Here is a 55,617-nt window from a genome sequence, read left to right as displayed (position 1 = left end):
GCCTGTGCCAACGCCGGCGTCAAACTCCTGGTAGGCTACCGCATGCATTTCGAACCGAAAACACTCGAGGTGGTCCGGATGCGGCAGGCGGGCGAATTGGGGAAAATCATGTTCTTTCAGGGCCAGTGCGGTTTTCGCATCGGCGACCCGAACCAATGGAGGCTCGACAAAGCATTGGCTGGAGGTGGTTCGCTGATGGACATCGGTATTTACGCCGTAAACGGTGCCCGCTACATGGTGGGCGAAGAGCCGGTGTGGGTCACCGCACAGGAAACCAAAACCGATACCGCCAAATTCAAGGAGGGGGTGGACGAAACCATCCAGTTCCAGCTGGGCTTCCCCAGCGGCGCAGTGGCGTCATGCTTGTCTACATACAACATGAATTACCTCGACCGCTTTTTCCTCAACGGCGAAAAGGGCTTTGCCGAGCTGCAGCCCTCAACCGGATACGGCCCCATTAAGGGCCGCACAAACAAGGGCGAGCTTACCCAACCTCATGTGACGCACCAGACCTTGCAAATGGACGAGATGGCGGGCATTATCCTCGATAACAACAAACCGGTCGTGCCGGTGGATGGCGAGGAAGGTTTGAAAGACCTGAAAATCATGGACGCCATCTATGCCGCGTGTGCAACCGGCCAACGGCAGGAACTAAGGGGCTAAGCAGCAACCGCCCACTTGCCGGATTTTTTCAGGTAGCGCACGGTCAGGTAGTAGACCGCCAGCGTCAGCAGCACTACAATGAACCACCCATTGCGCGTGGCGGCATCCCAACGCCAGTGGGTGTACTTGAAAAAAAGGATCAGCGCTATGCCTACGAGCCAGACCACCTGCGTATTGTATTCCTTGATGAGCCATCTCCGCCATAAAAAATGCATGCCGGAGATGGTTTTGGCAAGCCCTACCGGATTGATCAGCCAGCGATGCACGTTTTGGGCATAGGCCTCGAACTCAACGCCGAATTTACGCCGCAAAAACTTTTCTTCTGCCAGCACAATGGCTTGATAGATAAATAAAAAAAGCGGAATAAAAAACAAAAGGTACAACAGTGAATTGACAAGAATGCCCACACCAAGCAACATCAGGATGTTGCCCACGTACAGCGGATTGCGGCAATGAGCAAAGATGCCATTGGTTACCAACCGGTCGGCATATACTTTTTTGTCTTTGCCCCCACGTACGATATATGCCAGCGAAATCGTCATGCCCCGGATGAGCTGTCCGATAACGGTAATCGCCAGCCCGATGATCAAGGGGTACCAGTAAAAATCGGGGCCGAAATCCCGCTCGCTGAATAGCGGTGGCGACGGGATAAACAGGGCGAGGTAAAGGAAGATGAACAGGTAATTGCGGTACCTAAAGAAAAAATTGCCAATGCGCACCATAAATAGTTAGTTTTTAATGGCGATGAATCCCGAAAAGTTATACCACTTGAAAAACACTTCGGTGTGGCCGAAACCGGCCTCCATCAGCATTTTCATGTTTTCGCTGAGCTTGTATGGAATCAACACATTTTCTAACGCTTCCCTTTTCTGGGCAATTTCAAGCTCGCTATACTGATTGCGGCGCTTATAGTCATAATAGTAGGTGATAAAATTGCGGTTGAACAGGCTGTCTTCCGCCAATATCTTTTCGGCTATCAGCAGCACGCCCCCCGAAGTAAGGCCTTCGTAAATCTTACGGATCAACTTTTCTCGGTATATCGGCCGTACAAACTGCAAGGTAAGACAAAGTATGACGACCGAAGCATTTTCGATGTGGAAGTCGTGATGAAGGTCGGCATGCTTCAACGCATAGTCCCGCATAAGGTTTGCTTGCTCAAGTTTTTCGGCGCACTTTGCGAGCATGTCTGTCGAGTCATCCACCCCGATGAAACGGACGGTACTATCCACGTAGGGGTCCAGGTTGAGGAAAGTCGTACCCGTGGAGCAGCCCAAATCGTAGACGTTGGTGCCCGGTACGGCGAAATCACTGGCTTGTTCAATAATCATCCGCTGGATCTCGTTGTAAAAGGGTACCGAGCGCTCCACCATATCGTCGAATGCGTTAGCCACCGTAGCGCCGAATTTAAAGTCTGAAGGCTTTTTGATCACCTCACTGAATACACTGTCTTTAGTACTGCTCATAAAGTTTTTTCCAGCTTATAAGGATTGATGGCGACCAAAGTAGCCGTCGAATCTGGAAAAAAACTGGAAAAATCAGTGCTCTTCTTTAAAATACAGCTTGTAGAAATTCATTCCTTTCTCCTCGTCGTAGCCTTTCTCGATATATTCCCGCTTGCCGTGCACATAAATGTGAAAGTTCTTATCCAGCTTGAGTACACTTTTGAAGGCGGCCTGAACCTTTTTTACCGCTTGGTTGGAAATGTCAAACTGGTCGCCGAACGGCGATTCATATGCCTCCTCAAACTGTTGCCGGTAATCGTTGAATAGACTGATGGCCTTCGGATTGCCCAGCACCTCTTCTTCAAACTCTTCCTGCTTGAATGTTTCTTTGTCTTTGAAGTAATCCATCGACCGGTTGAGTAAGTCGATTTTGTCTGTACGCTCCAGATCGAACGCTTCGTCCAGCCCTTCATCGACGAACTTTTTGTATACTTTCAGAAAATTGCCTGTTTGGTGAAAAGCATCGTTGCGTATACGCAAGCCCAGGAAATCATCTTTCCAATAAAGGGCTTCCTGCTGGCGGTTGGTCTGATCGACGACCAGCACCTTATACCCCTCTTCCTGTTCGGTGTTGACGATCAAGCAGCCTTTATCCAGCTTATTGATGTTGATGGCTTCCTGCTCATAATCGACGTCGAACGCTCCTTGGCGAGGCGATACCTTGAGGTATGTTTCTTTATGCTCGGATTTGAAAATGCCAACAGCCTCATGGAGCTCCCCTTCAAGCTGGACACCGCGCAGGCGCACAACGTATAGCTCACCGCCTTTGATATTCGGATGATTGGACGCTTCAAACAGGTGCTTACATAGCTGCTGGCTCAACTCGTGGAACCCCAGCTCCCCTTGGAAAAAAGCCTTCGAGAAATGGAAAACCTCGTTGAGTGCGAGCGTACCACTGGCGTGAAACAGCCGATAAACTTCATTGACCTTGGCAAACGGGCTTAAGAAATAATGCATCAGCAGTTGCCCCAGCAGTTCGTCTTCCAAGGCAATGGGGTGGTCACTGAGCACATAAAATTCATCTTGTAGCTTATTGCCCACCCGGTGGATGGCCAACTGTTCGATAACAGCATCGGTATGGTAAAACATGGTACTTGATTTATGGTGAATGCATTCAATCGTAACATTGGATAGCTGCGGCGAACGTACGGCAATGGGCGTCCACAATATCGCGAATATGGGGAGAATAGCCGCCGCCCATGCTTACCTGTACAGGTATATTGGCGGATTTGCAGCGGCTGAACACCATCTCGTCACGGCTGAGGCATCCGGCTTTGGTCAGCGCAAGCTTGCCCAGTTTGTCGGTATCAAGTACGTCTACGCCCGCTTGGTAAAACACAAAATCGGGACGCACTTCGCGGAAAAGCGCCTCCAAGTGCTGGGCGAGTAAGGCCAGATAGACTTCATCTCCTGTGCCGTCCGGCAGGCCGACATCCCGATCTGACCGCTCTTTGCGGAACGGGAAATTGTGCTCGCCATGCATCGAAAACGTAAACACACGGCTGTCGCCCTCAAAAATCTGTGCCGTGCCATTGCCTTGGTGTACATCCAAATCAATAATCAATACTTGGCGGCATATACCGCTATTGACCAAATGGGCTGCAGCGACAGCCTGATCGTTGAGCAGACAGAAACCTTCGCCCCAGTCGTATCCTGCATGGTGGGTCCCCCCCGCTACATTGAACGCCACGCCATATTCCATCGCAAAAAAGCAGCCCTCAATCGTGCCCTGCACGATCCGGAGTTCGCGCGCAACCAGTGCCGCTGACAACGGAAACCCGATGCGCCTCACCATCGCCGGAGCGAGGGATACGTCAAGCAACTGCCGGCAATAGTCAGCTGCATGTGCTTGCATGATGGTTTCAACGCCGGCCAACCCCGGCTCAAAAAAATTATCGGGCTGGACGGTGCCACTGTGCAGCAACTGCGCCGGAATCAACTCGTACTTGGCCATGGGAAACCGATGGCCCTCTGGCAACGGGTGGGCATAGCTGGGATGATAAGCGATCTTGAGCAACGGAACAGCCATCTATTAGACGGCGAAGATAGCAAATGAAGCAACCATATTGAATACAAAGTTGTTTATTTGCGATAAAAACATGATTTTTGATGGCTAACAAAATGATAGTAAACCACACCATGGATACAACACCCACCCTTCCGGTCCTGTCTGCTGAAGAACAACGCGTATTGGGGGCACTGATGGAAAAATCGAAAGTGACGCCTGAATACTATCCCCTTACACTGAATGCGCTGGTTGCGGCATGCAATCAGAAAACATCGCGGAAACCGGTGGTCAATTACGACGACAGTACGGTGATTGCCACGCTGGATTCGTTGCGAAAAAAGGGATTGGTATCGACGGTCACCGGGGGCTCGAGCCGGGTAACCAAATACAAACACAATTTTGCGGTCGTCTACCCCATTATTCCCGCCGAGGTGACCATCATATGCCTCTTGTTGCTGCGCGGCCCGCTGACACCGGGAGAGATTAACACCAATTCGGGCAGGATGCACGAATTCGAATCGCTCGACGAGGTCCAAGCGCTGCTGGATAACCTTGCCGGATCCGAGCCGCCTTATGTGAGGCAACTCCCTAAACGGCCGGGACAGAAAGAAGCCCGCTATATGCACCTGTTGGGCGGCGACGAGCTTCCGGACGACAGTGAGCTGGAAACCGGTGACACAGGCTCGTCCGCCGAACTTGCAGCGCGGCTATCCAAAGTTGAAGCCGAGTTGGCTGCACTACGTGCCGAATTTGATAAACTGATGCAAGAGCTGTCGTAGCGCCAAACTTTGTTAATCAATCGCTGCATATTTCGCGCGCCGAAAAAACTAAATTAAACCAATAGTTGTTATCTTTACAAAAGTTTAACCCTATCAGCCTCGTAGTTATGGACGCAAAACCCGCAAAATACAGCCGCATACTCATCGCAACGGATGACAGCGAATGTTCAAAGAAAGCGCTGCAGCATGGCCACAGCCTTGCTGAAATGATGGAATCATCCGTGGCCTTGGTACATGTCATCGAGCCGGCGGCACCGACAAACTACGGTGCTGATCCGTTAATGGGACAGCAGCCGATCGTCATCCCCGAAACCACGGAAATACAGGAGGAAAATTCGAGAATCCTACTGGAGGAAATCAGTAAGCAATTCCACGATGTAAAGGAGGTGTTTACATTTAGCCGAATCGGATCCCCGAAACAAGAGATACTGACCGTGGCCAGTGAATGGGCAGCCGATCTCATTATTATGGGTACGCATGGGCGCACAGGATTTGACCACTTTATATCCGGCAGCGTATCTGAAAGCGTAATTAGACGAGCCCCCTGCCCGGTATTGGTAATACCCGGTAAGTGCTAACAGTGCTAACGAAAAAGCCCCCGTTTCTTGGCGGAGGCTTTTTCTGTTTGTCGTATCCGACGTAATTCCGCCATTACTCGCCGTGCAGCCACGCCTTTTTGGCCAATAGCTCTTCTTCCGTCTCCCGGACGTCCTCGTCGTCTACACAGCAATCAACTGGACATACTGCTGCACACTGCGGCTCGTCATGGAAACCTACACATTCAGTGCATTTGTCCGAAACGATATAATAAACCTCATCCGATATCGCGGGTTGCTCTTCATCTGCATCTAACGTGGTGCCATCACCGAAATCGATAATCCCATTGAGTCCAGTACCTTCCGAAAACCGCCAACTCACCCCTGCATCGTATATCGCATTATTTGGGCATTCCGGTTCGCACGCCCCGCAATTGATGCATTCGTCTGTTATCTTGATTGCCATTTAACGCTTACAATTATGATAAAATAAAAAACTTATTTTTGTATCCGTTTTGAACGCGCCGATGTACCGGGCTAAACGTTCACGACCTAATCAGTCGTCTTTAAACGATGCTGATTTTCTGCAAAGATAATACAAATATTGTGCAAACCGGGGTTAAAGATTAACATTTTGACAAAGAAACAACGTATCGACGCATTTGCTTTATTGGGAGATTACCTACGCGCAGACAGTCCGGAATTACGGCGTGTTGTAGAAGCCGCCGGATATCACAACGCTTGGTTTACCCAGCCTAATATCGATAAAGCACTGAAAAACATAGCATTAAACTTATCCAAAGAGCAACTTGGTGCATGGCTTGAGCCATACCCATTTGACGGAGAAACGGACCAAACGGTTGGATTGGTATTGGCCGGAAACATCCCCTTGGTAGGCTTCCATGACATCTTGTGCGCGCTCTGTGCGGGCTTCAACGTCCAAATAAAACCCGCCACTGCCGACCAACTGCTGATTACGCACGTGATAACCAAACTGCAGGAGATCGAACCCGCCTTCGCCCGCAAGATTGCCGTCGCCGAACGCTTGGGAAATTTCGATTTGGTCATCGCTACAGGCAGCGATAATACGGCGCGTTATTTTGACTACTATTTCGGCAAAAAACCCCACATTATACGGAAAAACCGCAACAGCGTAGCCGTCCTGACCGGAAAAGAGACGTCTGAAGCGCTCCGGCTGTTGGGCAATGACATCTTTGATTACTTTGGTTTGGGCTGTCGAAGCGTCGCAAAGCTTTTTGTACCGAAAGGGTACGCGCTGTCGGCATTTTTTGAAGGTATAACGCCTTTTTCTGACATCATTAACCACCATAAATACGCCAACAACTACGACTATAACAAATCAATTTATCTCATCAATGGCGATGTGCACTATGACAACGGCTTCCTCTTGGTAAAACCTGATGAACGGATAGCCTCGCCATTGGCCACGGTGTACATGGAGGAATATGACAACCGGGATGCGCTCGTTGCCAAGCTTGCCGAATCAGCGGCCCAATTGCAATGCGCGGTCAGCCTTGAGCCGCTGGAAACCGCTGTACCTACTGTCCGGTTTGGCCAAAGCCAGCGGCCGGCACTCGACGATTATGCGGATGGCGTAAATACGTTGGACTTTTTGGCTGAACATCGATAAAGCCTTCATCTTTCACCTAATTAATGTTAACTTTGCCACACCATGTATGTCATTAAGGTCAAGGGCGTAGCTAAAATACCGGATTATGTCCAGTTGCGTGATGATGCATTTACATTGCTTGCCTACTTCAGGGTAGACCGCCCGGATAAATCATTGGAAAAACTTGGGCTGGCCGATAAAGCGGAGTATATCATGGAAATTGTGCAAAAGATGCCTTTTGGACAAATCAAGAAACTAGAATTGTAAGCTTATGATAGGCGATACGGTTATTACACTCAAAGGCGTTGATATCTACCAACCCAAACACTTGGTGCTTGCCAACGTAAATCTGAAAATCAATAAAGGCGAATTTGTTTTCCTCATCGGCCAGACGGGGAGCGGAAAAAGCAGCCTGCTGAAAATCATTTACGGCGACTTGCATATCGCCAGCGGAGAGGGAATGGTGGCGGGCTTCGATCTGAAGAAACTTAGCGCACGCGAAGTACCTTTTCTACGCAGGAAGCTGGGAATCGTCTTTCAGGATTTCCACCTGCTTACCGATCGCACCGTGGAAAAAAACCTGGAGTTTGCACTTAGGGCCACAGGCTGGAAAGATAAAGCCCTTATCAATGCTCGAATGCTGGATGTGCTGGAAAAAGTGGGGCTTCGTTCCAAATTGAAAAAGATGCCTCATGAACTGTCCGGCGGTGAACAACAACGGGTGGTCATCGCGCGTGCACTGCTGAATAATCCGGAAATTATCCTGGCAGATGAGCCCACCGGCAACCTCGACCCCGAAACCTCCGAAGAGATTGTTTTGTTGCTGAAGGAAATCAGCCGAGGCGGAACAGCTATCCTTATGGCAACGCACGATTACCAGATCATCCGCAATATGCCATCGCGTATCATTAAGACGGCCAATGGCGCTTTGCTCGATAATGTGGCGATATAGCCGCCGCGGCTATCGTGCCTCCCTCAGCCCGCCATTTTGCGGGCCCGTCGCCGCACGGAACTGACAGGGTGACCGATATTTCGCTATTGGCAATAAAATTGAGACCCGGATTAACTAGTTGACAACAGTAACGACAACTAACTATGGCGAAAAACAAAAAAAAGAATCAGGATAACGAAATAATGGTAGAAAAAGAATCTGCTGCGGAAGAAATGCAGCCAACCGATGTGCAAAGCGCAAACGAAGCAGGTACGACGACCGAAGAACCGATGAAGGAAGAACCGACAGCCGAAGAGCGGTTAACTGCTGAATTAGCGGCCGCTAACGACAAGTACCTGCGTTTATATGCCGAGTTTGACAACTACAAACGGCGAGTAGCCAAAGAACGCATCGAACTTATGCAGACTGCCGGCAAAGAGATTATTGCCAGTTTACTACCCGTAATCGACGATTTCGAGCGGGCGCTGAAAGCATTTGAGACGGCTACCGAAGTTGCTCCCCTGAAAGAAGGCGTATCGCTGGTGGGGCATAAACTAAAAAATGTCTTGGTCCACCAAGGAGTGAAAGAAATGGAATCAATTGGAAAACCCTTCGACGCCGAATTGCAGGAAGCGATTACCAACGTGCCTGCGCCGAGTGAAGACCTGAAGGGCAAAGTAATCGATGAGATCGAAAAAGGTTACTTTTTGCATGACAAGATATTGCGGCATGCCAAAGTTGTTGTTGGCAGTTAATAGTAAGTAAGCATGGCAAAACGAGATTATTATGATGTATTGGGCGTTTCGCGAAACGCAGATCAAGCGGAAATAAAGTCAGCTTACCGAAAACTGGCCATCAAGTATCACCCGGATAAAAATCCGGACAATAAGGAAGCTGAAGAAAAATTCAAGGAAGCGGCGGAGGCATACGAAGTACTCAGCAATCCCGAAAAGCGGCAACGGTATGACCGTTTTGGACACTCAGGCGGTGCTTCCGGCGGCTTCAGTGGCGGCAATATGAATATGGAGGATATCTTCAGCCAGTTCGGGGATATCTTCGGTGGTGGCGGCAGCCCATTTGAGAGTTTCTTCGGCGGTGGCCAGCGTGGTGGCCGCCGGGTAGCCAAGGGCACCAACCTACGGATAAAAGTAAAACTCAACCTACAGGAGATCGCCAAAGGAGCCGAAAAGAAAATAAAAGTAAACAAACAGGTCATCTGCACCACGTGCGACGGAAGCGGCGCAAAGGACAAAGCATCCTTTCATACATGCCGTACCTGCGGCGGTACTGGCACGGTGCGCCGGGTCACCAATACCATTCTTGGCCAGATGCAAACCACCAGCACCTGCCCTACCTGTAATGGGGAAGGCGTAGAAATTTCGGCAAAGTGCCCCGTCTGCCATGGTGACGGATTGACACGCGGCGAGGAAACTATCAGCATCAATATACCGGCTGGCGTAAGCGAAGGCATGCAGTTGTCCATGAGCGGCAAAGGCAATGCCGCCCCACGTGGCGGTGTGCCAGGCGACCTGATCATCCTCATTGAAGAGATACCGCACGAAACCCTTAAACGCGACGGCACCAACGTAATTTACGATTTGTACATTAACTTCGTCGACGCAACACTGGGTACGAGCGCCGAAATCCCCACTATTGACGGCAAGGCAAAAATTAAAATTGAAGCCGGCACCCAGGGAGGTAAGATATTAAGGCTTAAAGGGAAGGGTGTACCTGAAGTTAATTCCTACCATAAGGGCGACCAGTTGGTTTACGTCAACGTGTGGACCCCGAAAGTCGTATCCGCTGAAGAAAAGGAGCTCCTCGAACGCTTGCGCAATTCGCCAAATTTCAGGCCCCAGCCGGGAAAGAACGAAAAAACCTTTTTCGAACGCATAAAGGAGTACTTCGAATAACGGCACATTTCACTAAATTTCTTATAAAGGAAAGGGCCAAAACGGAATTCCGTTTTGGCCCTTGTTATTTAGCACTGACTATAAATATCAAAAAGTCAGCTCACTACACATCCCAGAAAAAAGGCCGGCCGTCAATTCAATACCAAAATCTGACTCTGGTAAAAAAAAAGCTTTTTGACATACAATAGACAATAATTATATCTAAATCACTTTGCTATAAAAAGAGACCTAAGGATGACATATTTCATATCCAACTCATGAATTTTGGCACTGCAATTGCATATTGACTTAAAAAGTCAAATTGTTTAACAGCAAAATGGCAAAATTTTAACTAAATTTTTTAACATCATGAAAAAACTATTTTTAACCTTATCCGCTGCAATTGCAGTAACTTTCGTAGCTAATGCACAAACTGAAAAAGGAAAATTCATTTTGGGCGGAAACGTGTCGTATGACTATACAAGCGTCAAGGACGCTGACATCGACAGCCATTCACTGGGCATCATCCCTTCCGTGGGCTACTTTGTCAGTGACAATTTTGCCGTGGGTACCGGCATTGGCTATGCGTACGAGAAAAACACTGCAGGCGCAGACGTTTTCTCAAGCAGCAATACCGTACACGCGTTCAGCGTGGCGCCGTTTGCCCGGTTATACAAAGGCGACAGCAATTTCAAGTTCTTTGGCCAACTTTCAGTACCCATGGCCTGGGGTACAGCAAAGGCTGACGACACCAAACTGGGCAACGTTGAAAGCTACGGTGTTGAGCTGGCTCCGGGATTCGCATATTTCCCAACGAGCAAAATCGGCATTGAACTTTCAGTAAGAGGTTTATACTATCAGAACTCCAGCATTAAGCCGGAAGAAGGAAGCAACGTAACCACCAACTCTTTTGGGTTGAATGCTAACTCTTTGGCTCCACGGCTTGGTGTACAGTTTTACTTCTAAGCAGTAAAGACTACTCCTGCTAAAAACCACTTGGGTTACTCCAAGTGGTTTTTTTTATGCCCCCCGCTGAACCGGCAGGCAAGCACCGAAAATAAACACCTCACTAAAAAACGAAAGGTTTCCAAACGGGGAGAATGGAAACCTTTACTAACCAATTATAAACCTAAATTATGATAGTGCAAAGATAGTGTTTATTTCACACTTTCAAAATTATTTTAAATTATTTTTTTATATCTGCCAAAAACGCGGTCCATTAACCCGGACAACGCTGAATATCGCCATAAATGCGGAATTATCGATCAACTTCTCCCAAAACAATATCAATTGAACCCAATATGGCTATTAAATCAGCGATAAGTACACCCTTCGCCAGCTCCGGTAGCACCGACAGGTTGTGGAAACTTGGGCCACGGGCCTTCACCCGCTTGGGGATGTCTGTCTTTTCCTGTGTAATAAAATAAAATCCCAGCTCACCCTTTGGGTTTTCAGCACGCACGTAGTAATCCTGCGCCTTCAAGTTGACCTTCTTGGGTACCAAGGCCCTCGGATCGAAATCTGCCGTTCGTTTTAATGCCTTGGTCAGGCGATCCAGACATTGTTCGATAATCCGCACCGACTCCTTGATTTCCTCCACGCGTACTTTGAAGCGATCCCAACAGTCTCCTACGTGACCCATTTCTCCCTCCCCTATTGGAATATCGAACTCAAGCTCCGGATAAACGGAATAATCGTCTACCCTTCGTAGGTCCCACTTTACACCGGAGGCCCGCAACATTGGACCCGAACAGCCGTAGTTGATAGCCACGTCAGCAGGCAACACGCCAATATTGGCAGTACGTGACACGAAAATCCGGTTATTGGTCAACAGCTCGTCCAGCTCGGCCAACTTGGGCTTAAAATACTGCACAAACTCAGCGCAACGGGCTTCAAACCCCACTGGCAGGTCGTAAAACAATCCGCCTACCCAAATGTAGTTGTACAACATTCTTGAGCCGGAAGCCCACTCCAACATATTCATGATATGCTCCCTGTCACGAAAACACCACATAAACGGCGTAAATGCGCCGATATCGATACCATAGGTACCGATTGCAATCAGGTGGGAAGCAATACGGTTGAGCTCACATACCAAAACGCGGATGTATTCAACCCGCTTGGGCAATTGCTTTTCGATGCCCAGCATGCGCTCTACCCCCATTACAAACGCATGGCTGTTATTCATGGAGGCCAAATAATCCATCCGGTCCGTGAACGGGATGGTCTTTCCGTAATTCATGGATTCGGCGTGCTTCTCAAAACAACGGTGCAAATAACCAACATGCGGGATGACTTCTTTCACAAGCTCACCGTCTGTAATCAGTTGCAGACGCAATACGCCGTGTGTCGACGGGTGTTGCGGCCCCATATTGATGACCATCTCTTCGGCGCCAATGGCCGCTATCCGGGCTTCATAAGCGCGCTGGGCTTCTTGATAAGGTGTTTCGCTCATACTGATTGTAGCTCTGATATCTTGCCTTACTTAATGGGGATACCGTGATACGTTTCAGCTTCTTCATAATCCTTACGCAAAGGATACCCGTGCCAATCGTCGGGCAATAATATCCGTCTTAGATCGGGGTGGCCTTCAAAATAGATGCCCATGAGATCAAACGCTTCCCGTTCATGCCAGTCGGCAGTACGCCATACCGAACTTACACTGGGCACGACAGGCAAATTATCCAACCGCCGATCGTTTTGTATCATGACTTTGAGCGTAAGCTGATGTTGGTGCGGAATGGAGGCCAGATGGTACACCACGGTAAATGTTTCGGCAGCTGGCCCATTATCGACAGCACTGATGCACGATAGAAAATCGAAATAAGTTGCTTCATGATCCCGCAAAAACAAACACACCTGCGGCAGCCACTCGCCCGATATAATTAGCGCCGGCTGCAATCCGGCCACTTCCTCGCCTACGACAACCGCTTCGCCGAACTGCGCGGCAAGCAAGGATTTAACGCGTAAAAAAACATCCATATTAAACGCCCTGCTTAAGGTGCCAACCGCTTGATCGTCCATTGCCCGTCCTGCTTTTCGTAAACCAGCCGGTCATGCAACCGGCTGCCCCTTCCCTGCCAGAATTCCACCAAGTCCGGCACTAACCGGTACCCACCCCAGTGCGGTGGCCTTGGGATATATGCTACGTTTTGATACTGCTCTTCGAGTTCAGCCAATCGGTTGTCCAGCACACTCCGCCCTGTAATCTGCCGGCTTTGGGGCGACGCGAGAGCACCCAGCTTACTGCCTTTGGGACGAGACTGAAAATAGCGATCCGAGAGCTCGTCAATCATCTTCTCCACCCGGCCGCTGACACGCACCTGGCGCTGCAATTCCGGCCAAAAAAACAGCAGGGCAGCGTATGGATTGCCTGCCAGCTCGGTGCCCTTCTGACTTTCGTAATTGGTAAAGAAACCAAAACCTGATTCATCCAGTTGTTTGAGTAGCACGATCCGAGAAGATGGCCGACCCGTTGCGGAGACCGTGGACAAGGCCATGGCATTGGGCTCCATGACCTGCCGATCGAGTGCCTCGTCAAACCACTTCTGAAATTGGGCAACGGCATCGGGCAGGACATCGCCCTCATCGAGCTGTCCCATTTCGTATTCTGCTCGGATGGCTCCTATATCCGTTTGCTTCGTCATTTCGCATGTGTTGTTTATTGCACAAACATACGAAAAACCGCGCGAAAACCGCTACTTCTTGTAATACGCCATGGCTTCGGGTATCAAGCGCTGGATGTTGTTGATACGCCGCGCATCACTGGGGTGGGTACTTAAAAACTCCGGTGGAGCACCTCCGCCCTGGGTTTGCTTTGCCTGTGCCATGCGTTCCCAGAATCCGACAGCCTCATTGGGGTTGTAGCCGGCCATCGCCATGAAAACAAGCCCCAGCCGGTCCGCTTCGCTCTCCTGATTTCGCGAATAACTCAACAGTGCAAGCTGCCCACCCAATCCGTATGCGGTATTAAGCACTGCACGGGTGGTATTGGACCGCTCGGCGGTGGCGACATCCACTGCTACTCCCCCGGCCTGTGCAATAATGGTCTGCGACATGCGCTCGGCAGAATGTTTCGCAATAGCATGTGCGATCTCATGCCCCATTACCGTAGCCAGGCCGGCCTCATTTTTCGTAACAGGCAGAATACCGGTATAGATAGCTACCTTACCGCCAGGCATACACCAAGCATTGATCTGATCTTCCTGAATGAGGTTAAATTCCCATTCGAAATTGTATTGATTACCATACCCGTTTTCTTGCAGGAAGCGGGTCACCGCAGCGGCAATGTTCTGTCCTACGCGTTGTACCTGTTGCGCCTGCGATGTCCCTTTGATTATTTTGGTTTTCGAATCGCCCAAAAAGTCGCGATAGGCCAGCGCCGCCTGCTGCTGGATCTCTGCCTCATTGACTAAACTCAATTGCCTCCGCCCGGTCAGCGGCACGGTTGCACAGGAAACGATTGTTGCAAAAATCAGTAATAAAAAAGTGCCTTTAATAAATGGTTTCATGACGTTCAAATTTAACACTGTTCGATTGACGATCCTTGTTATGCCAAACAGCAATATACATGCCGAATTGCCGCACAGACTATGTACTGCGTTTTCGGAACAAATAAACTTTTGATTCCTTACCTTTCAGCAACCGTTCGATATTTTTCTGATGGGTAATTAAAATCAACACGCAGATGCACATCCCATATAGCAAAACTGACTTGACCGACGTATGGAACAAAAAGACGATACTAAACGGAAACGCAAATCCCGCCGTGATAGAGCTTAATGATACATAATGCGTAAGAAGCAGCATAATGATGAAAACGGACACACAGACCAGCGCCGCCTGAAAATGGACCGCTAATATCATCCCAAATAGTGTAGCGACTCCCTTGCCGCCCCTGAAGCCCGCAAAAACAGGAAAAAGGTGACCCAGTACCGCTATGACACCCAACGCCAGCTGATAGTTGACAAATTGGGCTGCCGCTTGTGGACCGGTGACGGATGGCCCGATAAAATAAGCGAGATTGGTGGCCGTCCAGCCCTTTAGGATATCGATAAACATAACGGCTGCACCGGCCTTGGTGCCTAATACCCGGAACGTGTTGGTTGCTCCTGCATTGCCACTTCCATATTCCCGTACATCTACGCCGTAAAACGACTGGCCTAACCATACGGCTGTGGGAATAGAACCGAATAGATAGGCTAACACGACTGCCCCGACTAAATAAATCGATATCATGAATCGCAAGTTAACGAAAAAGACGCAAAAAACAACATCTACCTATTACTCGATAAGTTTGGCTTTTAAACTCATGTCCAAGCTTTTGACCGAATGGGTAAGTGCACCTATGGAAATGTAATCCACACCGGCATCTGCATACTGACGGACCGTTTCTTCTGTAATGCCCCCCGAGGCCTCGGTCACAAACCGGCCGTCAATGCGTGTCACCGCTTCCCGTACCTGGTCGGGGCTGAAATTATCCAGCATAATCCGATCAACACCCCCGACATTCAGCGCTTCGGCTACTTCGTCAAGATTCCGGACTTCGACTTCAATGGCAATGGGCTTGTCCAGGGTTTTCCGGTATTGGTTTGCATGCTCGATGGCTTGCTTGATGCCGCCTGCATAGTCTACATGGTTGTCTTTAATCAGAATCATATCATAGAGACCGAATCGATGGTTGACCCCGCCGCCTAAGGATACCGCCTTTTTCTCTAAAAATCGCATCAAGGGCGTTGTCTTGCGGGTGTCCAATACCTTGGTTGGCGTGCCAGCCAGGGCCACCGCAATCCGATGGGTAGCCGTAGCAATACCACTCATGCGCTGCATGATATTTAATACCAGCCTTTCTGCCATCAGAATACTGTGAATGCTGCCCTCTACCTGCAAGACAACATCGCCGACTTGCACCTCGTGCCCGTCTTCAAGAAAGACCGATACGTGCAACCCCTGATCCACTTGGTCGAACACCGCAAGCGCTTCCTCTACGCCCGCCAACACGCCCCGCTCCTTGATAATTAATTGCGCCTCCCCGATTTTCCCCGGGGCGATAATTGATAGCGTTGTATGATCGCCTTCCCCGACATCTTCAGCAAGTGCAGCCTCGATGAATCGGCGCAGCCTGTCCTTTTCTTCTTGAGTCATTCGATATAGCATCAAAACCATTTATACCTGTCATAAGCGATGGCTATCCAGGTATACAAACATTCAAGCATTTGGTTAAAAACGCTGCTAAGATGGCTATTAAAAATAAAATAATGCGAATAAAAGTAAAATTAGGCAATGGTTAGTAAACGGATTCAACACGGAACTCCGTTACCTGAAAGGTATTTTCATTGTTTGTCAACTTATACGAAACCCGGTAGGTATCCTTGGAGGTTTCCAGGTTGAGCACAACATACCTGAAGCTGGGGTTGGAATCCAGCCTATGGGCCATTTTCACCCCCGTAGGTGTATTTCTGCCAAAAAAATCGCGCAGGATAATCTCGGCCTGAACCCGCGAATAAATGCCCTCGTCATTCAGCAGGGTCATACTTACCGTGGAAGAAAAATATTTGGAGAGTTCCTTCGTATTGGCGCTTCGGATACATGAGGCAATATCATCGATTACATCGCTGACATGGGCGAGGCTCGACACCATAAATAAGCACGTTATCCCCGTAATCGTTGCCCTTCTTATTAATCTGTTTCCCTTTACTTCCACCGTAGTTGTTTATTCAAGCGTGTTGTTTGCTAATTGGCAATATTAAAACTTTAATGCATAAGAAAGTGTAGCATTTTTTCTACAAAAGGCATTTTAAACCGCCAATGCTCTTTCTGGGGTATCATTAGCCAAAAACATGCCATTTTTTCCGGAAAGTCATTTGCGGCTACGCGGCTTTCGCCCCATTTTTTCACAGCAATGGGATTATATTTTCCCGATAAAAGTTTTCTCGGCGGCAAGGCGCTATCGGTCATATTGCTTTTATGAACGCGATTATAATTGCATATAAAAGCAACTTTGTCTAAGTTTGTTGCTGTGAATACGAATAAAAAAGTAGCGCTCATAATCTTAGATGGTTTAGGTTATGGCAAAGAGGATCAGTCAAATGCTGTGTTAGCGGCAAATACACCTTTTTTGGATGAACTATTATCCCGCTATCCGCATGCTAAATTAGAGGCTTCCGGCGAAGCGGTTGGCCTTCCTGAAGGCCAAATGGGAAATTCGGAAGTTGGCCACATGAATTTGGGGGCCGGAAGAATCGTCTACCAAGAGCTTGGAAGGATACATAAGGCCGTCAGAGAGGGGGAGTTTGAACGAAACCAGCTCCTTCAGGAGGCTTTTGCATACGCCAAAAACAATGGCAAGCATGTGCACTTCATCGGTTTACTGTCTGATGGTGGTGTGCATGCGCACACCTTACACCTGAAAGGCTTGTGTGATGCTGCAAAACATGCGGGACTTGGCAATGACCAGGTATTTATCCACGCCTTTTTGGATGGACGGGATACCGACCCGCATTCCGGTGTTGGCTACCTGACTAACATGGAACAGTTTCTTTCGTCGAGTACAGGGCAGCTGGCTTCGGCGATTGGCCGATACTATGCGATGGACCGCGACAACCGCTGGGAACGTGTAAAACAGGCATATGACTTGTTGGTGCATGGCATTGGGACATCTACGCAGGACTTGGCGAAGGCCGTACAGCAATCCTATGAAGCGGGTGTCACCGATGAATTCGTTAAGCCAATCGTCAAGACCGACGCCTATGGCACTCCGCTTACGACGATCAAAAATGGCGACATCGTGGTATGTTTCAATTTCCGTACGGACCGAGGGCGTGAGATCACGATGGCACTTACGCAACGGGCCTTTCCGGAACAGGGTATGCATCCGCTTCAATTGCGCTACCTCACCATGACTACTTATGACGAGACATTTAAGGATGTTCAGGTGCTCTTTCTCAAAGATAACCTCGTCAATACCCTGGGCGAAGTGCTCGAAGCGAACAATAAAACTCAAACGCGCATCGCCGAAACCGAGAAATATCCGCACGTCACTTTCTTTTTCTCCGGTGGCCGCGAGCAGGTGTTCAATGGTGAAAACCGCATACTCATCCCTTCGCCCAAGGTTGCGACGTATGACCTGCAGCCCGAGATGAGCGCACAAGGCGTCGCCGATGCGATATGTGATGATATCGTCACACACAAACCGGATTTTATCTGCCTCAACTTTGCCAACCCCGATATGGTGGGGCACACCGGCGTATTCAACGCGGTAGTCAAAGCGGTGGAAACCGTGGATGGCTGCGCCAGGCAGGTTGTGGAATGCGGGCTTAAAGCTGGTTACTCATTCATTATCATTGCTGACCATGGCAATGCTGAATTTATGATCAACGATGACGGTTCGGTCAATACGGCGCATACAACAAACCTTGTCCCCTGTATATTGATTGACAACGACTACAAGTCCGTGTCTGACGGCAAGCTCGGCGATATCGCGCCTACGATACTAACGATGATGGGGCTGCCTATTCCTGCGGAAATGACGGGAACGATATTGGTTTAGTGGCGCATGGTTCAACGTAATCGGATATTCAGCGCAAGCCTCCTTTGCGCATTTTCGGTGTGGGTAATATCCTGTACTGGGTCTGCCGACGTCCAGTCCGACAGCCAAACAAGCCCTTATTTCGGCCTGGAAGCGTATTTCAACAGCGAGGCAACGCGGCTGCAGGAACGTGCACCGACGGTTACAAAAACCGTATCGAAAAACGGCGAAACAGAAACTCATGATGTCCGGATTGGTAATTGGCAAAATGAACTGGCATTGTTTATCGAGTCTGACATCAACAAGCCGGCTTGGCAGCATAGCTATCAAGTGGACAGTACAGCGTCTTTGCTGACTTATACCGCCATCGACCCGGACTTGCGCACTGAACAGATTACGGTGGAAAAAGATACGAATGGCCACATCAAACGTATCCGGATTGTCAATAAGGTACAAAATATGCTTTACCAGACTGGCGAGCAACTTGACTATTATCCTGATTCGCTATATCGAATCATCAGAAAACAACGGGTACAGATCATTGGTGAAAGCAATTACGCCGTGAGTGCCTTTATCCGCTAAAGGGACAGGATTCCAACTAAAAAGGCTTTGCGGTACCGCAAAGCCTTTTCTACGTTTTGTTTCGACAGCCAATCTTTTTACTTCAGGTTATCCCGGTAAACTTTTGCTTTCTTGATCTCCGTTTGGATATCTTTCTTACCCGGCGTCATGCTCAAAACCTGTTCGAAATCAGCGATGCTCTTGTCATAGGCGTCAATCGCCTTGTCCTTATCGTAATTGGCCATGCCTGAGGTACCCCGCAGGATGCCCAAATCACGATAAGCAATCCCCCTGTTTTGGTAATACTTGGTATCAGCGGCATTCAATTCGATGGCTTTGGTGTAATCCGCGATAGCGGCGTTCAACATTTTTTCCCGATTGCTGGAGCTGATTTTTGTGTCGATCTGCACAGCCAAAATGTTGTTAGCTTTACCACGATAATAGTATGCCGACTCGTGATCGGGGCGCAATTGCACCACTTTACCAAAAGATTCCAACGCCTTCCTATAGTCTCCGATTTGGTACTGCGAATATCCCAACATATACATGACATCCGGATCTCCCGACTCGGCCGGCATTGCCTTTTGTAAATGGCTGGCAGCCGCTTTGAAATCCCCGTCAATCAAGGCTTTCTGTCCTAAACGAACATTAGGATTGCTGGGCGCCGTTTCGGTAGTCTGAGCCTGCGCTACCAGCACTGCAAAACATAATGCTGCACCCGAAACAACACGGTTAAGCCCTCTAAAAAAAATGTTTAATTTGTTTCTTTTCATCACTTTTAAATTACAAAAATCCTTTCTGCCTTTTCTACGATATCCTCCTAAAGCGGCTTTCCGCCATCTAATGGTACAATTTCCATGCTACAAACATAATTATTATTATACTCAAATACAATTTGCGTCACACAACTTCCCAAATGAAATTTAAAACATAAAACTCTAAAAGGTCCATTTTATTATTTATCAAAAATAGTTTTTATATATTAGCAGATGTGGTGCGTAGCATACAACTAAGCTATCCTGTTCCTACAGCTGACTTTTTTTCAGTAAACGTGTCTTGATGATACAACTTAACATGGAATTATCAGAAAAGTTTGCTATTGGCATAACCATTGCACATACATATACATCACGAAATAAAGATAGATTAAACAAGCACAATAGATAGGGACTGCCAATGTGGCGCCTATATAAAAGAACAAAAAATATTCATGAGTAATTTCGATCCATTTGACTTTAATCAGGCAATACCTATCATAAATGAAGACACCGAATTCTTCCCATTGTTAAGCCAGCAAGATGAAGATGAGATGAGCAACGCCGATCTTCCTGAATCGCTTTCAATCCTGCCTCTGCGCAATACGGTATTATTCCCCGGTGTGGTTATTCCCATTACAGTGGGCAGGGACAAGTCCATAAAGTTGGTAAAGGACGCTTATAAAGGCGATCGCATCATCGGCGTTGTGTCGCAACAAAACATGGCGATCGAGGACCCAACGTTTGACCAGCTAAACAAGGTAGGCACGGTGGCCATGATCATCAAAATATTGCAGATGCCTGATGGCAACACAACGGTAATCATCCAGGGAAAGCAGCGTTTCAGACTAAGCGATCAGATTCAAAGCGATCCGTATATCAAAGCCTTTATTGAACGCTTTGAAGAAAAAAAACACAAAGCGACCAGGGAGTTCAATGCCCTGCTCTCTTCCATCAAGGAGATGGCGCTGCAAATTATCCAGCTGTCGCCGCATATTCCCAGCGAGGCGGGTATCGCTATAAAAAACATTGAAAGCCCAGCGTTCTTGATTAATTTTATTTCCTCCAACCTCAACGCAGACCTGTCTTTCAAACAGCAATTGCTGGAAATGGCTGATTTGGAAAAGCGTGCTTCAAAGGTGCTGGAACAGCTCAATGTTGAGCTTCAATTACTGGAACTTAAAACACAGATACAGAACAAAGTAAGAGGCGACTTAGATAAGCAGCAACGCGATTATTTCCTCAATCAACAGCTGAAGACCATCCAGGAAGAATTAGGGGGTAACACGCCTGATTTGGAGATGGAAGACCTGCGGAAACGCGCAAAGTCGAAAAAGTGGTCTAAGGAAGTCGATGAGCACTTTAATAAGGAACTGGACAAACTGGCCCGCATCAATCCGGCTGCCGCGGATTATTCCGTACAGGTCAATTACCTCGAACTCCTCCTTGAGCTACCGTGGAATGACTTCACCAAAGATAATTTTGACTTGCACCGGGCCCGACGCGTTCTGGACCGGGATCACTATGGCTTAGATAAAGTCAAACAACGGATTATCGAGTACTTGGCGGTGCTGAAACTCAAACGAAACATGAAGGCTCCAATCCTCTGCCTTGTGGGCCCTCCGGGGGTGGGAAAAACATCCTTGGGCAAATCCATCGCTAAGGCATTGGGACGTAAATATACCCGTATGGCGCTCGGCGGCATCCGTGATGAGGCCGAAATCAGGGGGCATCGAAAAACCTATATCGGTGCCATGCCGGGAAGGATCATCCAGTCACTCAAAAAGGCAGGAGCTTCCAACCCCGTATTTGTACTGGACGAGATTGACAAAGTAGGCAGCGACTTCCGCGGCGATCCTTCTTCTGCATTGCTGGAAGTGCTCGATCCAGAGCAGAACAACGCTTTTTATGACCATTATGTGGAGTTGGACTATGATTTGTCAAACGTGATGTTTATCGCTACGGCCAACTCATTGACCAACATACAACCGGCACTTCTTGACCGGATGGAAATCATTGAGGTCAATGGCTATACGATTGAAGAAAAGATCGAAATCGCCAAAAAGCACTTAATACCGAAGCAACGGGAACTGCATGGGCTGCAACCCAAGGATGTGGCCATCCGACCCAAGGTCATCGAAAAAATCATCGACGAGTATACCCGCGAGTCTGGTGTGCGGGGATTGGAAAAGAAAATCGGATCGATCGTGCGTGGAATCGCTACCCACGTGGTGATGGAGGATCCGCTACCGAAGCAAATCGATGCCGCGACCGTAGAGCAGATCCTTGGCGCCCCCATATTCGACAAGGAGTTTTATGAAAGTAATGAAGTGGCTGGAGTCGTGACCGGACTCGCGTGGACCCAAGTTGGGGGTGACATCCTGTACATCGAGTCAAGCTTAAGTCCTGGAAAAGGGAAATTGACCTTGACCGGCAACCTGGGCGATGTAATGAAGGAATCAGCCAGCATTGCCATGGCCTATCTTCGTGCAAATGCCGACGAATTTGGCATCGACTATGGCGTGTTCGATAAGTGGGATGTACACATACACGTACCTGCCGGCGCCACGCCGAAAGATGGACCGTCAGCCGGCATCACGATGCTTACAGCGTTGGCCTCCAGCTTTACGCAACGCAAGGTGAAAGAGAAGCTGGCCATGACTGGTGAAATCACACTTCGTGGAAAAGTGCTTCCGGTAGGCGGCATAAAAGAAAAAATATTGGCTGCCAAACGGGCCGATATCAAAGAGGTGATACTCTCGAAAGCCAATAAAAAGGACGTGCTTGAAATTAAGGAAGATTATATCAAGGATCTGACGTTTCACTATGTTACCGAAATGCATGAAGTGGTTAACCTGGCGCTGCTGAAGCAACAAGTAAAAAAACCAAAGAAACTGGTCTTGGATGAAGCGTAGCGCTGTATTCCTTGACTTTTGTTTATGTAAATTAATTGTTATCTTAGCTTCATGCTTACAGAGTCGCTGATTATCTTGGCGTTGATTCTATTAAACGGTGTGTTTTCGGCTTCCGAAATAGCTATTGTATCAAGCCGTAAGGCTCGTTTACAGGTACTGGCTGATAAAAAAAGTGCGGCGGCTAAACAAGTGCTTAAGCTTAAGGACTCGCCAAACCGATTTCTTTCTACCGTGCAAATCGGCATCACGCTCATTGGAATCCTCACCGGTATTTTCGGCGGAGCGACCATAGCCCAGCGTCTCGACGTTTACCTTTCGGAAATTTCCTGGCTCAGTGGATACAGCGCTCAACTATCCGTGTTGATAGTAGTCGTCATCATCACGTTTCTCACATTGGTGCTTGGTGAGTTGGTGCCCAAACGCGTTGGTCTTGCCATCCCGGAAAAGTATGCCATGATAATGGCCTTTCCCATGGACATTCTCAGCAAGGTGGTAGCACCGTTTGTGTGGCTGCTTAGCGCAACCACCGACGGGATTGTCAAGTTGCTCAACATCAAGACATCCCAAAATGCGGTAACGGAAGAAGAAATAAAAGCACTGGTGGATGAAGGTGCCGACATCGGTGCCATTGAACACATTGAACACGAAATTGTGGACCGCGTATTTAGTCTGGGAGATAAGCGCGCCGTCAACTTGATGACACACCGAAGCAATATTGTATGGCTGGATATCGACGACGAATACGAGGAACATAAACGAACCATTCTGGAGAGTGGCCATACCGTTTATCCGGTATGTAAAGACAACCTGGACAACATTATCGGTGTCGTGCACATCAAATTTTTGCTAAAACAATACCTTATTGATCAACCCATTAACCTCATGCAGCTGACGCAACCCGTCAATTATGTCCACGAAAACAGTTCAGCTTATAGCATCCTCAATAAATTTAAAGCATCCAAGATCCACCAAGCCGTCGTGCTTGATGAATATGGGTCGCTGCAAGGTATCGTGACCATTAATGATATCCTAAGCAGCCTGGTCGGCGATATATCCAACAGCGATACCGCTGAAAGGCCCGAAATCGTCAGACGTGAGGACGGTAGCATGCTTATTGATGGACAATACCAACTGGACAACCTGTTTACCTTGTTGAACATTACAACAGATGACGAAGACAATGGGCTTGGCAATATCAATACCATAGCCGGACTCGTCTTGCTTAAACTTGGGCGTATGCCTATCACAGGTGAACGGATGCAGTGGAAAAATTATGAGTTTGAAGTCATAGATATGGATGGCAACCGCATTGACAAAGTATTGGTAACCTCGCTATAAATAACGAAAACCGCAAACATTTTCGGCACATAAACGCTTATAGCTATTATGATGGCTTATAATATTGTAGTTTATGTAGGAAGCCTCAGAAAGGCTTCATTTAGTCGGAAAATGGCGAAAGCGCTGATAGCGCTCGCCCCCGAGTCACTCCAATTGGAAATCATGGACATCAGCAAGTTGCCGATGTATAACGAAGATCTTGATGAATCACCGCCGGAAGAATGGGTCCTGTTTCGTAAGCAGCTCAAAGATTGCGACGGTATCCTGTTTGTTACACCTGAATATAATCGGACGATACCCGGTGTGTTGAAAAATGCGCTAGACGTTGGTTCTCGTCCGTACGGCGAAAGCTCTTGGGATGGCAAACCGGCCGCCGTGGTCAGTGTCTCCCCCAGTGCTATCGGTGCCTTCGGCGCAAATCATCACCTGAGACAGGCATTAGCGTACCTTAATGTACCTGCCATGGCGCAACCCGAAGCGTATGTCGGCCATGCAAACGAACTTTTTGACGAGGATGGAAGCCTTACGAACGCCGCTACCATAGAGTTTCTACGTGACTTCATGCGTGCTTTCGCCGATTGGGTGGCTACCATCAAGGGTTGAGCTACGGCAAATGGTTACAGCACACCGCTTGCCAGCAACTCACGTTCCATTTCTTGCTGCAAGGCCAGTGCCTCCCGTCTTGCCTGCTCGGCAAAGTCAAGGCCGTTGGACGCATAGATGATAGAACGTGTGGCATTCACCAGCAACCCGCAGTCGGCATTCATGCCATATTTGCACACATCGCGCAGGCTACCGCCCTGCGCCCCCACGCCGGGCACCAGCAGGAAATGGTCTGGTGCATGTTTGCGGATGGTTGCAAAGGCTTCGCCTCGCGTAGCCCCGACAACATACATGAGGTTGCCGGTATCGCCCCAGGTATTGGTTTTTTGAATGACCCGCTCGAAAAGCTGCACCCCCTGCTCGTCCGCAATCGTTTGGAAATCCAGCCCCCCTGCATTGGAGGTAAGCGCCAGAACGATTCCCCATTTGCCTTCAAACCCGAGAAAAGGCTGCACCGAATCGTGCCCCATATACGGCGCAATGGTAATGGCATCAAAGCCAAGCCCCGATGTCCCCTGATCAAAAAATGCCTGCGCATAACGCTTGGCCGTATTGCCGATGTCCCCACGCTTAGCATCAGCGATGCGAAGGCAATCTTTAGGCAATGCTTCCCACGTTTTTTGCAGGCTTTTCCAGCCAGCTACTCCCCTCCCCTCATAAAACGCTATATTGGGCTTGTATGCCACGCATAAATCCGCCGTCGCGGCAATGATCTGCCGGTTGAATTCAAAAACCGGATCTTCACTGTCCAGCAAGTGCGGCGGAATCAGATCGATATCGGTATCGAGGCCTATGCAAAGAAAGGATCGCTTAGTCTTGATTTGTCGGATAAGTTCGTGGCGGGTCATGCTATACGGTTTTTTTAATTGCGCAAACCTAAAAGAAAAATCGCTGCTAAAAAATAAAAACCTTATATTTATCGTCAGATATCTCATGATGAACATCTTCATAACCCGAGAAGTCCCGGCAATCATCAAACAATCATTGACCGATCAGGGCCATAGGCTTTTTGAATGGACGGAAAAGCGCGATCTGACTCCCGATGAGCTCATCCAGTATGCAAAAGACAGCGATGCCTTATTTAGCGTAGGCGGGCATGCCATCGACAGCGATGTATTGGCGGCGTGCGACCACCTCCGCGTCATTGCACTATGTAGCGTAGGCTATGACCATGTAGACGTGGCCACCGCCACCCGTTTGGGCATCCCAATCGGGAATACACCGGGCGTGCTGAGTAAAGCGACGGCCGACACGGCCTTTTTACTGATGCAAAATGTCGCCCGCAAGGCGATTCACAAACACAAGGAAATTCTGCGTGGCAATTGGGGATTTTTTGATCCAATGGTGGACCTCGGCATTGATTTACAAGGCAAAACATTGGGAATATACGGGCTGGGGCGCATCGGCTACGAGATGGCTAAGAGCTGCCGCTATGCTTTCAATATGCCCGTCATTTACCACAACCGAGGGCATAATGAAGAGGCCGAGCAGGATTTGGATGCACGTAGGGTATCATTTGACGAACTGCTCGAGCAAAGTGATGTCCTCAGTGTACATGCCAACCTCAGTGACCAGACTCAAGGGATCTTCAACCGTGATGCGTTTTCCAGAATGAAGGCATCAGCGATTTTTATTAATACCGCGAGGGGTTCCATGCATAATGAAGAAGACCTCCGGACCGCCCTGGAAAATGGAGTGATTTGGGGTGCGGGCCTCGATGTCACGAACCCGGAGCCGATGGCACCCGATAATCCACTCCTGAATATGCCCAATGTGGCCATTTTACCGCATATAGGCTCGGCAACCGTTGAAACCCGGATGAAAATGATGCAGCTTACGGTAGAAAATGTACTCGCAGGTCTCCGCGGCGACAAACTCCCCTACTGTGTCAATCCGGAGGTCTATAACCACTAGCTACGCTTCATGGCACGGCCCATGGTTATTCGGCAGCCAGTTTCTGGATGAACTCGACGACCTCAGGGCGGCTGTAATCAGCCATCCCTTCATGGCGCGCCGCGACTTGCCCCTGCTTATCAAGGATAATGGTGGTTGGAATGGCATTGCCAAGCCAATCAGCCGGGATATTACCCGAAGGAATGTGCACAGGTAAGCTCAATTTTCTATCGACCATGAATTGCTTGGATTGCTCGTATTGATTATCCACATCGACCATGACAAAGACGACATGCTCATGATCCTTAAATTGCTGGTAAAGCTTGTCAATAGATGGTAGCTCGGCGATACAGGGGGGACACCAAGTGGCCCAAAAATTAATGAACACCACCTTACCCGATTGGTTGGCTACGTCGATGCGGGTACCTTCGCCATCCTTAAAAAAAACCGGTGGCCGCCCTGCTGCCGTCGACGGCGTTGGCTGTGCCACCGTGTCCGTACTATTGGCCAAATCCGGCTTGTATAAGCCGATTGCCATCAAGCCCCGACTTACCCACGCCTTTGCATCTGGGTTCAACAACAATACAACCATAAATAAACACAGCGTAAGCGTGATGACGGTGGATGTGCTAATCTTTTTCATTTGAATTCGTTATTCGTTTTTCTTATAACGCCCCTTCAACCCCAAGGCCAAATAAGGCAAAGTCATATTTTACGGGGTCTTCGGGGTCCAGCAATCGTAAGTTGTTGGTCAGCTCCATCGCTGTCTTCCAATCGGATTGGCGCCGTTGGATAAGCCCTAATTTACGCGCGACCCGCTCGACATGCACATCACAGGGACAAATCAATTGGGAAGGCATGATCCGCCGCCACAAGCCGAAATCTACCCCTCGGTCGTCATGCCGCACCATCCAGCGCAAAAACATATTCAGCCGCTTACAGGCGGATTGCTGCAACGGCGAGCTGACGTGTTTCCGCGTGCGTAGCGGATAATCAGGCAAGCTGAAGAAATAGGCACGAAAATGATTCAAAGCCTCCTCCACTCCAAAATGATGGGTTTGCAGCGTGCCGAGATAGCAAACGGATGAAGCAAGCGCCGGACTTTCATGCGCCACTGTTTGAGGTTCCAAGTATTCGGCACGAAATTCCGTATCGGCCGCGTTGGGAGGCAGAAATGCGTTTTCCAATGAATCATGCATCGCATAGTGCGCCCGAAAAAAGCTGATGAAATATAGCAAATCGGTATCGTTGAATGTACGGTGTTTAAAACCGACCAATTGCTTCAGATCGCTTTCTTGATGGAGCCGCACGAAATCAAATGGTACGCCATCCATACGGGTAATCAGCTCCATACACTTATTGATAATGGTCTTGCGCTGCCCCCAGGCCAGGACCGCCGCGAAAAACCCCATGATTTCGATATCCTGCTTCCGGGTAAACCGATGCGGAATACATATCGGGTCATCGGCAATAAATGCCGGCCGGTTGTATTCGTCCACCTTGCCGTCAAGAAAGCCCTTAACATCAAACGCCATTACTTAAGTGCCCCTTCTAAATCGGCCAACAAATCGTCAATATCCTCAATTCCCACACTGATGCGGATCAGGTTGTCTACTACCCCCACCCGCTCTCGGACTTCCTTTGGTATGGAGCCATGTGTCATTGTCGCGGGATGGTTGATGAGCGATTCCACACCGCCCAGCGACTCGGCTAAGGTAAACACTTTAAAGGATGACGCTACGGCAAACGTATCGGCAAGCGATGCATCTTTCAGCACAATGGATACCATGCCGCCGAAATCGCGCATTTGCCGCTTTGCAACAGCATGGCCTGGATGGTCTTCAAACCCTGGCCAATAGATTTTCGCTATCCGGGGATGTGTACGGAGGTATTTGGCTACCTGACGACCGTTTTCGCAATGTGACTGCATGCGCAAGTGCAGCGTCTTAATTCCCCGCAGTACCAAGAAGCTGTCCTGGGGGCCTGGTGTACCGCCACAGGCATTGTAATAAAAGAACAACTTGTCGTACAGCACCTTATCATTCACTACCAAGGCACCCATCACTACGTCCGAGTGCCCCCCGATGTACTTCGTCACGGAATGCATCACAATATCTGCCCCCAGATCCAACGGGTTTTGCAGATATGGCGAGGCAAAGGTATTATCGACAGCGAACAATACGCCGGCTGCTTTTGCCAGTTGTCCTATGGCCGCGATATCCGCCAATTTCAACGTTGGGTTGGTCGGTGTTTCAATCCATATCAAACGGGTTTGAGCCGTGATTTTCTCTTGGATTTGTAAAGGATCGGAGGTATCCACGAAATGAAATTTGACGCCATAACGCTCATATACTTTTGTGAACATCCGGTAAGAGCCTCCATAAAGGTCATCTCCCGTAATCACTTCATCCCCTGGCGCCAGCAGCTTCAGTACGGCCTCTGTCGCTGCCATCCCACTGGAAAATGCCAATCCATGACGTCCATTTTCCAATGCCGCAAGACAGTCTTCCAATGCCTTGCGTGTCGGGTTGGTGCCCCTTGAATACTCATAACCTTTATGGTCGCCTGGCGCCGCCTGCCGATACGTCGACGTCTGATAGATGGGTGTCATTACTGCACCGGTTGTCGGATCAGCATGCTGCCCTGCGTGAATGGCCTTTGTTGCAAATTTATATCCCATGATAATCAATGAATCGATGAACAATAGTGTGGTAAAGTTATCAAACATTCACCGAAGAAACGAATCGGATGACGGCCAACATCGTGATCAGAATTGGAGCGGCGAACGATAGACAAACCGGTAACCGAGATCGGCTACCAACCGGTCAGGCAACACCATCTTTGCGGTCTTGTCGGCTTCCGAAAAAGCTGCCGGTAACCCATAACCGTATTTTGTTGCGGAAACGTCAATGACGTCTTTCTTTAGCGGATGTTCGGGGCAGACTACATTGTATGTCTTTCCTTGCGAACGCGCTGCCATCATGGCGCGGATGATGCCATAAACATCTTCAACATGCACGAAATTTGCCGTTTGATACCCTATCTCGCAGACCTTGCCGACAAAATACTTCGCCATGACGCGCTCCTGGCCAAAGAGCCCCCCCAACCGCAGGATATTTAAATCGGGAAAAGCCAAACGTAGCATCGATTCGCCCAATAACAACTTGGGTTCCAATTCTTCGGCTGCGAATGTATCTTCAGCAATCCGAGCGTCGACCTTCGGATAAATACCCACCGATCCGAAAAACATGGATTGCCCGAACGAATGGGTCTCCAGGAAAACACGGAGGCGGAAAAACCGGCGTTCGACCACCTCCATAGTGTCCTTATGTGTGATAGGGACGCTGATGATAACCACGTCAAACACCGCCTCACGAATGCCTGCAACCTTATTTTCGATGTCGAAATTGGCGACGTGTGCCTTTAACCCCAGCTGTACCAACCGCGCGGCTTTGTCTTCGGATGTGCAGGTGGCCCACACTTGGTGCCCCCCATTGACCAAATGGGTGGCTACATAGGTACCCACCCATCCACATCCTATGATAAGAACCTTCTTTGCGGACATAGTCACCTAATACGCCCTCGCAAAAAGCACACGCTGCGTCGAAGGCTTCCCGGTACGTATACACACACCCGTTTCTTCTTTATTGGCCAACGGAATACAGCGGATCGTCGCTTTGGTTTCCTCCTTGATGAGCTTTTCGGTTTCGACAGTGCCATCCCAATGCGCAGACACAAAGCCGCCTTGCTCATCGAGTACCCGCTTAAACTCGTCATAGGTCTCTACCTCCACGGTATTCGCATCACGGAAACCCAATGCTTTTTCATAGATTGTGTGCTGGATAGTTTCCAGTAACTGTTCTATCCGGTCGGCCAATCCCGCTTGGGATACCGTTTCCTTGGTCTGGGTGTCACGACGTGCTATCTCCACCGTACCATTTTCCATGTCGCGTGTCCCTACGGCGATACGCACAGGCACACCTTTGAGTTCCCACTCGGCAAATTTAAATCCGGGCCGGTGTGTATCGCGGTCGTCATACTTGACAGAAATACCTTTGGATTTCAATTCGGCAATCAGCGTATCCGCCAATCCGCCTATCGTTTGCCGCTCTTCCTCATTTTTGTATATCGGCACGATGACCACCTGTATGGGTGCCAACTTCGGTGGCAGCACCAATCCTTGGTCATCGGAATGCGCCATAATCAACGCCCCCATCAGCCGGGTAGACACTCCCCATGACGTAGCCCAAACATAATCGAGCTTCCCGTCTTTGGCTGTAAATTTTACGTCAAACGCCTTGGCAAAATTCTGCCCCAAAAAATGAGATGTGCCCGCCTGCAGGGCTTTACCATCCTGCATCAGTGCCTCAATGCACAGTGTGTCCAAGGCTCCGGCAAACCGTTCGTTTTCTGTTTTGCGGCCTCGTACCACGGGCAGGGCCATCCAATTTTCGGCAAAGTCGGCATAAACTCCCAGCATTCGCGCTGTTTCTTCCATCGCTTCTTCACGTGTGGCGTGGGCGGTGTGGCCCTCTTGCCAAAGAAATTCGGCCGTACGAAGGAAAAGCCGGGTACGCATTTCCCAGCGAACAACGTTTGCCCATTGGTTGACCAAGATGGGCAAATCGCGATAGGACTCTATCCATCCCTTATAAGTATTCCAGATGATGGTTTCAGAAGTGGGGCGCACAATGAGCTCTTCTTCCAACTTTGCTTCTTCATCGACCACGATGTTGCCCGAACCGTCATTCTTTAAGCGGTAATGGGTCACCACGGCGCACTCTGTGGCGAACCCTTCAACATGCGAAGCTTCCTTGGAAAAAAAAGATTTTGGAATGAACAAAGGAAAATAAGCATTGCTATGCCCTGTATCTTTAAACATCTTATCGAGCGCCGCTTGCATCTTTTCCCAAATGGCATAGCCGTAAGGTTTTATCACCATGCATCCCCGCACCGCAGAGTGCTCAGCCAGGTCAGCCTTTACGACAAGTTCATTGTACCACTGGGAATAATCCGTTTTGCGACTTGTAATTCCTTTGCTCATAGTTGACTTTCTATAAAATTAGTGTAATTTTTGCGGATTGCAATACGTTTAACCGTAATGTACTGTTTAAATTTTGCCAAGCAAAGGTAGTCCCTTTTGGCAAATTTACCGAACAAAAAATGATCGGCGGATTAAACCAATCATACAAAATATCGTCTATACACATAAAAGCGAGGGCTTTAACCAAACGAAAGGATAATTGACATGAAGACCAATAGATTAGTAGTCAGCGTAATAACCTTAGCAAGCATTCTGCTTTTGGGTGCGTGCAGCACGTCGAGGCAGGTTGCATTCCGCGACGACGTCTATAATAATAATGCCCGGGCAGTGGAGGAAAGTTATCAAAGCCCGGATTATTATTATGATGAACGGGCTCAGCAGGATGAGCAACAAGCGGTAGCAGCGGACGGATATTATGAAGACGAGTATGCGGATGATGGCTATTACAATGATTATTATGCTGATGAGTACAGCGACAGTGAATATGCCAATCGGATAAACCGTTTTTATTATAATTCCCCCGGCATGAGCTATTATGACCCTTGGTTTGATCCATGGTTCGGATTCAATTCCTGGTACGGACCCGGATGGGGCATGGGCTGGGGTGGCGCCTGGAGTCTCGGTTTCGGCTGGGGTTGGGGTGGCTGGGGCCTCGGTTGGGGCAGCAGCTGGTATAACCCTTATTTCGGCGGTCATTGGGGCTGGGGTTCACCTTATTATGGCAGAGGCTTCGGGGGTCCCTATGCGTACAGCCGCTGGGGTTGGGGCGGCTGGGGTGGCTATTATCCCGGTGCCGTTATTATTGACAACCGCACGAGAGGCACCCGCACGGCCTCGCGTTCGCGCATGGATGTCCGGACAGGCCGCTCAAGTAATGCCGTTGGATCATCCCGGACAGCGACCAGAACGGCGATTAGCCGTGATGCAAATGGCCGCATTTCCACTCGCACGGTAGCTACGAGAAGTGCAGGCGATGCGACCCGTACTTCGGTCACCCGTGGAGGTGCAACCTCTACCGTTAGAGGTGCTCGGCCAAGCAGTACACGCAGTACCGGCAGCTCCGAAGGTATACGGAGTGCCCGTCCCGCCGGTCAGACTGCCCGGCCAGTAGGGACAACCACTCGTAGGCCTGCGGGGCAAAGTGCTCGCCCCGCTTCGACTACCCGTCCAACTGGGAGCAATGCCCGGCCTGCCCGCCCGGCTTCCTCTACACGTCCAAGTAGCGTAGCCCCCCGGTCATCCGGAAGCGGCAGCAGAGGTTCTTCCGTATCACCTCCATCCCGTTCTTCAGGTTCCAGCGGTGGCGTTAGCCGTGGTAGCAGTGGTAGCAGCAGCCGTGGAGGCGGAAGAGGCAGAGGTTAATCGTTATTCCATCAGAGCACGACAACAATATTATAAAAGACAGGTCAGCTACAATCTATACCAAAGGATTGGCTGGCCTTCATTATACAAGTTTCAATGTACTAAACATATGATAAAGCCAAAAAGCATAATAGTCTTAGCGTCGTTATGGGGATGCGCATTTATCCCTGCCCAAGCGCAATCGTTGGATGAGTTTTTGCGGTTTTCACAACCCGAACAGGGCGCATCTGCGCGATTTAAGGCACTTGGAAATGCCCAAACGGCACTCGGTGGGGATCTCAGTTCGGTATCCGGAAATCCCGCCGGCCTCGGATTCTTCGGACAATCGGACATCGGCTTGTCTTTTGACTTCAGCAGCGATGTCAACAGCGCCTTATACTTTGGTACTAATAGCAGTAACAATGTCGATAAGTTTGCCATCAACCAAGCAGCTGCGGTCTTTCATATCCCCACCAGGAAAGTGCGCGGCAGCAACCTTTCGTCAGGCTGGCTCAACTTCAATGTCGGTATCGGCTATCACCGGACAAACAACTTTCATTCTACACTGGGATTTACCGGCGTAAACCATGAGAGCAGCTACGGTGACTTTATGGCGTTGGAAGATGGTTTCCTCCTTGGTGATATCGGTTGGCAGTTTGGCATGGTAGACGAAAATGCCAATGGCCAGTTGATTCCAATGACCGCGGTGGACAATGTACAAACCGCATATTACCGTGAGCAAGGACATCAATCCGAAACCAACCTTTCTTTCGGTGCTAACTATTCGAATCAATTCTACATCGGTGCAAGTGTGGGCTTCACCCGTATCAACAACCGTATGAACCGGCTGTTTATGGAAGATGGTGCCATCCTGGATTATGGTTATATTTATAGCCAAAACCCCGGCTCCCGTTTTGTGAACCCGAACCACAGTGACTACGGGATATACAACCCCCTCTTGGAATCGGCGTATGAATTTGACGACGAATACTGGTCAAACACTACCGGAAACGGATTTAATGCTAAGCTTGGTGTAATTTTCAAACCAGTCCCGCAAGTTCAGATCGGACTTTCGGCCACCACACCGACTTGGTATAGCCTCACCAACGATTATGAAGACTACTTCGGTATTACCAATTACCTGACAAACGGTTCGGATAATTTTGACGAAAACCCCGGTGATCCGGTATATTATGATTACAACCTGCGTACCCCTTACAAACTAAGCGGTGGCGTAGCCTATATCTTTGGCGAAGGGCTTTTGAGCGCCGACATTGACTACGTCGATTACGCTAGCATGTCGATGTCTTCGTCCGATGCGGTATATGACCGCGATTTCAATGATGGGATTGCGGCTACTTATGGTAGTGCCGTCAATTTCAGAATAGGCGGTGAGTACTTAATTGCTCCGCTATTGATGGTCAGGGCTGGGTACGGCTATGCTGGCAGCCCGTACAAAGATGAAGGCATTGATTATAGTGGTCAAACGGTTTCCGGTGGCCTGGGCTATCGCATCAACAACGTCTACGTAGATTTGACTTACCAAAATTTCCAACGGAGTTACAACATGAGCCCTTATCTGTTAGACGACGCAGCTGGCTGGTATAGTCCGGTTGCCGAAGTAAAAAACCAGCGGCATAATGTGCTATTGTCCGTGGGCTTAAAGTTTTAGGAAACAGGGAATCATCCAAGCCAGTCCGATACTAACGGCGAAAGGCCTGTCCGAAATTTTTTGGACAGGCCTTTTCGATTTTGTGTCCCGGTTACCCGCAGACTGGGCGGCATCACCTATGTGGAGAACCAGAGATCAAGCTTTATTCACAAAAGCGCGCAACATCCAGTTCTGTTTTTCGTTGAATTGCATAAACGCATTGATCATGTCATTAGTCCCCTCATCTTCTGCTTCCGAAGTAATTTCCAGCAAATCACGCTGCATGGCGATTAGCGCTTCCAAATCCTCGATGATAGCCTTGACCATGTCGACATCTTTCATCCCGATGGTATCTGCCTCCTTGAGTTCAGCGTTCTCTACATAATCCTTGAATGTGCTGAAGGGGGATTTACCCAGTGTAAGAATGCGCTCCGCCAACTCGTCAATGGTTGTCAGTGCATTGGTATACAATTCTTCGAACTTCGCATGCAACGTAAAGAAATGGTTCCCGCGGACATTCCAATGGCATCCGCGCAATTTCTGGTAATGAATATGATAGTTGGCTAATAAATCATTCAGGTGATCAACAACCGGCCTTAGTTTTTTCTCTTCTAGACTAATTACTTTTGGGTTCATGATGTTATAAGTTTATTTGTCTGTAAAACAGCTGAAGCTACAAAAAGTTTCCCATGTCATCATGGGGTGCGTTTCTTTCTGACAAAAAGATTATAGTTTTCATGCTTCTCCACATAGATATCTTCGCCGATATCAATGAAACCGTCCAACGCCACTGCATCGTACCACTTGCCTTCTATCTCGACCTTGCCGGATGGGCGGAGTACGGTCTTGGCTTTGCCCTCCTTGTCGACTATTGCGCTATTTTTCTGCGAAGAGGTGTATCCTTCCTGCGAACGTTGTTCGTCCTGCAATACCAGACGTTGGAAAGCACGGCTTCTCAACAGATTTTTGCCAAAAATAACCATCACGATGGTCGCCACCACCATAGAGGCGATGACCAATAAAAACGAATTGAACAGCATACCGGGCTCACCAATTGAAAAATCAAAATAATCGTTAACAACCATACTGAATGCCAACCCACATACCAGGCAGATAATACCCAATATACCCGCAACACCGAAGCCAGGGATTACAAATAACTCCAGTAATATGAGTACCAAGCCAGCTATAAACAACGCAATCTCCCAATTGTCGGCCAGCCCTTGAAGGTATAGCGGTGCAAAGAAAAGTACGGCTGCGATAATGGCAACAACCAATGCAAAGCCAATACCCGGGGTCTGCAGCTCAAAATAAATCCCACCGATAATGAGCAGCATCAGTATGCCGCTAACCGCTGGATTGATAAGAAAGGCGATAATCCGGTCAATGGCTGTAATGCGATGCACCGTGATCTGCGGATCACGTATCCCCTCTGCGGCGAGCACTGCGTCTGCCGACGCAACTTCCGCTTCCGCCAGCCGGACGTCAACAGCTTCCGACGACGTCAGTGTAAGCACTTTACCGGCAGGTTTGATGTGGGGTAGATCCACATCTGGATCTACAAACGCTTCGGCGATCTTCGGATCACGGCCCTTGGCTTCGGCTGTTGCCCGCATCAGGCCCCGCATATAGGATTGGTGCTTTTCGGGGAGCACCTGCCCTGATTGATCAACGACACTCGCGGCACCAATGCTGGACCCCTTGCTCATGTAAATCCGGTCGGTAGCCAACGCTATCAGCGCGCCTGCCGAGGCAGCATTGTGGTTGATGAAAACCACCGTCTTAACCGACGAATCCAATATCCGAACACGGATGGAATCCGCAAAATTGACCATCCCGCCAAATGTATTCATCTCGATAAGTACCAAATCCACTTTGGCCTGTTCCGCTTGGGCGAACGCATTTTTTACCGTTCGCCAGGCATTGGGACCGATATCTTCCTTTAGATCAAACCGGTAAACCTGTTGCGCCTGTACGGAAAAACTCACGAGTAACAGTCCAAAGAAGAATGACGCCAGCCCGAACAGTTTCTTTGTCTGCTTTTTTTTGCACATATCGTTCAAAACCTTATAATTTTGAGGGCTATTAATTAATGGATAAATATACATTAAAAACGGTATTCCAAAAAAGTTTTTTGGGACTCATTTGGCGCATTGAAGCCGATACGGCAAATGGTGTGCTTGCCATCGAAACCCGCAACCGGGATCAAGGAACCCCTTCATTTTCGGTAGTAGACTACACAACGGGCGTTTCGTTGATCCATGAAATACCCTATGGCGACCGCCATTGGACCTTAGCCGGGATTATTGAGGGTAAATTGATTGTTCGGGCGTTTGGCACGGACAGTCCCGACCATCCTGGCATCGCCTGCCTTGATGCCTTTACCGGTAACCTCCTGTGGGAACAGTTTAACTATACGTTGCTGGGTATCGCCAACCGGCAACTCATTGTCAGGCATCGCAGTTTTGCCGCCGGCTACGAACAATACCTCGCGCCATCCGACGGAAATTTAACACAATTTAACATTTCAGTCGATAAACCTATTGGCTCTGCCGTAGTCTTACCCCGGACGTATACGGCAGACGTTCCTACGTTTCTGAAAAATTATGCGGTTTATGGTGATATTTTTTATTGCCAGGTAGGTTTAAAACATATCTGGGCTTTCCATGAAAAAGATGGACAGGCATTCCGTGTCAGACTGGTTGTATCCAGCGGACGAGCCATATTGGCGGATGTGGTTGTGTTAGCAAACCTGGTTAAAATGACACCGGAAGTTTTTTTTATGATTGATCAGTTGCTTTTCATCATCAGCGATAATAAACAGGAAATTGTTTCGTATTTAGTATAATTGCAACGAATTTTTAACATGAGCATTACATATAAAACCACCTATTTATACCGTACCTCTTTTTTTATGGCGCTGCTAATCGGTTGTTGCAGCTTTTCGTCAAAGGCTTCATCTGTACTGGATTCCATAGGTGTGAGTTATGAAAATGGCAAAAAAATAGTTATCCACCAATTGGAGGCGCGAGAAACGTACTACGGGTTGAGCAGGCAATACGGGGTACCCGTCAAGCAAATCATCGCTGCCAATGGCAATAAATCACTAAAAGTTGGCGATACCGTGCGCATCCCCGCAGCAGATTCAAATGCCAACGCCGGTAATAGCACGACAAACGATACCGGATCGACAGCCCTCGCTGCCGCGGATGTAGCCGCTCCCCCGGCATTATCGCAAGACGAATACACCGCATACAAGGTTGGCAACGGCGAAACCCTCTTCAATATTTCCAAACGGTTTGTCATATCCGTTGAAAGCATCAAACGCGCAAACGGTCTCACCGACGAAGCACTGAAAGCGGGCACCATCCTGAAAATTCCAAACAAGGAACTTCCGCCCGCGCCTCCCAAAGCGAGCCAGCTTATTGTCACGGAAGATTCTGCGGCCAGTGAAGCGGATCCACTGGTCATCCCCGAAAACCGATATGGCATCCGTGAAATGACCGAAAAAGGAGTCGGCGTGTGGATAGATGACCTCAACCAAGGGGAAGGCAGCATGCTTGCGTTGCATAAAACCGCTCCCATCGGTACCGTGATCAAAATCACTAACCCAATGACGAACCGCACCGCGCTGATTAAAGTGGTGGGCAAATTTGCAGAGACTGCAGAAACGAAGGATGCCATTATTGTTGTCTCAAAATCAGCAGCGTCTTTAATCGGCGTACTCGATAGACGCTTCCAGGTGGAAATCTCCTACGGCACCCCAAATGACTCAAACTAACGCACCGTACGTCGTTGGCATCGCGGGAAGCAGTGGCTCTGGAAAAACATTTTTTCTGAATAGTTTCCTCAACCACTTCGCCCCGCACGAGGTGGCGCTGATCTCGCAAGACGATTATTATATCCCTGCGAATACCAAGACACGGGAAGAGAACAAATTATATAACTTTGATCTGCCCACGGCTATTGACCGTGCCGCATTTTTCCGGGATATTGAAACGCTTGTCGATGGCCGGACCATTTTCCGGAAAGAATACACCTTCAACAATCCGGCGTTGAAACCGAAATTGCTGGAGACCCGGGCTGCCCCTATTTTAATTATTGAAGGATTATTTATTTTTTACTACGAGGAAGTAAACGCCTTGCTCAATCATCGCATATTCTTGCATGCGGAAGAAGAAATCGCTTTGCAAAGACGCCTAAAAAGAGACTTGGTTGAGCGCGGCTACAACGATGAAGACGTGCGATATAAATGGGTAAATCATGTCATGCCCGCCTATCGGCAATATCTTCTGCCCTATCGCGACCTGTGCGACCGCATTATCATTAATAATACGGATGATCCGGCCCCCCTTGTGGCAATCATAGACGAAATTTCCACCGAGCTGCGCACAAAAGTCTTCTAAAGCTGCATCTCAGGAATCATTCCTGACGCCTTGAATCTGCCTGCCGTGGCATTGCGTATTTCATCAACACTGACTCCGGGAGCGCGTTCCAGCAAGTGGAAACCACCGTTTTCGATATCGACCTCGAAAACCGCCATTTCGGTTATCACTTTCCGGATGCAGCGCACTCCTGTAAGCGGCAGCGTGCACCGGGAAAGTAGCTTGCTCTCCCCGGCCTTACTAACCTGCTGCATGGCTACGATAATGTTTTTGGCCGACGCTACGAGATCCATGGCCCCGCCCATGCCTTTGACAAGCTTTCCCGGTATTTTCCAGTTGGCGATGTCTCCGTATTCCGACACTTCCATCGCGCCGAGGATAGTTAGGTCGACCTTTTGCGCCCTAATCATTCCAAAGCTCATCGCCGAGTCGAACACCGAAGCGCCAGGCGACATGGTAACGGTCTGCTTTCCGGCATTGATGAGATCGGCGTCTTCCTCTCCTTCGTAGGGGAATGGCCCCATACCCAGCAACCCATTTTCAGACTGCAATACCACTTGCATACCGTCAGGTATAAAATTCGCCACTAACGTCGGTATACCGATGCCCAGGTTCACATAATAACCGTCTTTTATCTCCTGAGCGATACGCTTGGCTATCCCGTTTTTATCCAGCATAATCTACCGCTTTCGTTAAATTGATTCCCTCACGTTTCCTCACCGTGCGTTGTTCAATCCGCTTTTCATAGCCCTGCCCCTGGAAAATCCGATGCACATAAATACCAGGAGTATGAATGTGATCGGGATCCAATTCACCTGCGTTTACGAGCTCTTCCACTTCCGCAATCGTAATCCTTCCGGCCATGGCCATCACAGGGTTGAAGTTACGGGCCGTTCTCCGGTAGATTAAGTTGCCGGCGGTATCTCCCTTCCATGCTTTTACAAGCGCAAAATCAGCTTCAAAGGCCATTTCCATCACATAGTCTTTGCCTCTGAAACTCCGTATTTCCTTTCCCTCGGCCACCTCAGTGCCTACGCCGGCAGGCGTGAAGATCGCGGGCATGCCATAGCCCGCCGCAAGGCAGCGAGTAGCCAAGGTGCCCTGTGGGATCAATTCCACTTCAAGCTCGCCGCTGAGCAACTGCCGTTCAAATTCTGCATTTTCTCCCACGTAAGAGGCTATCATTTTTTTTACCTGGCGTTTCTGGAGCATCATGCCGATGCCGAAATCATCCACTCCTGCATTGTTTGAAATGCAGGTAAGCCCCGAAATGCCCTGCCTGACGATTTCATTGATACAATTTTCGGGTATACCGCACAGACCGAAACCGCCCAACATGAGCGTCATACCGTCAGTGATACCTACGATGGCTTCGCGCGCGTCATTTACAACCTTATTAATCATGACGTTTATACATTGGTATATATTGGGTACTTCCCTACCGGGAATGTCCACAAGTTACAAAACTTATGACAATCATCCAAGTCTCCACATCAGCCCGTCAAAAATTTCCCGTGTTAATTGGAATTTTTCTAAATAAAGCCTTAACTTTGCAACGTGATGTATGATGAGCGCCCATTGATTGTGTTGACCACGGCGGAATGCCGGTTGCCCGGAGCGGCCGATCCGCAAACCTATAAAGGCTTTAATCCGTATGGCCCCGGCTGTGGGTGTGAATTCAAAAAGTGCTGTAAAAAATACAAGCGCGGTAAGCGGTGCAAAAAATGCCCTAAAGGTTAATCTTCCACGAAATCCAAATCCTTATTGAAACTTTCCTTTAGCCTGCTTAGGGCAAACATAGCGATTGCCGTGAGTATAAAGATCATGATATAGGCGGCCATGATGATCCCGAAACGCCCAACAAAAAACTCAAACAGCAACGTGGAAGGTATCAGCGCCCCCCGCACAAAATTCGGAGCAGTGGTCGTGACCGTGGCACGCAGGTTAGTACCGAATTGCTCGGAGGCGATGGTTACAAACGTTGCCCAATATCCTACTGCGGTGCCCATACAAAACGCTATCCAATGAAAGCGTTGTTCTGAAAGCCCATCACTGCTTAAATACCAAGTGGCGGTTCCGATGATAAACAACTGGAAGAGAAAAACAACCAGTCGCCTTGATTTTGTCAGCTGCGCCAATAATCCGGCGAAAATATCACCGATCGAAATCCCGATATAGCCAAACAGAATGCCCTTGCCTGCACTTAATGTGACGGGCGCGTTCAATGCGCTGCCAAATTCGGGAGCCTGTGTGATTAAAATGCCCACCACAAACCATATTGGCAGCCCTATTAGCAAACAATACAGGTAACGTTTGAAACGATCCGGATCAGTAAATAACATACTGAGCTTTCCTTTTTCCACAGGTTTGCCTGCCACATCTTTAAACATGCCCGATTCAAATGTACCAACACGAAGGACAAGCAGCAGCAACCCCATCCCTCCGCCTACGAAATAGGCGTTTCGCCAATCAAATATTGCCGAAACATAGTAAGCTGCTATAGCTCCCAATACGCCCACTGACGCCACGATCATGGTACCGTATCCCCGCTTCTCTTTACTCATACTCTCGCTGACCAGGGTAATACCGGCACCTAATTCGCCCGCTAATCCGATGCCCGCGATGCAACGAATGATTGCATATGAATGGATATCATATACAAATCCGTTTGCGATGTTGGCTACCGAATACAGTAAGATAGACCCAAACAAGACCTTAATGCGACCAAATTTGTCACCCAATACCCCCCAAAGTATCCCGCCAACCAAGAGCCCGGCCATCTGCATATTGAGCACATACTCGCCGTCTACCCGCATATCGGCTTCAGGAATACCGATATCGTGAAAACTCTGGACACGGACAATGGAAAAAATAACCAAATCGTAAATGTCGACGAAATAGCCTAAAGCGGCTACAATAACCAACATCCATACGTTTTTGGTGTGAGATACTATTAGGCTTCTATCCTCGGTCATTTATAATAGGAATTACCGTGCTAAAATAAAATTTAAATCGAATGCTGGCATCTTCTTCTTAAAATTTCATGCGGTCAATCATATTATTTACTAACTATCGTCATGCCCATATACCATTAATAAGCCGATTTTCGTTATATCTAAAAAGCAATAGGTTATGTACCCGAGACGCAAATGGTTGGAGTTTTATCGTAAACTTGGTTTCCTGCTGTACAGCATCGCTGCGGTTGACCGGCATATTGTACCCGCGGAACGCAGCGCACTCAAAGAAGAGGTCCAGACAAATTGGCTGGATTTGGAAGACACGGCCGATGCCTTTGGTAGCGACGCCGCGTTTCAAATTGAAAGCCTCTTCGATTGGTTGGATGATGCAGATTATGCCCCAGCCAACGCTTTTGACGAATTTGAGGCTTTTGTCCAGGAAAATCCGGATTTCTTTGTCGAGGCTATCAAAGAGCGGACCTTGGGCTCTGCCCACCGAATTGCTCTGGCGTTCCATGGCCGTAACAAAGACGAGCTATCCCTGCTATACCGGCTGGAGCAATTGCTTGGCAGCCCGGCGAAGCCCGTCTAATCGCACGGCAGCGCTTACGTTGCATCCTAAGAAAGTATTCGACCGCTGGATAGTACCACCGCCCTGGTAAAGCTGGCGATGGCTATCGATTTTTTCATCTTTCAAAATTTGTGGCTACCTTAGTAGTCCTATCCGGCTACGGAGAATGCACGGAAATGGTCATACGGCTATTGGTGCGTGTACGACAAAAACAAATGGCAACAGTTAATCAATACAAGGGCGTGACCATCAAGACATTGATACTGCAAGGAGAAGGCGAACAGCTTGATTTCAAAAATAAGATTAGCAGCTGCGCAAAAATTGCCAAAACATTGGTTGCTTTTGCCAACAATAAGGGCGGAAAGTTGCTAGTCGGTGTCGCCGACAACGGTTATATCAAAGGCGTGAAAAACGAAGACGAGGAAAGGTATATGCTCCAACGGGCCGGCCATCTTTATTGCCGGCCGGCCATTGATCTCCATTTTGACGAAATATATGTAGATGATAAGCTGGTGCTACTTGCCGAAGTGGCAGAAAGTGACACGAAACCACATTATGCCCTTAGCGAGGACCAGCGCTGGTGGGTGTATGTCCGTGTAAAAGACAAAAGCGTCCTCGCCGGGAAGGTGGTGGTCGATGTATTGCGCCGGGGCAGCCAACCAAACGGAATATTCATCAATTATACGGAAAAAGAGAAGGAATTACTGGAATATGTCCATACACATACCAAATCGCAACTGCCCGAATTGTGCAAACATCTCCGGCTCTCTAGGCGCAAGACACAGCGGATCCTCGTTAATCTGATTGTCGCTGGCGTTCTCCAGGTGCACAGTGGGGACCACGAAGAGTATTATACCGAAAACCCGGTTTAGCTACCTATTAGTTTTTCCCTATCTTTGTCCGTTAACCAAATATGTGCAATCTCATGAAGAAATTAATGTTACACCTTGGTACAGCCGCATCATTGATGTTCGCATGCAATGGCGGTAGCCAGGAAGCAGCCGAAATTGAGCAATTACGCAACGAGGCAATTGCTGTCCACGACGAAATCATGCCCGAAGTCAGTGCTTTTGATCGTAATACGGTAAGAATAGACTCCTTATTGGCAAGCCTTCCCCAGCTCAAGGCAGCTTACCCCGACTTGGACACGACACAAACACGTACAGAACTCACGGCCCTTAAAACCCGGCTGGAGCAGGCAACCGATGCTATGATGGAGTGGATGACGAACTTCGACGTAGCGCCTCAGGACAAATCAAACGCTGAGATCAAGGCCTACTACGAAGAAGAGGTCGAGAAAGTCAAAGACCTTCGACAGCTCTTTGAAGAAGTCGCTAAAGAAAGTACAGATAAATTAGCTCAATTTTAGCCACCCATGCGTATCGTCTCTTTTCTTATCGGTAGCTGGATTATCGGAGCCATAGCCGGATGCAGCAATCAGGAAACCAAAACGCTTCCAATCTTAGGTAGCCGCGAGCCTATTACGAAGGCGGTGGACGGCAAGACACTGACAGACACGCTGTACCATAGTATCCCCGAGTTTAAGCTGCTTAATCAGGACAGCACTTTCATTACCAACCATACATTTGACAATGGGGTGTATATCGCCAACTTCTTCTTCACGCATTGTCCAAGCATCTGCCCTACCATGCAACGCAATCTCCTGAAGGTATACGAGCGGTACAAAGGTGATGAACGCGTGCGGTTTCTCTCCCATAGCATCGATTTTCGCCACGACTCCCCTTCGGTGCTCAAGCGTTATGCCGATAAACTGGGCGTCACCAACGACCAATGGCAGTTTGTCACCGGCAGCAAAGCCGAAATATACAGCCTGGCAGATGCCTATATGGTCTATACAAAAGAAGACGGCGATGCGCCGGGCGGATATGACCATTCGGGCTATTTCCTTTTGGTGGATAAAGACAAGCACATTCGGGGAGCTTACGACGGCACGAATGACGCTCAGGTACAGCTCTTGCTCGACGAATTGGCTCTCCTCTTAAAGGAATATGAGTGATGCGGAACACCTATATCTATGGCTGTGCCGCATTGCTATCCGTGTATGTACTGTTCCATTCCTGTCAGAGTGAAGACGCCATCCGAACCGCGCAGTATGCTGTAAATGGCCAAAAGCTATATGCCGCCCAGTGCCAAAATTGCCATGGTGCCAAGGGCGAAGGACTGGGAAATTTGTATCCGGCATTGACGGACAGTGCATTTTTGCTCAACCATCGGGAGCAACTGGCATGCATAATTAAAAATGGGCTTAAAGACACGATCACCGTCAACGGACAACTGTTTGATGGTGAAATGCCGCCTAACCCGCAACTTGCCCCTATTGAAATCGCCTACGTGCTCACCTATGTGGGCAATTCATTTGGCAATAAAATGGGGATCTTCACCCTTGAAGAGATCAATCAAGCATTGAAAGCATGCAAATAGCGGGAGCCTACAAGACCAGTTCGCGGTACAACCGTTCGAGTGTTGTTTGTGCGTCCGTACATAGCCCGGGATGTACGGGCGATGTCTGAATGACCGTGCTCCGTTTTGCGGTAAGCCACCGGAAACGTTCGGCTGCTGGCAACTTGGCAATCGGCCCGCCGTCATGCGATCCGTGACACGTTCGCTGGAATGCCAGCAGGTAAGCTTCCAATTCGTCGGCATCGCAAGATGGGCAAAAGGCTTGCAGCTTGTTTTCGTCCAAGGAATACCGCATATCCAAAAAGCGCTGCCCCCGGCAATACAGCACCACTCCTACGTTGAAAAATTCCTCGCGTTCCACTTTAGGCACCAAGCGGATTACTGCATACTCAAATAACCCGTTTTCTTGCATCTTGTGCTTCGTTTACAAAATTTTCAGACGCCGCCGCCCGCATCGTTATAAACCGCCGGTATACTTCCCGGGCTTCTTCCGGTGATTGCACATCGTGGTTTGCCAACCATTCATCAGGCACCAATTGAACAATACGCTGAATGACAGAGGCCGTGAGTTTGGGTCTCAATTCAGCGTCAGCCTCCCTCAGTTGTGATGCCCAGGGAAGCAATACATGATTATTCACCTGTGTAAAAGACCTCACAGCCTGCTCGTGCCAGTTATCCCAGGTATGGTGGAAATAGAGCGACGCCCCATGGTCTATTAGCCACAGCTCCTTATGCCACATCAACATATTCGTATTTTTGGCGGTCCGATCCACATTAGTCAACAAGCAATCCAACCAGACGATGCGGGAAGCCAGCGCCGGGTCCAACGTGGTCACTACGGGGTCAAAGGTTATGGCCCCGGAAAGATAATGCAGGGCTAAGTTAAGTCCTGTGCTGGCCTGCAGCAAGTCCTGTATCTCTTCGTCGGGCTCTGTCCGGCCGAAAGCTTCGTCAAGTTGAGCAAACACAATCTCCGGCACCCGGAATCCCAAGGCCCGCGCGATTTCGCCGCCAAGCAGTTCGGCGATCAAGGCTTTGCTTCCCTGGCCGGCACCACGAAATTTGAGCGCGTACAAGAAGCCATCATCGGCCTCCGCAAGGGCCGGCAGCGACCCGCCTTCGCGCAAGGGTGTCACATAACGCGTCACCCGTACTGTCCGTATCGTTGAAGTATCCACGCCCAAATATCTGTATTATTTTAGTAATACGCTACGCGAACTTCGTTGACTTATTCTTTTCGCTCGCATCTTATCCTTATCTTTGCTCCTAACATGGATACTTCAGTACAATACAATAGGGTCATTGAACATTGCCAACAGTTATTTATAAAAAAAACAGCCGACTACGGCACCGCTTGGCGCATTATGCGACTGCCATCCATCACCGACCAGCTTTACATCAAAGCTCAACGTATACGCACGCTGGAAGAAAAAAAAGTCAGCAAAGTGGGCGATGGGGTAGCTGATGAATACATTGGCATTGTGAATTATTGCGTAATTGCGATGATGCAGTTGGAACTGGGCGAAACCGGCGACGAACAACTCCCATTAGATACCGTAGCCCAGCGGTACGACCATGCCATCCAGGAAACCAAAGAGCTAATGTTTGCCAAAAATCACGACTACGGAGAGGCTTGGCGGGACATGCGGCTGACGTCGCTTACCGATCTCATTTTAATGAAAATCCACCGGGTGAAGCAAATCGAAGACAATCAAGGACAAACCGTGGTATCGGAAGGTGTCAGAGCCAACTACCAAGACATGCTCAATTATGCTGTTTTCGCACTGATTAAACTCGGACTGGCAACCAACGACCCCCTAAAGCATACCGCAGATGCAGGCATCCAATAACTACCAAACAACGACTAACTACTTCTTAGGATTTTCCAGAATCGTCACCGGACTGTTATTTATTTTCTCAGGGCTCATCAAGGCGAATGATCCGACTGGATTTGGGTATAAACTGGAAGAATATTTCCATGTCTTCGGCACCCATTTCCTCAATGACTATGCAGTGGCTATCGCCATCGTGGTCTGTGGTTTCGAAGTCCTCCTCGGTGCGCTCTTATTGCTCGGCTTTTGGGGACGTTCGGTTGCCTGGGGATTATTGATACTGATCTTATTCTTCACTTTTCTCACGTTCTACTCCGCATTTTTTGAAGTGGTCACCTCGTGCGGGTGCTTCGGTGATGCCATACCACTTACACCGTGGCAATCTTTCGGCAAAGACCTCGTGCTGCTGGCGCTTATCCTGGTTATCTTCGTCAATAGAAAGCGGATTAAACCCATCACGTCTGACAGATACACCCAATCAATCACTACCGTTGCGCTCGTCGTTATATCACTGGGTATTGGCATATACACCGTTAATTTTTTGCCGTTCATTGACTTTCTGCCTTATAAAAAAGGGAATCACCTCCCCGCGCTGATGACGCTTCCCGAGGGTGCCGAAGGCGACCAGTATGAGGTCGTATACACCTTAAAGCATAAAACGTCGGGTGAAAAGAAAAACGTGTCGGACAAGGTCTATCTTGCCGAAGAGCTTTGGAAAGATGATAATTGGGAAATTATCGGCGACCCGGAAAGCAGATTGGTGAAAAAGGGCTATCAGGTACCTATACCGGATCTCTTGATCACGGATGCCAATGGCGATGACTTCACGCAGCAACTTATTGAAAACCCCTATTACAACATCATCGTGGTAGCCTGGGATTTGGAGTCGACAAATCTAAACGCATTGCGTACAATCAATGCGCTGGTCATGAACGCGGCAGAAGCTTACAACATCCGTTCTATACTCCTCACGGCAAGTAGCACCCAAGAAGCAGAGCGGATAAGCAATGAATTGGACTTGCTTATGGAAGTGTTTTATGCCGATGCGGTGCCGCTCAAAAGCATGGTGCGGGCAAACCCCGGCATTTTACTCATGCAGAATGGCACGGTAATCGACAAATGGCATTACAATACACTGCCAACGTTTGACGTGCTGGACAAGACCTATTTCAGCAAAGACTATTGATAGTTCCGAATGCCTGACGAAAACAACAACACGAACACCAAAGCGGTCTTCCTCATCGGTTTCATGGGAAGCGGTAAGACTACCTGGGGTCGCAAGCTGGCGAACCAGACTGGACGCGCATTTATCGACCTTGACGAAACAATCGTTAGCGAAACCGGCGTCGCCATTACCGACTATTTTGCACAGCATGGAGAATGTGCTTTCAGGGAACTCGAAAGCCGCATCTTAAAGAACTTACCGTTGGACCGCCCCACGATCGTATCTACTGGCGGCGGCGCCCCCTGCTACTTCGACAACATGGCTTGGATGAATAAAACCGGGATAACCATATATTTTTATCTGCCTGCCAAAGCCCTATGGGACAGACTTATGCAGACTGACGTCAGCACACGTCCAGCACTCAATGGGTTGTCGGGCGAAGCGCTGTTGGCATTTATCGAGACTAAGCTTGCTGAACGGGACCCCTATTACCGACAGGCCGGGCACGTGGTAAACCAGCTGTCGCTGAAACTGGAAGAATTGGTCAAGTTGGCAAACTGACTTTGTGCATAATTTTGTATCTTTATGCCAGTTTTACCGTGAAGTCAAATTCCTTTTTTATGATTCGGCGTTCTACCTCGCTATTGACAGTTGCTGTTATTTCACTTTTTATAACGTCCTGCCTACCATCCAATCTCGGCAGTAGTGATTTCCGTTATGCCGCCAATAAAATCAAACTCACCAGTGTTAGCGACTTATATCGTTTTTTTACTTACAACGAAAAACGTTATCCCCTGGTCAGTGCTCATCGCGGTGGACCCGCGCCAGGATTCCCGGAGAATGCCATCGAGACGTTTGAAAACAGCTATCGCCATCAGCCAATCATCATTGAATTCGATGTCCGTCTCACGAAAGATTCGGTCTTGGTGCTGATGCACGATGAAACCCTTGACCGAACCACATCCGGTACCGGCAAGTTGAGTGAAATCACGTTTGCGGCCCTACGAAAACTAAGGCTGAAAGACTCCGAAGGCAATTTAACGGCCTATCGCATACCTACGCTTGACGAAGCACTCCAATGGGGGGCTGGAAAAGTTGTCTTTACTATCGATGTTAAGCGCGACGTACCCTACGCTGCCGTCATAGAAGCGATACGGCGAAACAGCGCACAAGCCTACAGCGTCGTAATCACGTACAATGCCGATCAGGCGGCCGCTGTACACCAATTGGCTCCGGACTTGATGATCTCGGCGTCCATCCGATCAGCGGATGATTTACTCAGGCTCAGTGACCGCAACATCCCTGATAACCGTCTCCTCGCTTTTGTAGGCACCAGTGAGGCGCCCACAAGCGTTTATGAACTGCTTCATGGCCATGGCATCCCTTGTATCCTGGGGACCATGGGCAATTTGGACAAGCGGGCGGCGACACGGGGTGATACGGTGTATACCGGATTGGTTGAACGGGGAGCGGATATCCTGTCTACCGATAGGCCCATTGAGGCAGGCAGGGCACTCCATGCTTATCGCAACGCACACAAACTTACATCGCCCTTTGTCAATTAGCACCCTATGTCTATCCATGTATCCAACCTTCATAAGTCATACAACGGGCATCCAGCACTAAAGGGTATTACCTTTACGGCCAAACCGGGCAGGATTACGGGATTCCTTGGACCAAATGGCGCCGGCAAGTCTACAACCATGAAAGTTCTTTCCGGAAGTATTTCACCCACCGGCGGATCCGCTTCGGTATACGGTATCGATATCCGGCAAAACGCGCTGGCGGCGCGGCGCCACCTGGGTTATTTACCTGAAAATAATCCCCTGTACGGGGATTTGTATGTACACGAAACTTTGGCCTTCATCGCTGCATTACATCAGATACCACAAAAAAAAAAGCGGATCGCGGAGGTCATTGCTTTGACCGGCCTCGGTCCTGAACAACATAAGAAAATCGACCAGCTGTCCAAGGGCTACCGTCAACGCGTGGGCATCGCGCAGGCGATACTACACAATCCGGACGTGCTTATCCTGGATGAACCCACATCGGGGCTGGACCCCAATCAACTACAGGACATCCGCTCATTGATCAGACATTTAGGCAAAGAAAAAACCGTGCTGCTATCTACACATATTATGCAGGAGGTGGAAGCGGTCTGCGATGACGTGGTCATCATCCATCAAGGCGAAATCATCGCCGATTTCCCGCTCAATGAACTTTCGGGTCGCTACGCGGACAATAATCTCGAAGCGCTATTCGTCCGGCTGACGTCCTAATATCGCGCATTCTCTTTCCATGCACTAAACAATCTGGCACGTTTTGTGTTTATTTACTAAGAACATTGTTTATTAATTAATTGACATTAAACGAAAAACCATGAAACATGTACTTTTATTTTCAGCACTATTTTTAGTTGGTACGTTTGCTGCCTCTGCACAGGATATTAATAGGCCGCAAACCTCCGCCAGCGTTGGGATAGCTCCCGTACAGCAAGGCAACTGGATTGTTGGCGGAACGATAGGCAATATCGGCTATAGCTTCGAAGGCGAAACGTTTAGGATTGGCCTTGCACCTTTGGCTGGATATTTTATTACGGATGGTTTTGCTATAGGTTTGCAACCTTCATTGTCATTAAGAACAGTAAAGGGTGGAGACAACATCTGGGGCTACGGCGTTTCTCCATTTGCACGCTATTATTTTCCTGAGGGAGCCAGCGCATCGGGCCGTTTCTTTGCACATGGTAATGTCGGGATAGCTGGAAGCTCGCCTGGCGATGGCGCAACACTGGACTTCGGTGCTAATGTTGGTTATGCACATTTCATCACTACCTCGGTTGCGCTGGAAGTGTCTGCCGGTTATAATTACAGTAAAGCTACCGTTGAAGGGGCACAAAGACAAAGTGGCTTGGGTGTCAATTTAGGCTTCCAAGTTTATTTGCCGGGGCAGCGATAAGGGGGATTTACGATAACGTTGGAAAGCGCGGGCAACCATTTGTTCGCGCTTTCTTGTTTTACAGCCGCTGTTTTTCTATTTTCGGAGCTTCAAAACGTCACCATTGCGGAGTATCTACAAAAAGGAAATTGCTGCTTATTTTAATTCGCTTATCGGCTACCTGGCGATAGGCCTGTTTTTGTTGGCCACCGGCTTGTTACTGTGGGTTTTTCCAGACACCAGCATAGCGGGTTCGGGCTACGCGACGCTTGACGGGTTTTTCCGGCTCAGTCCCTACCTTTTCATGTTTCTGATTCCTGCGATCACCATGCGCAGTATTGCCGGCGAAAAAGCCGACGGCACCTGGGAATTACTTATTACCAGGCCAATCCGGATGTGGAGCGTATTACTCGGAAAATATTTCGGAGGCCTGACGATCGTTGTACTGGCCCTATTGCCTACACTGATTTACAGTTATTCGATACACCGTCTGGCTTTGCCGGTAGGCAATGTGGATGTCGGCGCGCTAATCGGCTCCTACATTGGTTTACTATTTTTAGGCGCAGCTTTTACAGCCATCGGCTTGTTTGCATCCGCATTGAGCAACAATGCCATCGTCGCTTTTCTGACGGCCTTGGCGCTTTGCTTTTTGGTTTTTTACGCCTTTGATGCATTGAGCGACCTGCAGTTTTTTTCCAGTTATCCGCAAACCGTATCGTTTTTTGGCATCCAAAGCCACTACGAAGCCATGAGCCGAGGCGTACTGGACAGCCGCGATCTCGTTTATTTCGTGAGCATCATATTATTCTGGCTGTGGTGTACGCAAAGACTGCTCGCAAAACACCACCACGGTGGACGGAAAATGCTTTGGCAGGGACTTTTGCTAATCATAGGAATAACGGCGGCCAACCTGTTGGCCACATGGTCTTTTGGCCGTTTGGACTTCACAGCAGACAAGCGCTTTACACTTTCGCCGCTGTCAAAGCAAACCGTAACCACCCTCGACCACGAAGTGCACATCACCGTATTTTTAGCCGGCAAACTACCGGCAGGCTTTATCCGGCTGAAGCAAGCGACGACCGACCTGCTGCATGATTTGGCCTCATATTCCGCAGGCAAATTGACATTCAGCATCGTTAATCCCCTGGATGGCGATGCCCAGCAACAACAGCAAAATGTCGCGGCCCTAGCCGACATGGGGATAACCGCCACCAACCTCAATGTACGTACGGAAACCGGATTTAATCAGCAATTGATATTCCCGGCTGCGTTGATTACCTATGGAGAAAACGAAATACCGGTACATCTACTGCAAAATCGCGCAGGAGCGTCCCATGAGGAAGTACTGAATAATTCAGTGCAAAACCTGGAGTACGCTTTTGTATCCGCCCTCAGGAAAGTGGCGTTGGGCGGGAAACCCCTGATTGGATTCACGGAAGGACATGGCGAACTGGACAATCTACAACTCTATGATGCTATCCAGAGCCTGATGGACGGCTATGAAGTGGGGTTTGTAGACCTCGACAGCATCACGGTGGAGGGGCTTAGCCGGTTGAAGGCACTTATTGTCGCTAAACCAACCCAAAGATTCTCCGAAACGGAAAAGTTTAAAATCAACCATTTCGTGATGAACGGAGGCAACGTACTGTGGGCCATTGACCAGCTCGACGCCGAATTGGACAGTCTGCGCACCACCGGTGAGCAGACCGTAGTGGCGCGCTCCCTTAATCTGGATGACCTCTTGTTTACCTATGGCGTACGGTTCAACTACAACCTCGTTGCCGACATGAATTGTGCACAAATTCCCTTGACCGTAGGAAAGGTAGGCAGCCAGGCTCAAATCGAACTAGCCCCTTGGCTATTCTATCCCATTTTTGTACCCAACACACCACATCCGGTGTTAAAAAACCTCAACGGAATCCGCAGTGAATTTGCGGGCACATTGGATACCATTGCTATTCCGGGCGTCCACAAAACGGTAATCCTGCAATCATCACCGTTCTCACGATTACTAAACGTGCCAGCGACCATCTCTCTGCAGCTTGTGGAAGAAACGCCCGACCCCGCCAAATTCAAACAGCAACCTTATCCAGTAGCGGCCTTGCTGGAAGGCGAATTCCCCTCAGTGTTTGCCGACCGGCCGGTACCTGCAGGGATCGATCCGGCTATTACCTTACCCCGAAGGGGAAAAAAAGCTAAGATGATCGTTATTGCCGATGGCGACGTCTTCAAAGGGCAGGTCAATCCTACGGACGGATCGCCCTACCCGCTTGGTTGGGACAGGTATACCGAACAACAGTTCGGCAACAAGTCGCTGCTTTTGAATGCCATCGACTACCTTACCGACGACATAGGAATCATCACATTGCGAGAAAAAGAGGTTAAACTTCGTTTGCTCGATCAAATCAAGGTCAAGACACACTATGTTCTCTGGCAATTGTTCAACGTAGCGCTGCCCCCTGCGCTGTTGCTTTTGGTCGGGCTTCTACAGCATTATCTCCGGAAGCGAACGTACGGTCGACCGCGGGCAAGGGCTTAGCTTAAGGCCTCCCCCACACGCTCCAATAGTCGCTTGGTAGCTTTTATCCCTTCCTCCTCACTCAACTCCTTGCCCTCATACTCGATACCAATGTATCCTTGATAGCCGGCGTCCTTAACAATTTGAAGCATTTTCCGGTAATCAATGTTGGCCTCATTACCTTGTTTATCAAAGGTAAGAGCTTTTGCACTCACTCCTTTAGCGAAAGGCATAAGATCCTGTACGCCTTGATACCGATCGTATTCGTAGAAGTTCCCGAAATCGGGTAAACTTCCACAGTTTTCTTTGCCGACTTCCTGCAACACGGCACTCAACCAATCACCATGGGAGGATATGCCGCCATGGTTTTCCACAATGACGCTAATGCCATGTGGTGCGGCGAATTCACTTAACCGGCCCAACCCATCGATAGCCGCAGTTTTTACTTCATCTGAAGTACCTTTCCCCGCTGCATTTACACGGATGGCATGGCACCCCAGGAATTTAGCGGCCTCTACCCATTTAAAGTGGTTTTCCACAGCCTGTAAACGCTCTTTGTCATCAGGTGCCCCCAAAGCGCCTTCGCCATCTACCATAATCAGCACATTTTTTACACCATGATCCTTTGCGCGCTGCAATAGATCGCTTAGATATGCTTTGTCGTTTGCTTTATCTTTAAAGAATTGGTTGACATATTCTACAGCATGAATACCAAAGGTTTTCGCCGCCGTCTCAGGAAAGTCAAGGTTGTCTAATTTCTTCGCAAAAAGCGTCCGGTGCAGCGACCATTCCGCCAGCGAGATTTCAAAGAACGGCTTTCTGTTTCGCGCAAAATTCATAGGTAAAGCCATCGATGGTAACACGGAAACGCTCAACGCACCGATACCAAGGTGTTTTAAAAATGCTCGTCTGTTCGTCATATATTATAATCTATAAATTAGGTTTTGTAAACATTGTCCTATCAGATATTTCCCCAGCCATGAGCCAACACATCGGCCAGATGCATGGTCCTGATAGGCAATTTGTGTTTGTCTATATACCCCTGGAGGTGTAATAAACACGACGAATCCGTGGATATGATAAAATCCGCCTCCATCTCCAACGCATGGTGTACCTTTTGCTCGGCCATGGCGCTGGATATCGCTTCAAACTTTACCGCAAACGTACCGCCGAAACCACAACACACATCGGTATCTTTCATCTCGACCAATTCCAAGCCATCAACCCTGCTCAGTAAGTGCCGTGGTTCATCTTTGATGCGGCATTCGCGCAGCGCCGAACAGGAATCATGGTATACCGCACGTCCTTCCAATTCGGCTCCAAAATAGTCCTTTTTAAGGATATTTACAAGAAAATCCGACAGCTCATGGATGTTTCCCTGGATAGCTCTGCAGCGGTTGTGTACCATCGTATTGGTAAACAAATCATTGTATGCGTTTTTAATCATACCGGTGCACGATGCTGACGGCGACACAATAACCCGATCAGGAGAAAAATCATGTAAAAATTTTTGGCCTATCTGCTTTGCCTCGTCCCAGAAACCCGCATTGTATGCAGGCTGGCCACAGCAGGTTTGCTCCGGATTGTACGTTACCCGGCATCCCGCTTTCTCCAATACCTTTATAGTATTGAACGCAGTCTCGGGAAACAACTGATCAATAAAACAGGGGATGAACAATTCAACGATCATTTTCAAGCGGCTTTTTCAATATCAACATCCTAAACAATAAAATCAACCCCATTACGAAAAACAGGCTTAGCGACAACGCTGAATAACGGATATTACGCGTCAGTTGCTCGATAAGCGCAAACGAAAACAAACCAATTACGATGCCTATTTTCTCGGTCACCTCATAAAAACTGAAGAACGACGCCGTATCCGCTTCGCCTGCAGGCAACAGCTTGGAATACGTAGAGCGTGAAAGCGATTGAATACCGCCCATCACTAAACCTACTAACGCGGCCAATATATAAAATTGCGTTTCGCTATCGATATAATAAGCGGCAACACATATCCCTATCCAAACGCAGACGACCAACATCAATACACGCACATTCCCGATATAACGGGCCAATAACGACATCAGGTAAGCACCGCCTATTGCGACGAGCTGAATAATCAGGATGGTCGCAATAAGTTTGGGTGCCCCAAGGTGAAGAACCTTTTCGCCGAATGCAGCTGCCACAATCATGACCGTCTGTACGCCCATCGCGTAGAAGAAAAAGGCCGGCAAGAATCGTTTGATCTGAGGAATTTCATTGACC

Annotated in this window: 62 protein-coding genes (2 of these 62 running past the window's edge); 32 read left to right on the top strand and 30 right to left on the bottom strand. The window is 48.8% G+C overall.

The annotated features are described in order from the left end of the window. Nucleotides 1-663, top strand: partial view of a Gfo/Idh/MocA family protein gene (locus JHJ32_RS18570; protein ID WP_233632751.1) — the 3' portion only. It extends 459 nt beyond the left edge of the window; the window shows 663 of its 1,122 coding nt (coding positions 460-1,122); its start codon lies beyond the left edge, outside the window; it ends in the stop codon at nt 661-663. Here the strand turns inward: JHJ32_RS18570 and JHJ32_RS18565 are convergent. The 4 genes from JHJ32_RS18565 to JHJ32_RS18550 form a co-directional block, all read right to left on the bottom strand. Then, nucleotides 660-1,385, bottom strand: a complete 726-nt coding sequence (locus tag JHJ32_RS18565; RefSeq protein ID WP_079715727.1) for an isoprenylcysteine carboxylmethyltransferase family protein — start codon at nt 1,383-1,385, stop codon at nt 660-662. The genes JHJ32_RS18570 and JHJ32_RS18565 overlap by 4 nt on opposite strands. Before the next feature lie 6 nt (nt 1,386-1,391). Next, nucleotides 1,392-2,126, bottom strand: coding sequence for a carboxy-S-adenosyl-L-methionine synthase CmoA (gene cmoA, locus JHJ32_RS18560; protein WP_200121978.1), 735 nt, complete (start codon nt 2,124-2,126; stop codon nt 1,392-1,394). Nucleotides 2,127-2,198: 72 nt separating this feature from the next. Further along, entirely contained in the window at nt 2,199-3,254 is a 1,056-nt protein-coding gene (locus tag JHJ32_RS18555; RefSeq protein ID WP_079715725.1) for a nucleoid-associated protein, read from the bottom strand. A gap of 25 nt (nt 3,255-3,279) precedes the next feature. Next, nucleotides 3,280-4,194, bottom strand: a complete 915-nt coding sequence (locus JHJ32_RS18550; protein ID WP_079715724.1) for a histone deacetylase — start codon at nt 4,192-4,194, stop codon at nt 3,280-3,282. Nucleotides 4,195-4,304: 110 nt separating this feature from the next. Between JHJ32_RS18550 and JHJ32_RS18545 the strand changes: the two genes are divergently transcribed. Next, on the top strand, nt 4,305-4,952 hold the full coding sequence (locus tag JHJ32_RS18545) for a YceH family protein (RefSeq protein ID WP_079716020.1): 648 nt from the start codon (nt 4,305-4,307) through the stop codon (nt 4,950-4,952). 107 nt (nt 4,953-5,059) lie between these two features. After that, nucleotides 5,060-5,530, top strand: coding sequence for a universal stress protein (locus JHJ32_RS18540; protein WP_079715723.1), 471 nt, complete (start codon nt 5,060-5,062; stop codon nt 5,528-5,530). A gap of 73 nt (nt 5,531-5,603) precedes the next feature. Here JHJ32_RS18540 and JHJ32_RS18535 read toward each other — a convergent pair whose 3' ends face one another. Then, nucleotides 5,604-5,954, bottom strand: coding sequence for a 4Fe-4S dicluster domain-containing protein (locus tag JHJ32_RS18535; protein WP_200121977.1), 351 nt, complete (start codon nt 5,952-5,954; stop codon nt 5,604-5,606). Between the two features lie 168 nt (nt 5,955-6,122). On the opposite strand from JHJ32_RS18535, the gene JHJ32_RS18530 reads away from it, so the two are divergent. The 6 genes from JHJ32_RS18530 (at nt 6,123) to JHJ32_RS18505 (ending at nt 10,907) form a co-directional block, all read left to right on the top strand. Then, nucleotides 6,123-7,139 (top strand): acyl-CoA reductase, encoded by a 1,017-nt coding sequence (locus JHJ32_RS18530; RefSeq protein ID WP_200121976.1) that lies wholly within the window; start codon nt 6,123-6,125, stop codon nt 7,137-7,139. 42 nt (nt 7,140-7,181) lie between these two features. Next, nucleotides 7,182-7,385 (top strand): fructose-6-phosphate aldolase, encoded by a 204-nt coding sequence (locus JHJ32_RS18525; protein ID WP_079715721.1) that lies wholly within the window; start codon nt 7,182-7,184, stop codon nt 7,383-7,385. Nucleotides 7,386-7,389: 4 nt separating this feature from the next. After that, entirely contained in the window at nt 7,390-8,070 is a 681-nt protein-coding gene (locus JHJ32_RS18520) for a cell division ATP-binding protein FtsE (RefSeq protein ID WP_079715720.1), read from the top strand. Nucleotides 8,071-8,213: 143 nt separating this feature from the next. Beyond that, nucleotides 8,214-8,804 carry a nucleotide exchange factor GrpE gene (locus tag JHJ32_RS18515; protein WP_079715719.1) on the top strand — a complete coding sequence of 197 codons (591 nt, stop codon included), beginning with the start codon at nt 8,214-8,216 and terminating at the stop codon, nt 8,802-8,804. A gap of 12 nt (nt 8,805-8,816) precedes the next feature. Beyond that, complete coding sequence (dnaJ, locus tag JHJ32_RS18510) at nt 8,817-9,962, top strand: molecular chaperone DnaJ (protein WP_200121975.1); 1,146 nt, start codon at nt 8,817-8,819, stop codon at nt 9,960-9,962. Nucleotides 9,963-10,310: 348 nt separating this feature from the next. Beyond that, nucleotides 10,311-10,907 (top strand): outer membrane beta-barrel protein, encoded by a 597-nt coding sequence (locus JHJ32_RS18505; protein ID WP_200121974.1) that lies wholly within the window; start codon nt 10,311-10,313, stop codon nt 10,905-10,907. Nucleotides 10,908-11,199: 292 nt separating this feature from the next. Here JHJ32_RS18505 and JHJ32_RS18500 read toward each other — a convergent pair whose 3' ends face one another. From JHJ32_RS18500 to JHJ32_RS18465, 8 genes are all read right to left on the bottom strand, one after another. Then, on the bottom strand, nt 11,200-12,396 hold the full coding sequence (locus JHJ32_RS18500) for an NADH-quinone oxidoreductase subunit D (RefSeq protein WP_200121973.1): 1,197 nt from the start codon (nt 12,394-12,396) through the stop codon (nt 11,200-11,202). A gap of 26 nt (nt 12,397-12,422) precedes the next feature. Continuing rightward, complete coding sequence (locus tag JHJ32_RS18495; protein ID WP_233632750.1) at nt 12,423-12,965, bottom strand: NADH-quinone oxidoreductase subunit C; 543 nt, start codon at nt 12,963-12,965, stop codon at nt 12,423-12,425. Then, a complete protein-coding gene (gene pdxH, locus JHJ32_RS18490) occupies nt 12,938-13,588 on the bottom strand; it encodes a pyridoxamine 5'-phosphate oxidase (protein ID WP_079715715.1) in 651 nt (216 codons plus the stop codon). The genes JHJ32_RS18495 and pdxH overlap by 28 nt, the downstream gene beginning before the upstream one ends. Nucleotides 13,589-13,639: 51 nt before the next feature. Next, nucleotides 13,640-14,452, bottom strand: a complete 813-nt coding sequence (locus JHJ32_RS18485; protein WP_079715714.1) for a M48 family metallopeptidase — start codon at nt 14,450-14,452, stop codon at nt 13,640-13,642. A 79-nt stretch (nt 14,453-14,531) separates the two neighbouring features. Then, on the bottom strand, nt 14,532-15,179 hold the full coding sequence (gene plsY / locus JHJ32_RS18480) for a glycerol-3-phosphate 1-O-acyltransferase PlsY (protein WP_079715713.1): 648 nt from the start codon (nt 15,177-15,179) through the stop codon (nt 14,532-14,534). 45 nt (nt 15,180-15,224) lie between these two features. Beyond that, the gene (gene nadC / locus JHJ32_RS18475; protein WP_200121972.1) at nt 15,225-16,085 is read right to left on the bottom strand and encodes a carboxylating nicotinate-nucleotide diphosphorylase; all 861 of its coding nucleotides are present in this window, start codon (nt 16,083-16,085) and stop codon (nt 15,225-15,227) included. A gap of 142 nt (nt 16,086-16,227) precedes the next feature. Next, nucleotides 16,228-16,581, bottom strand: coding sequence for a DUF4783 domain-containing protein (locus JHJ32_RS18470; RefSeq protein WP_079715712.1), 354 nt, complete (start codon nt 16,579-16,581; stop codon nt 16,228-16,230). Between the two features lie 113 nt (nt 16,582-16,694). Further along, complete coding sequence (locus JHJ32_RS18465) at nt 16,695-16,988, bottom strand: hypothetical protein (protein WP_200121971.1); 294 nt, start codon at nt 16,986-16,988, stop codon at nt 16,695-16,697. Between JHJ32_RS18465 and gpmI the strand changes: the two genes are divergently transcribed. Both gpmI and JHJ32_RS18455 read left to right on the top strand, forming a co-directional pair. Continuing rightward, the gene (gpmI, locus tag JHJ32_RS18460) at nt 16,960-18,489 is read left to right on the top strand and encodes a 2,3-bisphosphoglycerate-independent phosphoglycerate mutase (protein WP_200121970.1); all 1,530 of its coding nucleotides are present in this window, start codon (nt 16,960-16,962) and stop codon (nt 18,487-18,489) included. The genes JHJ32_RS18465 and gpmI overlap by 29 nt on opposite strands. Nucleotides 18,490-18,495: 6 nt before the next feature. Continuing rightward, complete coding sequence (locus tag JHJ32_RS18455) at nt 18,496-19,050, top strand: hypothetical protein (protein WP_079715709.1); 555 nt, start codon at nt 18,496-18,498, stop codon at nt 19,048-19,050. 77 nt (nt 19,051-19,127) lie between these two features. Here JHJ32_RS18455 and JHJ32_RS18450 read toward each other — a convergent pair whose 3' ends face one another. Then, on the bottom strand, nt 19,128-19,802 hold the full coding sequence (locus tag JHJ32_RS18450) for a tetratricopeptide repeat protein (protein WP_200121969.1): 675 nt from the start codon (nt 19,800-19,802) through the stop codon (nt 19,128-19,130). Between the two features lie 437 nt (nt 19,803-20,239). On the opposite strand from JHJ32_RS18450, the gene lon reads away from it, so the two are divergent. The 3 genes from lon to JHJ32_RS18435 are packed head-to-tail and all read left to right on the top strand — an operon-like array spanning nt 20,240 to nt 24,640. Beyond that, entirely contained in the window at nt 20,240-22,699 is a 2,460-nt protein-coding gene (gene lon / locus JHJ32_RS18445) for an endopeptidase La (RefSeq protein WP_079715707.1), read from the top strand. A gap of 51 nt (nt 22,700-22,750) precedes the next feature. Further along, entirely contained in the window at nt 22,751-24,037 is a 1,287-nt protein-coding gene (locus tag JHJ32_RS18440; protein ID WP_200121968.1) for a hemolysin family protein, read from the top strand. Between the two features lie 48 nt (nt 24,038-24,085). Further along, entirely contained in the window at nt 24,086-24,640 is a 555-nt protein-coding gene (locus JHJ32_RS18435) for an NADPH-dependent FMN reductase (protein ID WP_233632748.1), read from the top strand. 14 nt (nt 24,641-24,654) lie between these two features. On the opposite strand, the gene pyrF is transcribed toward JHJ32_RS18435, so the two are convergent. Next, a complete protein-coding gene (gene pyrF / locus JHJ32_RS18430; RefSeq protein ID WP_200121967.1) occupies nt 24,655-25,488 on the bottom strand; it encodes an orotidine-5'-phosphate decarboxylase in 834 nt (277 codons plus the stop codon). A gap of 85 nt (nt 25,489-25,573) precedes the next feature. Between pyrF and JHJ32_RS18425 the strand changes: the two genes are divergently transcribed. Further along, entirely contained in the window at nt 25,574-26,554 is a 981-nt protein-coding gene (locus JHJ32_RS18425; protein ID WP_233632747.1) for a D-glycerate dehydrogenase, read from the top strand. A gap of 25 nt (nt 26,555-26,579) precedes the next feature. Here JHJ32_RS18425 and JHJ32_RS18420 read toward each other — a convergent pair whose 3' ends face one another. The 5 genes from JHJ32_RS18420 to proS form a co-directional block, all read right to left on the bottom strand. Beyond that, nucleotides 26,580-27,176, bottom strand: coding sequence for a TlpA disulfide reductase family protein (locus JHJ32_RS18420; RefSeq protein WP_079715704.1), 597 nt, complete (start codon nt 27,174-27,176; stop codon nt 26,580-26,582). Nucleotides 27,177-27,198: 22 nt separating this feature from the next. Beyond that, complete coding sequence (locus JHJ32_RS18415) at nt 27,199-28,068, bottom strand: TIGR02757 family protein (RefSeq protein ID WP_200121966.1); 870 nt, start codon at nt 28,066-28,068, stop codon at nt 27,199-27,201. Then, a complete protein-coding gene (locus tag JHJ32_RS18410) occupies nt 28,068-29,213 on the bottom strand; it encodes a cystathionine gamma-synthase (RefSeq protein ID WP_079716014.1) in 1,146 nt (381 codons plus the stop codon). Before JHJ32_RS18410 ends, JHJ32_RS18415 begins: the two co-directional genes overlap by 1 nt. Nucleotides 29,214-29,300: 87 nt before the next feature. Continuing rightward, nucleotides 29,301-30,098, bottom strand: coding sequence for a 2-dehydropantoate 2-reductase N-terminal domain-containing protein (locus tag JHJ32_RS18405; protein ID WP_079715702.1), 798 nt, complete (start codon nt 30,096-30,098; stop codon nt 29,301-29,303). A 6-nt stretch (nt 30,099-30,104) separates the two neighbouring features. Further along, nucleotides 30,105-31,577: a proline--tRNA ligase gene (gene proS, locus JHJ32_RS18400; protein ID WP_200121965.1), complete on the bottom strand. Its 1,473-nt coding sequence runs from the start codon at nt 31,575-31,577 to the stop codon at nt 30,105-30,107. 204 nt (nt 31,578-31,781) lie between these two features. Here proS and JHJ32_RS18395 point away from each other — a divergent pair, with 204 nt between their 5' ends. Both JHJ32_RS18395 and JHJ32_RS18390 read left to right on the top strand, forming a co-directional pair. Next, nucleotides 31,782-32,939 (top strand): hypothetical protein, encoded by a 1,158-nt coding sequence (locus JHJ32_RS18395; RefSeq protein WP_200121964.1) that lies wholly within the window; start codon nt 31,782-31,784, stop codon nt 32,937-32,939. 109 nt (nt 32,940-33,048) lie between these two features. Continuing rightward, complete coding sequence (locus JHJ32_RS18390; protein ID WP_200121963.1) at nt 33,049-34,590, top strand: OmpP1/FadL family transporter; 1,542 nt, start codon at nt 33,049-33,051, stop codon at nt 34,588-34,590. 135 nt (nt 34,591-34,725) lie between these two features. On the opposite strand, the gene JHJ32_RS18385 is transcribed toward JHJ32_RS18390, so the two are convergent. Next, nucleotides 34,726-35,205 (bottom strand): Dps family protein, encoded by a 480-nt coding sequence (locus tag JHJ32_RS18385; RefSeq protein WP_079715697.1) that lies wholly within the window; start codon nt 35,203-35,205, stop codon nt 34,726-34,728. Nucleotides 35,206-35,264: 59 nt separating this feature from the next. Next, on the bottom strand, nt 35,265-36,623 hold the full coding sequence (locus tag JHJ32_RS18380; RefSeq protein WP_200121989.1) for a nodulation protein NfeD: 1,359 nt from the start codon (nt 36,621-36,623) through the stop codon (nt 35,265-35,267). Nucleotides 36,624-36,661: 38 nt separating this feature from the next. Between JHJ32_RS18380 and JHJ32_RS18375 the strand changes: the two genes are divergently transcribed. The 3 genes from JHJ32_RS18375 to JHJ32_RS18365 are packed head-to-tail and all read left to right on the top strand — an operon-like array spanning nt 36,662 to nt 38,975. Continuing rightward, complete coding sequence (locus JHJ32_RS18375; RefSeq protein WP_200121962.1) at nt 36,662-37,417, top strand: DUF4905 domain-containing protein; 756 nt, start codon at nt 36,662-36,664, stop codon at nt 37,415-37,417. Nucleotides 37,418-37,435: 18 nt separating this feature from the next. Then, the gene (locus JHJ32_RS18370; protein WP_079715694.1) at nt 37,436-38,350 is read left to right on the top strand and encodes a LysM peptidoglycan-binding domain-containing protein; all 915 of its coding nucleotides are present in this window, start codon (nt 37,436-37,438) and stop codon (nt 38,348-38,350) included. Further along, nucleotides 38,337-38,975 (top strand): uridine kinase, encoded by a 639-nt coding sequence (locus tag JHJ32_RS18365; protein ID WP_079715693.1) that lies wholly within the window; start codon nt 38,337-38,339, stop codon nt 38,973-38,975. Before JHJ32_RS18370 ends, JHJ32_RS18365 begins: the two co-directional genes overlap by 14 nt. Here JHJ32_RS18365 and JHJ32_RS18360 read toward each other — a convergent pair. From JHJ32_RS18360 to JHJ32_RS18350, 3 genes are all read right to left on the bottom strand, one after another. After that, on the bottom strand, nt 38,972-39,631 hold the full coding sequence (locus JHJ32_RS18360) for a 3-oxoacid CoA-transferase subunit B (RefSeq protein WP_079715692.1): 660 nt from the start codon (nt 39,629-39,631) through the stop codon (nt 38,972-38,974). The genes JHJ32_RS18365 and JHJ32_RS18360 overlap by 4 nt on opposite strands. Then, the gene (locus JHJ32_RS18355) at nt 39,621-40,358 is read right to left on the bottom strand and encodes a CoA transferase subunit A (protein ID WP_079716013.1); all 738 of its coding nucleotides are present in this window, start codon (nt 40,356-40,358) and stop codon (nt 39,621-39,623) included. The genes JHJ32_RS18360 and JHJ32_RS18355 overlap by 11 nt, the downstream gene beginning before the upstream one ends. Before the next feature lie 332 nt (nt 40,359-40,690). Continuing rightward, on the bottom strand, nt 40,691-41,881 hold the full coding sequence (locus JHJ32_RS18350; RefSeq protein WP_370584541.1) for an MFS transporter: 1,191 nt from the start codon (nt 41,879-41,881) through the stop codon (nt 40,691-40,693). Nucleotides 41,882-42,086: 205 nt separating this feature from the next. Here JHJ32_RS18350 and JHJ32_RS18345 point away from each other — a divergent pair, with 205 nt between their 5' ends. From JHJ32_RS18345 to JHJ32_RS18325, 5 genes are all read left to right on the top strand, one after another. Further along, nucleotides 42,087-42,503: a hypothetical protein gene (locus JHJ32_RS18345; RefSeq protein ID WP_079715689.1), complete on the top strand. Its 417-nt coding sequence runs from the start codon at nt 42,087-42,089 to the stop codon at nt 42,501-42,503. 194 nt (nt 42,504-42,697) lie between these two features. Further along, entirely contained in the window at nt 42,698-43,354 is a 657-nt protein-coding gene (locus JHJ32_RS18340; protein ID WP_233632746.1) for a helix-turn-helix domain-containing protein, read from the top strand. A gap of 65 nt (nt 43,355-43,419) precedes the next feature. Then, nucleotides 43,420-43,851, top strand: a complete 432-nt coding sequence (locus JHJ32_RS18335; RefSeq protein ID WP_139378535.1) for a transposase — start codon at nt 43,420-43,422, stop codon at nt 43,849-43,851. Between the two features lie 6 nt (nt 43,852-43,857). Next, on the top strand, nt 43,858-44,499 hold the full coding sequence (locus JHJ32_RS18330) for an SCO family protein (RefSeq protein ID WP_079715687.1): 642 nt from the start codon (nt 43,858-43,860) through the stop codon (nt 44,497-44,499). Continuing rightward, entirely contained in the window at nt 44,499-44,924 is a 426-nt protein-coding gene (locus tag JHJ32_RS18325) for a cytochrome c (protein WP_200121961.1), read from the top strand. The genes JHJ32_RS18330 and JHJ32_RS18325 overlap by 1 nt, the downstream gene beginning before the upstream one ends. 7 nt (nt 44,925-44,931) lie before the next feature. Here the strand turns inward: JHJ32_RS18325 and JHJ32_RS18320 are convergent, their stop codons facing one another. Beyond that, nucleotides 44,932-45,315 (bottom strand): DUF3037 domain-containing protein, encoded by a 384-nt coding sequence (locus tag JHJ32_RS18320; protein ID WP_079715685.1) that lies wholly within the window; start codon nt 45,313-45,315, stop codon nt 44,932-44,934. Continuing rightward, nucleotides 45,293-46,087 carry a HipA family kinase gene (locus JHJ32_RS18315; RefSeq protein ID WP_370584540.1) on the bottom strand — a complete coding sequence of 265 codons (795 nt, stop codon included), beginning with the start codon at nt 46,085-46,087 and terminating at the stop codon, nt 45,293-45,295. Before JHJ32_RS18315 ends, JHJ32_RS18320 begins: the two co-directional genes overlap by 23 nt. 87 nt (nt 46,088-46,174) lie before the next feature. Here JHJ32_RS18315 and JHJ32_RS18310 point away from each other — a divergent pair, with 87 nt between their 5' ends. The 7 genes from JHJ32_RS18310 to gldG all read left to right on the top strand — a co-directional run bounded on the left by JHJ32_RS18310 (nt 46,175) and on the right by gldG (nt 53,373). Beyond that, entirely contained in the window at nt 46,175-46,753 is a 579-nt protein-coding gene (locus JHJ32_RS18310; RefSeq protein ID WP_200121960.1) for a DUF1599 domain-containing protein, read from the top strand. After that, a complete protein-coding gene (locus JHJ32_RS18305) occupies nt 46,737-47,921 on the top strand; it encodes a BT_3928 family protein (protein ID WP_200121959.1) in 1,185 nt (394 codons plus the stop codon). Before JHJ32_RS18310 ends, JHJ32_RS18305 begins: the two co-directional genes overlap by 17 nt. Before the next feature lie 9 nt (nt 47,922-47,930). Continuing rightward, nucleotides 47,931-48,461: a shikimate kinase gene (locus JHJ32_RS18300; protein ID WP_079715682.1), complete on the top strand. Its 531-nt coding sequence runs from the start codon at nt 47,931-47,933 to the stop codon at nt 48,459-48,461. A gap of 59 nt (nt 48,462-48,520) precedes the next feature. Then, entirely contained in the window at nt 48,521-49,465 is a 945-nt protein-coding gene (locus JHJ32_RS18295) for a glycerophosphodiester phosphodiesterase family protein (protein WP_200121958.1), read from the top strand. A 6-nt stretch (nt 49,466-49,471) separates the two neighbouring features. Then, nucleotides 49,472-50,179: an ATP-binding cassette domain-containing protein gene (locus JHJ32_RS18290; RefSeq protein WP_200121957.1), complete on the top strand. Its 708-nt coding sequence runs from the start codon at nt 49,472-49,474 to the stop codon at nt 50,177-50,179. Between the two features lie 100 nt (nt 50,180-50,279). Further along, entirely contained in the window at nt 50,280-50,855 is a 576-nt protein-coding gene (locus JHJ32_RS18285; protein WP_200121956.1) for a hypothetical protein, read from the top strand. Nucleotides 50,856-50,958: 103 nt separating this feature from the next. Next, nucleotides 50,959-53,373, top strand: coding sequence for a gliding motility-associated ABC transporter substrate-binding protein GldG (gene gldG, locus JHJ32_RS18280; protein WP_200121955.1), 2,415 nt, complete (start codon nt 50,959-50,961; stop codon nt 53,371-53,373). Here the strand turns inward: gldG and JHJ32_RS18275 are convergent. The 3 genes in view from JHJ32_RS18275 to JHJ32_RS18265 are tightly spaced (at most 41 nt apart) and all read right to left on the bottom strand, a layout consistent with a single transcriptional unit that may run on beyond the window. Next, entirely contained in the window at nt 53,370-54,272 is a 903-nt protein-coding gene (locus JHJ32_RS18275; RefSeq protein WP_079715678.1) for a sugar phosphate isomerase/epimerase, read from the bottom strand. The two genes, gldG and JHJ32_RS18275, sit on opposite strands and share 4 nt — an antisense overlap. Before the next feature lie 41 nt (nt 54,273-54,313). Continuing rightward, nucleotides 54,314-55,042 (bottom strand): (Fe-S)-binding protein, encoded by a 729-nt coding sequence (locus tag JHJ32_RS18270; RefSeq protein ID WP_200121954.1) that lies wholly within the window; start codon nt 55,040-55,042, stop codon nt 54,314-54,316. Further along, nucleotides 55,032-55,617, bottom strand: partial view of an MFS transporter gene (locus tag JHJ32_RS18265; protein ID WP_176146098.1) — the final stretch only. Its footprint extends 725 nt past the window's final position; 586 of the gene's 1,311 nt are visible here — the last part of the coding sequence; its start codon lies off the right edge, out of view — the gene reads right to left on this strand; its stop codon occupies nt 55,032-55,034. The genes JHJ32_RS18270 and JHJ32_RS18265 overlap by 11 nt, the downstream gene beginning before the upstream one ends.

Origin of the sequence: Parapedobacter sp. ISTM3, from assembly GCF_016533505.1 — a bacterium.
GTDB classification, from domain to species: domain Bacteria; phylum Bacteroidota; class Bacteroidia; order Sphingobacteriales; family Sphingobacteriaceae; genus Parapedobacter; species Parapedobacter luteus.
The sequence above is the reverse complement of the archived record's forward strand: the minus strand, read 5'-3'. Positions and strand labels throughout refer to the sequence as shown.

Excerpts from the sequence above, each read along its gene's own strand:
- JHJ32_RS18565 (WP_079715727.1), bottom strand. The coding sequence starts at position 1,385 with ATGGTGCGCATTGGCAATTTTTTCTTTAGGTACCGCAATTACCTGTTC.
- cmoA (WP_200121978.1), bottom strand. The coding sequence starts at position 2,126 with ATGAGCAGTACTAAAGACAGTGTATTCAGTGAGGTGATCAAAAAGCCT.
- JHJ32_RS18555 (WP_079715725.1), bottom strand. The coding sequence starts at position 3,254 with ATGTTTTACCATACCGATGCTGTTATCGAACAGTTGGCCATCCACCGG.
- JHJ32_RS18550 (WP_079715724.1), bottom strand. The coding sequence starts at position 4,194 with ATGGCTGTTCCGTTGCTCAAGATCGCTTATCATCCCAGCTATGCCCAC.
- JHJ32_RS18545 (WP_079716020.1), top strand. The coding sequence starts at position 4,305 with ATGGATACAACACCCACCCTTCCGGTCCTGTCTGCTGAAGAACAACGC.
- JHJ32_RS18540 (WP_079715723.1), top strand. The coding sequence starts at position 5,060 with ATGGACGCAAAACCCGCAAAATACAGCCGCATACTCATCGCAACGGAT.
- JHJ32_RS18535 (WP_200121977.1), bottom strand. The coding sequence starts at position 5,954 with ATGGCAATCAAGATAACAGACGAATGCATCAATTGCGGGGCGTGCGAA.
- JHJ32_RS18525 (WP_079715721.1), top strand. The coding sequence starts at position 7,182 with ATGTATGTCATTAAGGTCAAGGGCGTAGCTAAAATACCGGATTATGTC.
- JHJ32_RS18520 (WP_079715720.1), top strand. The coding sequence starts at position 7,390 with ATGATAGGCGATACGGTTATTACACTCAAAGGCGTTGATATCTACCAA.
- JHJ32_RS18515 (WP_079715719.1), top strand. The coding sequence starts at position 8,214 with ATGGCGAAAAACAAAAAAAAGAATCAGGATAACGAAATAATGGTAGAA.
- dnaJ (WP_200121975.1), top strand. The coding sequence starts at position 8,817 with ATGGCAAAACGAGATTATTATGATGTATTGGGCGTTTCGCGAAACGCA.
- JHJ32_RS18505 (WP_200121974.1), top strand. The coding sequence starts at position 10,311 with ATGAAAAAACTATTTTTAACCTTATCCGCTGCAATTGCAGTAACTTTC.
- JHJ32_RS18500 (WP_200121973.1), bottom strand. The coding sequence starts at position 12,396 with ATGAGCGAAACACCTTATCAAGAAGCCCAGCGCGCTTATGAAGCCCGG.
- JHJ32_RS18495 (WP_233632750.1), bottom strand. The coding sequence starts at position 12,965 with ATGGACGATCAAGCGGTTGGCACCTTAAGCAGGGCGTTTAATATGGAT.
- pdxH (WP_079715715.1), bottom strand. The coding sequence starts at position 13,588 with ATGACGAAGCAAACGGATATAGGAGCCATCCGAGCAGAATACGAAATG.
- JHJ32_RS18485 (WP_079715714.1), bottom strand. The coding sequence starts at position 14,452 with ATGAAACCATTTATTAAAGGCACTTTTTTATTACTGATTTTTGCAACA.
- plsY (WP_079715713.1), bottom strand. The coding sequence starts at position 15,179 with ATGATATCGATTTATTTAGTCGGGGCAGTCGTGTTAGCCTATCTATTC.
- nadC (WP_200121972.1), bottom strand. The coding sequence starts at position 16,085 with ATGACTCAAGAAGAAAAGGACAGGCTGCGCCGATTCATCGAGGCTGCA.
- JHJ32_RS18470 (WP_079715712.1), bottom strand. The coding sequence starts at position 16,581 with ATGGTGTCGAGCCTCGCCCATGTCAGCGATGTAATCGATGATATTGCC.
- JHJ32_RS18465 (WP_200121971.1), bottom strand. The coding sequence starts at position 16,988 with ATGAGCGCTACTTTTTTATTCGTATTCACAGCAACAAACTTAGACAAA.
- JHJ32_RS18455 (WP_079715709.1), top strand. The coding sequence starts at position 18,496 with ATGGTTCAACGTAATCGGATATTCAGCGCAAGCCTCCTTTGCGCATTT.
- JHJ32_RS18450 (WP_200121969.1), bottom strand. The coding sequence starts at position 19,802 with ATGAAAAGAAACAAATTAAACATTTTTTTTAGAGGGCTTAACCGTGTT.
- lon (WP_079715707.1), top strand. The coding sequence starts at position 20,240 with ATGAGTAATTTCGATCCATTTGACTTTAATCAGGCAATACCTATCATA.
- JHJ32_RS18440 (WP_200121968.1), top strand. The coding sequence starts at position 22,751 with ATGCTTACAGAGTCGCTGATTATCTTGGCGTTGATTCTATTAAACGGT.
- JHJ32_RS18435 (WP_233632748.1), top strand. The coding sequence starts at position 24,086 with ATGATGGCTTATAATATTGTAGTTTATGTAGGAAGCCTCAGAAAGGCT.
- pyrF (WP_200121967.1), bottom strand. The coding sequence starts at position 25,488 with ATGACCCGCCACGAACTTATCCGACAAATCAAGACTAAGCGATCCTTT.
- JHJ32_RS18425 (WP_233632747.1), top strand. The coding sequence starts at position 25,574 with ATGATGAACATCTTCATAACCCGAGAAGTCCCGGCAATCATCAAACAA.
- JHJ32_RS18420 (WP_079715704.1), bottom strand. The coding sequence starts at position 27,176 with ATGAAAAAGATTAGCACATCCACCGTCATCACGCTTACGCTGTGTTTA.
- JHJ32_RS18415 (WP_200121966.1), bottom strand. The coding sequence starts at position 28,068 with ATGGCGTTTGATGTTAAGGGCTTTCTTGACGGCAAGGTGGACGAATAC.
- JHJ32_RS18410 (WP_079716014.1), bottom strand. The coding sequence starts at position 29,213 with ATGGGATATAAATTTGCAACAAAGGCCATTCACGCAGGGCAGCATGCT.
- JHJ32_RS18405 (WP_079715702.1), bottom strand. The coding sequence starts at position 30,098 with ATGTCCGCAAAGAAGGTTCTTATCATAGGATGTGGATGGGTGGGTACC.
- proS (WP_200121965.1), bottom strand. The coding sequence starts at position 31,577 with ATGAGCAAAGGAATTACAAGTCGCAAAACGGATTATTCCCAGTGGTAC.
- JHJ32_RS18395 (WP_200121964.1), top strand. The coding sequence starts at position 31,782 with ATGAAGACCAATAGATTAGTAGTCAGCGTAATAACCTTAGCAAGCATT.
- JHJ32_RS18390 (WP_200121963.1), top strand. The coding sequence starts at position 33,049 with ATGATAAAGCCAAAAAGCATAATAGTCTTAGCGTCGTTATGGGGATGC.
- JHJ32_RS18385 (WP_079715697.1), bottom strand. The coding sequence starts at position 35,205 with ATGAACCCAAAAGTAATTAGTCTAGAAGAGAAAAAACTAAGGCCGGTT.
- JHJ32_RS18380 (WP_200121989.1), bottom strand. The coding sequence starts at position 36,623 with ATGTGCAAAAAAAAGCAGACAAAGAAACTGTTCGGGCTGGCGTCATTC.
- JHJ32_RS18375 (WP_200121962.1), top strand. The coding sequence starts at position 36,662 with ATGGATAAATATACATTAAAAACGGTATTCCAAAAAAGTTTTTTGGGA.
- JHJ32_RS18370 (WP_079715694.1), top strand. The coding sequence starts at position 37,436 with ATGAGCATTACATATAAAACCACCTATTTATACCGTACCTCTTTTTTT.
- JHJ32_RS18365 (WP_079715693.1), top strand. The coding sequence starts at position 38,337 with ATGACTCAAACTAACGCACCGTACGTCGTTGGCATCGCGGGAAGCAGT.
- JHJ32_RS18360 (WP_079715692.1), bottom strand. The coding sequence starts at position 39,631 with ATGCTGGATAAAAACGGGATAGCCAAGCGTATCGCTCAGGAGATAAAA.
- JHJ32_RS18355 (WP_079716013.1), bottom strand. The coding sequence starts at position 40,358 with ATGATTAATAAGGTTGTAAATGACGCGCGCGAAGCCATCGTAGGTATC.
- JHJ32_RS18350 (WP_370584541.1), bottom strand. The coding sequence starts at position 41,881 with ATGTTGGTTATTGTAGCCGCTTTAGGCTATTTCGTCGACATTTACGAT.
- JHJ32_RS18345 (WP_079715689.1), top strand. The coding sequence starts at position 42,087 with ATGTACCCGAGACGCAAATGGTTGGAGTTTTATCGTAAACTTGGTTTC.
- JHJ32_RS18340 (WP_233632746.1), top strand. The coding sequence starts at position 42,698 with ATGGCAACAGTTAATCAATACAAGGGCGTGACCATCAAGACATTGATA.
- JHJ32_RS18335 (WP_139378535.1), top strand. The coding sequence starts at position 43,420 with ATGTTACACCTTGGTACAGCCGCATCATTGATGTTCGCATGCAATGGC.
- JHJ32_RS18330 (WP_079715687.1), top strand. The coding sequence starts at position 43,858 with ATGCGTATCGTCTCTTTTCTTATCGGTAGCTGGATTATCGGAGCCATA.
- JHJ32_RS18325 (WP_200121961.1), top strand. The coding sequence starts at position 44,499 with ATGCGGAACACCTATATCTATGGCTGTGCCGCATTGCTATCCGTGTAT.
- JHJ32_RS18320 (WP_079715685.1), bottom strand. The coding sequence starts at position 45,315 with ATGCAAGAAAACGGGTTATTTGAGTATGCAGTAATCCGCTTGGTGCCT.
- JHJ32_RS18310 (WP_200121960.1), top strand. The coding sequence starts at position 46,175 with ATGGATACTTCAGTACAATACAATAGGGTCATTGAACATTGCCAACAG.
- JHJ32_RS18305 (WP_200121959.1), top strand. The coding sequence starts at position 46,737 with ATGCAGGCATCCAATAACTACCAAACAACGACTAACTACTTCTTAGGA.
- JHJ32_RS18300 (WP_079715682.1), top strand. The coding sequence starts at position 47,931 with ATGCCTGACGAAAACAACAACACGAACACCAAAGCGGTCTTCCTCATC.
- JHJ32_RS18295 (WP_200121958.1), top strand. The coding sequence starts at position 48,521 with ATGATTCGGCGTTCTACCTCGCTATTGACAGTTGCTGTTATTTCACTT.
- JHJ32_RS18290 (WP_200121957.1), top strand. The coding sequence starts at position 49,472 with ATGTCTATCCATGTATCCAACCTTCATAAGTCATACAACGGGCATCCA.
- JHJ32_RS18285 (WP_200121956.1), top strand. The coding sequence starts at position 50,280 with ATGAAACATGTACTTTTATTTTCAGCACTATTTTTAGTTGGTACGTTT.
- JHJ32_RS18275 (WP_079715678.1), bottom strand. The coding sequence starts at position 54,272 with ATGACGAACAGACGAGCATTTTTAAAACACCTTGGTATCGGTGCGTTG.
- JHJ32_RS18270 (WP_200121954.1), bottom strand. The coding sequence starts at position 55,042 with ATGATCGTTGAATTGTTCATCCCCTGTTTTATTGATCAGTTGTTTCCC.